Below are 57,671 nucleotides of genomic sequence, written 5' to 3' on the forward strand. Positions count from 1 at the left end.
GCTCCGCCTGGGCGAAAAAAGCAGCAGCCTTACGTATAATCTCATTGGCTTGCTTAAGCTCGCGACATTCGCGTTCAAGCTCTTTGATGCGCTCTTTGTCACTTTGAGCTTGCACTGAGGCAGGAATGGTTTGATCAATGTGCTTTTTATGCCACGATCGTAGGGTTTCAGGCGTACAGCCAATCTTAGGGGCGATGGCTTGAATAGCTGACCACATAGAGGGATAGTCACCTGCCACTTCAATCAGCATCCGAACGGCGCGTTCTTTGATCTCAGGAGTATAAGTTTGTCTTTTCATTGTCGTATTCTCTCAGAATGTTGAGTCTCCGACAATATCGGGGCGGTTCAGTAAGGGTTTGAATTTGGTGGGCCCAGTATCAACTTAACTCGATATGTAACCATTTGATATTGAAGATTATTGTATGTTATAAATTTTCTTATACCAACCAATATACCAACAATTTATTTGAATAAATACCTTGTCAACTAGGGCGTGTCCTCAATTCATCTTGCAATGAATGATGGTGCATGCTAGGTAAAGCATAGATTTAAAATTGAGAGCCAACTTTTCATAGCGAGTAGCGATGCTACGGAAATGCTTGAGTCTCGCAAATACATTTTCTACTAAATGGCGTAACTTGTTCAAATAGCTATCAAGTTCTGAGTTAGACTGCTTGGCGTTCGCTCTTTTAGGACTGATAGGTATCATGCCATGCATGCGATCCTTATCTCTGATAGCCTCTGAGTCATAGCCTTTATCAGCGACAAAGTAATCAGCTTGTCCAATCATTTTAATCAACCCACCTGCAACTTGACTGTCGTGGGCGTCCACCCCCAGTGATTTTAAAATTGAGCGGATATCCATCGGCATCACAGGATAGGTGTATCTTTGTAGTTGCTCCGCCACGGCTTTGTCCAATTGCTCGATCTTCACCAAGCCGAGCTCCACTTGCATGTTGATGACACCGTATATAATTTCCGTCGGTGAATACCCATTCCGTATCAATTTCTTTTCGTAAGCCAAAAAAAAATTCTGCCACAAACCAGTCTTTGACCATCGATTAAAACGATTATAAGCAGTTTTCCACGGGCCTAACTCTCTAGGTATGTCACACCAAGGAGCCCCTGTACGGAGTTTCCAGAGAATAGCTTCCATAACCTCGCGGTTCTTTTATTCTTGATAGCAACCATGTTGTGCCATAGTTACCTGCAGTTGTTCCCAAAGGTTATCAATTAATGCTTTTCTAACCATTTTCCTATGAGTTTTATACTAAAAATTAGTAAACTCAAGACCAACACCAGCACCTACATCAGTTGATTGTTTGTTCGAATCTAATGCCCATACTCGGCTAGAAATTAGCGTTTTTGGGTTCATTTGGTGCTCCCAAGCTATATCGGCTACCTTTAAGGTTTCTAGCTCAGGATAAGCTTGGTTATCATTCTCATTCGATTGATTAACTTTGGCATATTGTAGCTTAGTAGTGATGAAATTTTTGTTGTCTACCCAAAGCTTGCCACCAAGCGCCACACTTTCGGCGTCACCACCCAATCCATATCCTAACGGATAGCCATGCTGATAATAACCATCTGTATAAAGAAAGTGATCATAGGAAATGCCGCGTGCTTCACCACTAGAACGAGTATCAGTATATTCAGCATATAATTGATAAGGCAGAGCATTTATATTTGAGGCATAGTCTATACCTGCTAAATACATGTTTTTAGCAGGTAAACCACCTGCTTCATCTTCACCGATATACTGTGCATAAATACCAGTCGGCAAACCTACTAGTGGCATTAAGTTGACGCGAGCATCAAACCCTCCTAGTTGGTTGGCAGGATCTTGGTCAGTATTACCAGTAGTGGTATCGTTGTCTCTTGTTCCTAAAAGAGCATCACCAAATGAGCTAAAGCTCTCAGGTCGTCCTTCTCCGCCCCACATAAAAGTACGAGAAGCTCCAACCTCTAACCAAGGCCATGGACTAGCAGTAAGACGCGCACCAAACATCTTAGCATCTGGTACTGCTTTATAATCGTCCAATTGACCTGCAAATAACTGATACTGCCAAGGACCTACCCAAGATAAATATGGGGAGGTTGGTGCGTTTTGCTCATCACGCTGCAGGGTCAGACCCATGACAGGAAGACTGGCATCTCCTCGGATTAGGCTGCCATCATGTCCAGGCCCCCACCATGTTGGGATTTGTCCAGCTATTAGCCATTGATTGGCAAATTTACCTGCTACATAAGAGCCTTCAAAACTCACATCGTCGTCATTTATTAGGTCATCAACTTTAAGGTTGGCTTGTAGGTTGAACTCCCAATCTTCTTCACTAATACCAGCTTGTAAACTAGCCTGTACTGTAGACATTTTATTATCAGCAAAAGTTTGTGGGAGGCGCTGCCTATCAGTTTGAGCATATAAACCAACTTGTGCATTAACAAGCGATTTGGGTTTTTGCTTTAGTGTTAGCTGTATCGACTGTATTATCTGCTGTTGTTCTGAGGTTTTTACTTTAGCTGACATCAGTGCACGCTTGATCTCATTTGCAGTTAATGGCCATGTACTCGTACTGATTTGGATAACACCTTGTGAGTTCAACCAGTTCAGTTCTGATTTTAGGCTCATGTCATTGATATGTATGTTTTGAGCAGTAGCAAATGTACTTGCCATGCCAAAACTCAATAAAATGCTCATTAATTTAAAAGTATTTAATCGGTGGTAGGGCAGTTGTTTTGTCATAGTGGTTTACTCATGATTTATAATTAGGACTTACGCAACAATCAGTCTAGGCGAGCGTAACTGCTCGCAGAGATAGTCATCCAGCAAGCCATGTTTTAACTGATATACCGTTTTCTTTGTCTGCCTAGCAATACGGGTCAAACTTATCCAAACTAATATAGAACAGCAAATATGATTGCGCTGAATACCTGCTTTTCGACACTGATTAGACTCTATACCTGTTAATTGCTTAATCTCACGATGAAACTGCTCAATCTTCCAGCGTATGGCGCACACCTGTTGTACGTCATCACGATTTGTTTGAGTGGTGTCGTTGGTTACGACCCAATCCGTGCGGTGAGCACTCACCACAACCCGAAACAGTTGCACTTTATAGTCTTTAGGAAATTTATTGATCTTAATTAATTTGCCATTATCTTGTTCGGCCTCAGTCCATTGTAAAGCACTGACTGAGGTATAAGCGCGTTGCCCCTTAGAATCATCAACCAAACGGTTGCTCTTAAGCGGACAGTAAAAGATTTTACCTAAACCATCAATGGTCAGCATGATATCTTTAGTGGCATACCAGCTGTCCATAAGCACCGTTTTAAATACCAATTGCTTGTACTCGATCGTGTGTCGTAACATATCTTCTAAATGATCAAGCTTGGTTTTACCATCGATGGCTTTGTCGTAAATACGGTAGTCAATAACCCAATACTGCTGGGTATGCGGGTTAACGTAGATGCAGTTTACAAGACCAATGCCTTTAATTAATCGTTTAGCATTGCCACTATATTGGCGGTTGACCAGTTCTATCTTATGACTGTGATCTTTGTCTAATACCGTATCATCAAAGAGCAAGTAACCCTCAGCATCGGCGACAATGTCTTGTTTAACTTGTTCCCATACTAGACGAGGTTTGAGCTTGTCACCTTTAATATAACGGTTGATACGGTCATGACTGATGTTCTCAGGATGATGATCAGCATAGTTGGTGATGGTGTAGTTTATTTGGCGCACCATGAGATACTGGCAATAATCTAGTCGGGTTACTTTAGGCTTCTTCATGACTATTATGGTACTACGCTATGCTTTAGGTTGGCAATATATCTCTGGTTTTGCGTAAGTCCTAACCCTCTGCTTTCAACTGTTTCCAGACTTTACGAGTACCATAACGGCACTTGCTGTCCTGCCAGATACGTTTAATCTCATTAAGATAGAAATCGTCATGCTGACTACGCTGTGAACGCTTTTCAGGACTGAATTCTAGCTCTTTGGCACGATAGTATGTGGATGGAGCAATCGGTAGTACTCTACAGATTGGCTCGACTCCATATTGTGGTTTGTGGTCATCTATAAAATCAACCATTACTTGGGTTTGCGGTCGAGCTCCGCCTGGGCGAAAAAAGCAGCAGCTTTCTTTATAATTTCATTGGCTTGCTTTAACTCTCTGTTCTCACGTTCAAGCTCTTTGATACGCTCGGCTTGGCTTTGAGCTTGAATGTTTGCAGGAATGGTTTTATCAATGTGCTTTTTATGCCATGATCGTAGGGTCTCAGGCGTGCAACCTATCTTTGGCGCTATGGCTTTGATGGCTGACCAGGTGGATGGGTAGTCGTCTTTAGCTTCAATTAGCATACGGACGGCTCGCTCTTTCATTTCGGGGGTATAGTTTCGTGTTTTCATTGCCGTATTCTCTCAGAAAGTTGAGTCTCCGACAATCTCGGGGCGGTTCAGTATTCTCATAACTAAACCTATCTTACCTGATATATGAAAACAAAATGTAAGGGATAAACACATTCATAAAAATAAAAATAAAAATATAATGAAAACGCTGATTCTTAAATATTAACTTGCTGACAAGCATTCAGTAGATCTGCATTATCTGAATATCGTTGGGTATAGAAAAAATCAAGAACCTCTTTTCGATTTTGAGAAAAATCAGCAGTATTATTATTACTAATTAAGTTTACTAAATTACTTTCCAATTCTAGCCAAGTGGTCAATTTGACACCTGGTGTGACATCTTCATATTCATAAAGAAGACCACGGTTGGACTCTTGGTGATACCATTCGAAATCAGGTATAAAGAATATTATCTCTCTATCAAGGTTTAAGTAATCAAAGTAAATAGACGAATAATCGGTAATTAGGATGCTAGCTTGAGCCAAGTAAAACTGTACATCATCAAATGCTGAAACTAGCTCTATGTTTGAAAAGCCACTTAAATCAGGAAACTCGGCCTTCACATAGGGGTGCATCTTTACAATGAAACGGTGATCTATCTTGACTAAGCTATCGTTTAGACTGTGCAACTCATTTAAAGTTGGAAAGACATACTTATCATAATAGTTTTGACCCATCCCATCTCTGAAAGTTGGTGCATATAAGATTGTTTTATTATTATCTGCTCTTGATATCAAATTATTAACTCTAGGATAAGTTCCAATAAAGAATTTATCTCTATCTATATGATACAAGTCATTGAAAAGTTCTGCATCTCGTTCTGATGTCACCAAAAACAAATCAGGCTGGTCTTTCATATTTAAATAACGCCGATATTTTCTCTTCGGTGAATTACCCATTTTTTTTAGGGGAATCCCATGCCATAGCGTAATCAATGATTTACTTCGATTTATAAATTTATATACATCATTTCCGATGTGACTGTGCGTACAAACAATAAATTTTGCTTTTGCGATACAAAAGATATTCCTGACATCATAAAAGTACAGTACAGGTATCCCTTGAGATAATAACTCATTATATATACTTCTATCCTTAGTTACCCAAAAGCACTTTTCGCTTGCATGATGTTCTAACATCCATTCAAAAAAATATCTAGAATTATCAGAATAGCTATACCCATCCTGTGCACCAAATAACCAAAAATTGGGCGCATTTTTTGTAACTAGAGATAAACCAAACATTGCACTAGAATAAGCAATATCAATAATATTTTTAAAGCTCAAAGTTAACACCTCGATCGTCTAAAACTAATTCTTCATATCTAACTTTATTTTCGTAGTTGATATTTCAGGCGTGCGTTCTAAATACACAACTTCACATTGCTCTTTTAAAAAGTCGAAGTGCCCTACCCAGTCATCACCCATAACGAATTTATCTATGTGATAGAGTTCTATGTCTTCAGATTTCTGCTTCCAATTTTCTTCAGGAATTACTAAATCTACAAATCGAATAGCCTCTAAGAGTGCTTTTCTTTTTTCATAACTAAAATAGCATACTTTGTCTTTTGCGTCTTTGTTAAACTCATCAGTCGATAGAGCAACGACAAGATAGTCACCTTGTTGCTTAGCTCGACGAAGTAGATTTATATGACCGTAATGCAATAGATCAAACGTTCCATAGGTTATTATGCGTTTCATTTTACTTTTCTCTTCTAGATAAAATTCTAAGTTGGACAATAATCAAAGGTAAATATTTATTTGTTCGAAATGAGAATAAAGTTAAGAAACCTTTATTACCTTTATGCGATCTAAATTTTGAAATATTATACAATGTTAACATTTCACTATCAGTTTTAGAAAGTAAAGATCGAATATCGGATTTATAATTTTTAGAATATCTAGATATTCTAAGTAAGGGCTTATAAAACATTTCATCTAAATAAAATATTTCATAATAATCTTTATTTTCCTTAAAGATGTTATTTTTGAGTAGGAAGTTTTTAGCATTTATTGTAAGGGCTTTCTTATCTTCTATAAAAGAAGCAGGAAGGCTATACATAGTTGAGCCTTCTCTTTGAGTATAATTATATAAGCAATTAGGAATATTCTTAATAGAACATTTATATAGTACTTGATATATTAAATCGACATCTTCAAATGTTTTAACACTGTCCGAAAACCTATATTTAGATAAAACGTCTCTTTTATAAACCTTATCCCAAAAGAATCGGGTGGCCGCTCCATTCACTAGTAAGACATCTTTAGCTGTATTAAAATACGAGACATCTGAAAATATTCGATTAATAACTTTATCATCTGTTGTTACGTAATTGACTCCAAAAGTTAAGACGTCCATATCATCTTCTTTAGCAAACTCCTCTGTAACCACCTGCAACATATCAGGAGTGTAAGAGTCGTCACTATCCAAAAAAGCGATATACTCACCTTTGGCATGATCCAATCCCAAGTTTCTGGCAGAACCTTGCCCACCATTTTCTTTTTCAAAGAAAATAAAGCGAGAATCATTACCTACTAGCTCTTTAGCTAGAGTTATAGAGCTATCTGGGCTACCATCATCAACGACTAAAGCCTCAAAGTTATCATACGTTTGATCAAGCAGACTTTGCATACATTTTTCAATATATTTTTCTACTTTATATACAGGAATAATTATACTAACGAGTGGCGTCATACTGTTTATATTGGCCTTATTTTATAGTGACTAGATAATCCGATATATATTTAATTACATCTATATTTTATTTTTCGAAAATACTATCTAAGAAGTTAAAAGAAAGCTTCTGTAGAGGCTCTAATTTTAGTTTAATAGCATTATAATCAATACTGTCCTCTACAATAGACATATCGATATTCGCCACATCATAGAACATTCTATCTTCTAATCCCAACAGGCTGAGTAAAGACTCAAAGCGAGCTGATCCTCTATCTTTATTAACTATCGTGATAAAAGGCTTCTCAAAAACAATAGATAGCACTGTTCCATGGAATGAATCAGTAATTACGAAATCTGCTGTATAAAAAGAATTCAACCATTCTTCTATAGCTGGATATTTATAATCTAATAAGTCTTTCTTATTCGTTATAGGTAGCTTCTTGTTAGGTTGTTTCCTAAACGAGCTTATATCCAAATAGTTAGACACTTGGTTAACAACCTCTATTTTAGCTTCATTATCATCTAATATGTAGTTGAAAACTCCTTGAGTAGGGGACTCAAGTGAGCCTAACTTATTTTTAATTAGATCTATGTAATCCTGTTTTTCTAGTAGTAAGGTAGGATCTAGTACTAATTGTGCTTCTGTACCAAGGTATTTACGGCAAAGTTGAATGCCTGCATTTTCCCTAACAGAGATAGCATCAAACTTTGCAATCAGCTTTTTACATTGTTTTGTTTGCTTTTCATCAAACTCCCATTCGCTAGTGCCAAAGGATGAAGCATAAGCAAACTTTTTTACTTTGCTATTATCAGATAAGAAATCAAGGAAGTAGTTAGTAATACAAGGAGAGTATTTGGGTCTCCATGTTTGATCGCTACCAACAATAACAGTATCAAAGTCTTCATTTAAGAAGTAGGCTTTTAACTCTTTTGAATTGTCTATTTCTTGGGACAGGCTAAGGTACTTATCGATGAAATCATGGTTTTCAGCATAGATAAATTTTAAATAATACCAAACCCAACAATTAAAGTTGCGCCCAAGCACGAGCAGTTAACGACCGAATTCTTTGTGGCTGTTTAAGCAAATTATTCCAAGCCAAGCAAGCGGCATCGACAATAGCCTCATAACTGTCATAACAACGATTAGATAACTCATTTTGCTTAAGGTACTGCCATACTCTCTCAGAGGGATTGAGCTCAGGTGAATAAGGCGGTAGTTTAAGCATAGTGACATTAGCCTGATTCAAGCTTGGTTGATGCCATAATGCGCCATCCATCACCACCACCGCATGGCGTCCTTTTGGAACGGCTTTACTAATCTCTTGCATATGCAATAACATAGTGTGTTTATTAACGAAAGGCAGTACCAAGCCGACAGCCTTCTTTGTCGCTGGACAAAAAGCACCAAACAGATAAGCGGAATGAAACTGTTGCTGCTTGATCAGTCGAGGTCGCCCACCGCGGTAATGCCAAACTCTGGTCAATGAGCCTTGTTGTCCTATTCGAGTTTCATCTTGAAACCAGATGTCCACTTGATCTAGGCTCACATCAGTAGGCAGTGACGCCTTAACCTGTGCTATAAAGTTTTTTTAAAAGCGTCTTGAGCTTGTATGTCGGCTTTTGGATGCTGACTACGAGCACTTATCCAACTCATATCAATACGCTTGAGTAGCTCGTAGATACCGTTAACGGTGTAGTGAGCGTTGTAGTGTTCTTTAGCCAATTGCTGAATGTCTTTGCCGGTTAGACGACCGCCAGCGCGCTTTTCTTGTTCAGAGACTATCATGGCTTTAAAAGCGTCTGTGTCTGCTTCTGCCAATTTGCTGTGACGACCTCGACGATGACGATCGTAGAGACTCTCAAGTCCTCGTTCATAATATCGCTTCAATGTCCGTCTGGCAGTTTCAGGATGTATGCAGAGGTCTTTGGCAATATCGTTGGTGGCTTTGCCTATACTATATTGGTATAAGATGAGCAGGCGTAGTCGGGCTCTGGGATTGCGCTCAGTCTTTGAGTGTTTGCCAAAGTCATGGTCTTCTAGGTTATGTATTGGTATGGTCATCAGTAGATTATACTATATATTTTGGGTTTGGTATAATTAGCAGAGGGAAGATAGTAATAGCAGCCTTTAACTCTGTTGTAGGTTTGGTTTTTTATAAAAGACAAGGCTTTTAGATGCTTTGGTCGACTGGCTCGAACTCTGTCAATAGTAGTAACATTAGCGCCTTTCTGCTCTAGGACTCGTGTCAAAGCATAGTTTTGTAGTATGCCTCCGTAATTATGGCCTAGAGGCTGAGTCATTATGGCTATTTTCATTTTAGTAATCCTTTAATTCGTCTCAGTGCACCACGTCTATATTGTGTTACTTTGGTAGAAAGCCTTAGACATGAAAGTACCTTCTTCATTTCTTGATCAAAATCAATTGTAGGACTTACGCAACCACCAATTCAGGCGAGCGTAATTGCTCGCAGAGATAGTCATCCAGCAAGCCATGTTTTAACTGATATACCGTTTTCTTTGTCTGCCTAGCAATACGTGTCAAACTTATCCAAACCAGTATAGAACAGCAAATATGATTGCGTTGAATACGAGCTTTGCGACACTGATTAGATTCTATACCCGTTAACTGCTTAATCTCACGATGAAACTGCTCAATCTTCCAGCGTATGGCGCACACCTGTTGTACGTCATCACGATGAGTTTGAGTGGTATCGTTGGTCACGACCCAATCCGTGCGGTGAGTACTCACCACGACCCGAAACAGTTGCACTTCATAGTCTTTAGGAAATTTATTGATCTTAATTAATTTGCCATTATCTTGTTCGGCCTCAGTCCATTGTAAAGCACTGACTGCGGTATAAGCGCGTTGCCCCTTAGAATCATCAACCAAACGGTTGCTCTTAAGCGGACAGTAAAAGATTTTACCTAAACCATCAATGGTCAGCATGATATCTTTAGTGGCATACCAGCTGTCCATAAGCACCGTTTTAAATACCAATTGCTTGTACTCGATCGTGTGTCGTAACATATCTTCTAAATGATCAAGCTTGGTTTTACCATCGATGGCTTTGTCGTAAATACGGTAGTCAATAACCCAATACTGCTGGGTATGCGGGTTAACGTAGATGCAGTTTACAAGACCAATGCCTTTAATTAATCGTTTAGCATTGCCACTATATTGGCGGTTGACCAGTTCTATCTTATGACTGTGATCTTTGTCTAATACCGTATCATCAAAGAGCAAGTAACCCTCAGCATCGGCGACAATGTCTTGTTTAACTTGTTCCCATACTAGACGAGGTTTGAGCTTGTCACCTTTAATATAACGGTTGATACGGTCATGGCTGATGTTCTCAGGATGATGGTCCGCATAGTTGGTAATGGTGTAGTTTATTTGACTCACCATGAGATACTGGCAATAATCTAGTCGGGTTACTTTGGGCTTTTTCATGACTGTTATGCTACTACGTTATTCTTGAGATTAGCAATGTCTATTAGATTTTGCGTAAGTCCTAATTAATAAAAAAATGGTTTAGCATTTTCAAAGCTTTACCGCGAACCGAAACCGGTAAATGTTGTATGAATGGTCCTAAAGAAAATCAGTAAATCCAATGTAAATGATATGTGCTTTATATAGTAAAAATCATATTCAATTTTCAATTTGGTTTCTTCTGCACCAGTCGCATACCCTTGATTGACTTGAGCCCAACCAGATATGCCAGGTTTTACAATATGACGATAGTTGAAAAAAGGCACTTGTTGCTCAAGCTTAAGGGCAAAATCAATAAACTCAGCTCTAGGACCTATTAGGCTCATTTCACCTTTAATGACATTCAGGAATTGAGGAAGCTCATCCACTCTCGTTTTACGGATGAATCGACCAACTTTAGTAATACGATCATCGTTATCCACAGTTAAGACTTCTTTCGACTTTTCATGCATACTACGAAATTTATAAACTTTGATAGTCTTTCCTCGATGCCCAACTCGTAGTTGGGTATAGAAAACCTTACCATTGTCTTCAAGTTTGATCGCTATTGCCGTAAAAAGGCAAATGATGAGGGTGGCTGGCAATAGCACTAGAATAATTAAAAAATCAAGGGAATACTTTACCAACATATAGTTTTCACAAGGCAATAGAGAGCCGAGGTCATTCTCATACATATGGTTGATCTTAACTCTACCAGTCAGTGACTCACGAATATGACGATGATGATATACCGGTATACCTTGTAAAGTCTTATGAGCAATAAACTCCTGCCAGTCATCAGTCAAATCATGACTATGGAGGTCTGCTACTATACCCTTTACATTTTGATCTAGAGTGGTTGTGTCTAATTTTAACCATTCGGCAGAAGGTACTTGTACTGGCATGTCTACGGCTCTTCCTATTGGAATATAGGCAAGCGTTTGCACTTTATAGTAACGGTTAATGATATTGACGATGAAGATATAGCTGAGCAGGCACATACTACTGATTGAATAATAGATCAAGTAAAATGGAAAGTAGGTTACTTCAGCCAGTGCAAAGACGACAATGAACCAGAAGATAAACACAGGCAATATGTATGAGGTTGAATTAATCCCTGGAAACTGACGTATCAAATTCAGAGTAAATAGAGTCAATAAGGTAAGCATACCACTTGCAAGAATATTAAAAGTACTGGTTTTATTGAACCCTTGAGCTAGATAGCCCCAGTCTAAAAATATATATGGTATCCAATTACACAGTAGTAACCCTACAAATATCTGAACCGGTAGAAACTTTAAAGACACTAATATTCTTTTATTAAACATAACCCCACTCTCAACTTTAAAAGTGATTGAAAAAAGAAGAGCATCTCACTAATCTATTGTTTTCGACCAAGAATACAATGGAGTTGTGAGATGCCCATAGACGAATTTATCATCAATATCTATTTAATGGTAGAGCAATATTACAAAATAGTCGTCACCAAACCCTTGCGAAGTGCAGGTTACGCGCCAAAGCTAAGTGATCCTGAGGTTATTTGCATGGAGATGGTCGGTGAATTTTTACACCTAGATCAAGACAAACAAATTTGGCAATACTTTACCCAGCATTGGCAAGACTGGTTTCCAGCCATCGGCTCATACCCTAACTTCGCAAAGCACTGCGCCAATCTGTGGCAAGTCAAACAGCAGATACAAGATAACGTCAGTCAAATTGAAGGCCGTGACAACATCCATTTTATGGATGGTTTTCCGATACCCGTCTGTCATTATGGACGCGCTTATCGGCATAAAAACTATCAAGACTTAGCGGCTTTTAGCTACTGTGCGGCTAAGCAAGAGAGATACTATGGCTTTGAGGGACATTTGCTTGTTAACTTATCGGGCATGATTAAAGGCTTTACCTTTGCTCCTGCCAATGTTGATGAAAGAGCGGTTGCCCCAGAAATCACCACTCATATTCATGGGCTACTTGGCGCTGATAAAGGGTATATCAGCCCGAGTCTGACATCGTACTACGACGCTCAAGGAGTAGATTTACAAACGCCACTCAGAGCTAATATGAAAGAAGATAGACCCAAACCTGTGGTAAGGCGGCTAATGAAAAGCACGCCGTATCGTTGAAACAGTCATTGGTCAGCTATCAGAACGATTTAATATACAAAGGGTACGAGCAAGAGATTTATGGCATTTGTCTCATCGATTGATTCGTAAGATTCTGTCGCACAATCTGTGCTTTGTACTCAATCAAAAACTGGGTAATCCGCCACTTCAGTTTGATTTGCTTATTTCAAGTTGAGAGTGGGGTTAAATATAAATAAATTCTTTCATTCTGAGGCTACTAGGCGTTGCGAAAAACTCGACAAGTATAACGTATATATAAAACAAAAGAACGGTAATTAGTCAGTAACATCAGTAATATTTACCAAAGATTGTCTATAGGGAACCTCTAAAAACCCCTAACAACGCGTTAAACTAAGTCAACTCATAACCAAGCCGAAGTCAACGTCATGTCAACACCGAGTAAGCCCAAACGCAGTGCCATCAAAACAGACCTATTTGCCCGGTGTTTGTCAACATAGTTGTCACCAATTTACCAACTAAGCGACTCTCATTTCATCAATTGATTTCGGTTCTTTTAACGGGTTCAATGTCGTTGGAGGGACGGGCGTACAATTTCTCACTTCGCGCGATCCCCAACGAGTAGGATTTAATGTTTTAGCACTCTCCATCGTCTGTGAGCTATAGTCAGCTTAAAATAAAATTGTTATGATTAGGACAGATATCATAAAACAATTTGGACAAATCATTTTCCAACCAACCTTGGCGTAGAAACTTCACTTGCGCCCATTTTTTTTCGATCGGGTTCAAGTCTGGGCTATAAGGTGGCAACCATAAAATACGGTGACCATGTCTATTAAGTAGCTTTTGAATGCGTTTGCCTTTATGAAATCTGGCGTTATCCATGACAATCACGCATTTTGTTTTAAGACTTGGGATCAGAGTTTGTTTGCACCAGTCGTAGAATATGCTGCTGTTAATATTGTGCTTAACGTAATCGAGTGCAAACAGCATTTTGCCGTATAGCGCCCCAATGACTGAGCTATGCTGACAAACACCGAACACCGAAACCGTACAAGTAAACTTGGTAAACTAAGCGTATTCACAGGAGTTTACCATGACCAAGAAAATCAGAACTTATAGTACAGAATTTAAAGCAGAAGCCGTCAAGAAGATAGCGGATAATAATGGCAATATTTCAGCGACCGCAAAGCAGCTAGGCATCGCCATGCAGACCTTATCTAATTGGCACAATAAAGCCAATCAAGGCAAACTTGCAGGAACAGCTCAATATGATCCTGAACTCATAGCGGTGATCGAAGAAAATAAGCGTCTTAAACGACAGCTCAAAGTAGCCGAAGAGGAACGAGAGATACTAAATGAGGAGGGATAAAGCGAAGCACTGCTTCGCCCCGACGCAAGATGAGAGCTATGCTTGAATGGGGCGACGGCGTACTTCGCGAGAAACAGTTAGTCAGGTACGCCTTTATCAAAGATAACCAGCACTTCTTTAGCATCACTCCTATGTGCCGCGTACTACAAAGGGCTAGTCGTTCATTCTGACAGAGGTAGTCAGTACTGTAGCCACGCGTACCATAAAATCATCAAACAGCATCAGTTGACAGGTTCAATGAGCGGTAAAGGCAACCACTACGGGCATAGCCCTTCGCCTTGCACTCGGGTAAGTGTCTCCCAGACACTTACTTGTCCTCGCTCATTTGATAACGCACCTATAGAAAGCTTCTGGGGCGTATTGAAGAATGAGCTAGTGTATCACCAAAACTATAAAACCAGATTTGCCGCCATCAACGATATCATTGGATATATTGAGTTGTATTATAATGAGGAGCGATTAGCAAAGCACTGCTTTGCAGCGACGCAAGGCGAGAGCTATGCTCGAGTGGAGTCAGGATTCAAAAAGGCTTGGGCTATAAATCGCCAAGACAGGTGTGGTTTGACTTTTATCGTCAGGCTGCGTAATTAAAATCTCCCAAGTTTAACTGTATGGATTTGACAGCAGGTGTCATTAATCTAGAAGCAGCGATATTAAAACCTTATTAACCTTCTTTGCATCAAATCTTTCTTGGGCAATGCGATAACTTTCTTTACCCATTTGTTCAATAAGTTCTGGTTGCTCTATAAAGTGAATCATTTTTTGAGCGAGCAGCTCGGCCGACCAAGGTGGAACTATAAAGCCATTAACACCATCTACGACAGTCTCACGGCAACCTGGGACGTTTGTAGTGATTATTGCTCGACCAATAGCCATTGCCTCCTGTGTACTACGCGGCATACCCTCACGATATGAAGGTAGGACAAATACGCTAGAGTTGGTAAGCCATTCATCAACGTTATCGACATGTCCTCTATAAATAATAGCGCCTTGTGCAACCAGCTTATCTAATGAATTACCAGTCAATGCACCCGGATTTGCATGGTCAAGACCACCTAGCATTACAAATTCAGTGTCAGGGTAGTGTCGCTTAACTATTTGGGCCGCTGCTGTATACTCATTAACCCCTTTTTCAGCTAACAGGCGCCCAATAAAAATAAAACGAATAGGATTGGATGTTGGCTTACTATAAGGGTAATCATCAAGATTTAAACCTATACCACCGAGTATGCTTACATTACGTACTTTAACTTTATAGTGCTCAATCAAGTCGATGTGATCATCATGATTTAAAAATACAATGCGGTCTACAAATCGGAACGCTATTTTATATAGCATAACCTGAATTTGTCTTACTATTTTCGTTTTGAGTTTTTGACCAGTCGGTTGATTTGTAAATAAAAACCCTAATCCTTCTAACATAGCCACTCGTTTTGGAACCTTAGCTAAGGCAGCAGCTAAAGTGCCATAAATAACAGGTTTAGAAAAGTATGAAAAAACTAAATCAGCTTGAATACTATTAAGTACTTTCTTAAGCTGTAATACTGTTTTGAGATCAGAAAACGGATTTAACCCTGAATTACTTAAGTTGTAATCAATAGGATGAGCGCCAAGACTTTCAACCTGCTGCTTTTGTTCCAATGTGTAATCTATCGCAAGAGCATAGACAGTATGCTCATTCTGAATTAAAGACAAGATCAAGTCGGAACGAAATTTTAATAATGTAAAAGCTGTAGTGCCTATAATAACTATTTTCAAAATAATACACCTTCGGTTTTTATTAGCATTAGCTATGGCTTATTATAGTTAGACTTTAATTTTTTTCGCTCATAAATTTGATTAACATTACAATCAGCACAGACAAACAAGACATAAATCATGACAAATGGATAGCGATAACGGACAGCAGTACCATAGTTAAATACAACCAGACCATATACTGACATAGCTAACATCATGAATAGTAACCAAAAGATAAGTTTATCAGGAAATATTTTCCAGGCTTGTCGAGTTATTAAGAATAAGAGGGCTAATATAATTAGGTTTTCTAACGATTGCACCAGCTGTAGAGCATTGCTAGCTTCCCATGGTAAAGGTTTGGCTAAAAAGTACACTGCTGAGGTTAGGCCTTGAAATACAAAGTCACCAGCGCCTGATATAATACTAACCTTGTCTGCCTCACCACCATCTTCGACAAACATAGCCACTCTATAATAGTTTACTAAGGGAATAGTAATAGGAGCAGAGAGAAGTAATCCAACCAATGCAATAACACTGATAACCAACGCCTTGGTTATTCCCATGCCTTTTTTTGCCACGTTAAATATAAAATATAGTAAGACTATAGGACCTAAAATAAAAAAGTTTTGGAATTTTATTAAGTATAAGGGAGCGATACAGATAATGCTTTTAAAAACTTTAGATTCACGGGCGTATATTACAGCCAAAATCATAAAGAAAAATATCAGAGTTTCTCTTAAGCTTAAAGCAGTATATAAAGCAATACTTGGGAATAGTAAATAAAACCACACAGATACTTTGGTAAATATTTTTTTTGCGTACAGGATAAAAAACAGTATTATATAAAGCAGAGTATTGTAGAACCCTAAGCTTATGATCGAGACAGGTGTTGGGAGTGGAATCAACGCCAGCAGAGCACTGGCTGTCAAGACAGTACCACCATTTGCTAGCACTTCAGTAAAAGCTAGTTCTCCATTTCTTAGGGCATTCACACCATTCCAGTACTTAAATTGATCTGGCATATAAGAGGCACTGAATAGCACATCATTTAAAACAAAAGGTAAAAAGCAATGTAAGGCTAATATAATCTGGTGCTTATATGAGACTTGAAACTTATATCCAAGTATGAATATTGATAATAAGCATATAAGTAGACTGGGCAATTCAAAAAGCCTAGTTCCTAAAAAACCATAGGTATTAATCCAACTTAAGTCTGACATTTAGTTATCTCTATGATTTAATAGTGGTTGTAATAAACTTACCACTTTTCTCTTACGGCACTTCGTTGATGACTCGTCGCTGCGACTTAGTACTCTTTGTTAAAGCTACAGTTTTTCACTGGTTATATAACTTAAGGTAAGCTTCGACATTCGCATCTAATGAATAGTGGTCAATAATACGCTCACGTGCGGCAGCTCCAATGTTAGAACGCTCGACCTCACTTAAACCCAAAGCTTTATCAAGAGCCTGTGCTAAAACAATCTCATTTTTTGACTCAACCAGTAAACCTTGTGAGCCAACAGCTTCACTTATACCACCACAGTCTGTTGCAACAATAAAACGTTCGCATGCCATCGCTTCTAAAATAACCATTGGCAAACCTTCCCATGCTGAAGACATTACATAAATATCAGCGGCTGACATCAGTTCTTTCACGTCATTACGTATACCTAAAAATCTTACGCATGAATCAATTTTTAGATCTTTTGTTAGCTTATAAAGTGTATCTTTATAAGGTCCATCACCTACTATAAAAACTTTAAAGTCTTGACGTTCAACTTTAAGTAGTGTGATTGCATTTAACAAATTAGGATAATCTTTTGCAGCATCAAGCCGACCCACTGCTAAAATTACTTTCTCATTATTGATAGAAAGCTGAGATCTTAACTTTATTCTAGAGCTGTCATTAAATTTAAATTTATCAATATCAATACCATTGGCAATAGTAATCATTTGTCCCGGCTTGACAGCACCTTTTGTGATAAACTCTTCAACCGCTGATTGACTCACATTGACTGAAATATCAGCTAATTTGTCAGTAAGTCGATAGGCCAACATTCTAAGTTTCCCACCCTCGTTACTACTGTGAGCAGTACTGATCACTTTAGGTATTCTAATAGTTAAACGTAGCAGCCGCGATATAATATTTGCATGGACCATATGACTATGTACCACATCGGGTTTGAAGTCTTTAACTAACTTTCTCAACCTTATATAAGCCTTTGCAAAATCTTTAGAGCCATGCATTCCAATAGATATCAGCTCTACTTCGGGATTTTTTGGTGAAACCTTAACTTCAATTTCGCCATTCAAATAAGCTAACTTCACTTCGTGTCCCAATGTGGCAAGCTCATCCGCCAGATTAATGACAACGTGTTCAGCACCGCCCATACCTAGACCAGTTATTATCATCAATATTTTCATAAAACATGCCTAAAATAAACTTACTGTAAATTTACTTGATATCTTCAATTAGATTTATCCATTGACTCATTATGTTTTCAGGTTGGTAAACCTCAGCTTTCTCTTTACTTTTCAAACTAATACTTTTTCGTTGCTCATCATTGCTCATCATTTTAATTAAGGATGAGGTAAGCTCACTAGTATCATTCTGAGGCACTAGAATAGATCCTGTATCTTCCATGATCTCCGCTGGGCCAACTTCACAATCAAAGCTTACGATAGGCAAACCAAAAGCTAAAGCTTCAATTAGAACCATGCCAAACCCCTCAAAACGAGAACTTAAGCAAAATATCTCAGCTTCTTTGTAGTATTCGCTAATATTATTAGTATTACCTACTAGCTCAACACTTTCTTTTAGTTCGTTTTCTTCAATAAATCGAGCTAGTGTAACTCTGTCTTCACCTTCACCAACTATTTTTAGTTTCCAGTCTGGCATAGACTTATGTACTTCAAGCCAAGACTGGAGGAGTAAGTCAAACCCTTTCTGATACGTTAAACGGCCAACAGCCAATACTATGTTAGTGTGCTCTGGCTTATCATAATATTGCACTGGAAATGGACAAGGATTGGCTATTGCTGTTATTTGTGATTTATGACGAGTACCTTTCAACCAATATGCTTTATCTCTTTCTGTTAAGGTAACCACTGAGTCGCAGTACCGCGCAGCCAATTGACGAGCTAAGCGTCTACGTGGCTTTCCTAAATCAGTATTAAAATTAAAATGCTCCCAACATACATGTTTAACTGGCAAACCTAGAGTAGCTGGTAAAGTAAACATAACAGACATTGTTTCGACTACTATTAAAGTATCGATATTCTGTTCTTTTAATAGCTTTCTTATTTTATAAATAATACTTGGGGTGCGAGATAAATTATGACCTGTCGCATCAAATAATGAACAAACTTCAATTTCTTTATTTAAGGAGAAGAAAGGCTTATAACCACACCAGATACTGGCGAGAGTTATATCATAACCTGCCTCCGATAAGCCGTTAGCGAGCATAGAACCTACGCGCTCAGTGCCACCAGCGTTGTCAAAATTACCGCCTAGTATTAAAACTTTCATAAATGATTTTTCCAGTAAATCTATATAAAATAGTTTAAAAAACCTTATAAAACTTTACTAACCTAATGGTTAAAGAAGGGAAGAAGTAGAACATAAAACATAATAGTTTTACTTTCGCACTTAATTCATTTTTTGCTAATATAATATTATTATGTATAGTTTCCCTTATAGAACCAATAATTAATTTATCTACTTTGCTATCGGGACTAACTATCATTCTATTTATGTAGTACAGCACTTCAAATCTAATTTTCCTACTTGCAAGTAACCTATGACTATTTTTAAGCTGAATTTCTTTAAGTGCTTTCTTCTCAAAAGCGACCCAACCGTTATGAAACTTCATGAACTCTTTTCTATCAAACGCCTTCCTAGTCAAGCTATTAGAATCGGTTTTGTCAAAAATATAAAGAGTCGAATCGATTTTAAAAACCGATTTAGCATTGATAAATATATCTAAATTATATAAAGCATCTTCTGACACTATCAAATCTGGGAATCTAAAACTTTTAGCTAAATCAGCCTCAATACATTTACCCCAAGGAGCAGATATGATCTTGTCTGATAGGTACTCTTTAATAGGATTGCATATTACATTAGCTATGTTTGAATCCTTTGTTAAATCTATAATCTCATTTGTACTCTCTATCATTTGATAGTTGTATGTCAATACATCAGGCATATTATTTGATTCTATAGCATTATATAAAGTATCAAGTGTGCTCTCTATAAAATAGTCATCTGCATCAAGAAATAAGATATACTTGCCTTTAGCAACATCAAGCCCTTTATTTCTAGATATTGCAGGACCGCTATTCGAAAAATTACTTAAGAATATTATATTAAAGCTAGATATACTGGTCCCTAATTGCTGTGCCAGTATAAATGACTCATCTGTAGAGCAATCATCGACAATGATATGTTCAAAAGAAACGGCATTATTTGTAAGACTTTTTATAGCTCTTACTAGCTTATCTCCAGAGTTATAGTTGGGAGTTATTATTGAAAAAAAATATTCTTTCTCAACTTCAATATGATAATTGTCACATCTTACTTGAATCATTTATCTTATCTCTAAGTATCAATTAAAAAATAATTTTGTAGTTCGGTTAATGGTATTCAATATTTACATAAGATGTATAAAAGAGACTCTTTTACTCATAAATATTTTTTGTCAAGTTATAGTCAAGTCTATATAAATCCGCTACAGCGTCATCCTCGCTAAGCATACTAATGTATAACTTGCTCTCGGTTTCCTTGTATCGAAATTATATTGAACTGACTATAGTATCATTGTATTACATTGCTCTAAATAATTTCTACTTTCATTTATTTTCGGATTTAAAATTGCTTCGAGATTAGAGTAAGTAGTCTCAATGGTATTATCATTCGATAAGTATCCCACTTCAACTAAAGATTTTTCTAAACCTAGAGATTCTAACAAATACTTAACTTTTGGTTTATTCCCACCATAACTAATAAAGTTTTTCCTATATTTAATCGCAAATATTGAACCATGAAAAGTATCTGTTATAACACTATTTGCATTTCTTACAATAGAAAGAAATTCAAATGGATTACACGCAATATTTTTATCAGCCCATGAATGATAGAACCCTGCAGAAATAATTAAGAGTTTATTTCTTCTGGCATAAGCCTTAACTTCTTTAACAATATTTTTTTCAAAACCATATGTGTAAACAAGTATATACGGTTTACTTATATCGTATTTTTCTTCATTCTTAAAAAAATCATGGAGAAAGGTTGGATCTAATACCATTGATATATCTTTGTCTATACTTGCTTTTTTTGCTACCTCTAATGACTCAATATCTCTTACACTGATCATGCTCAGCTCAGATATACCCTGAACATATTTTGGATAATTGTTTAAGTCTTCAACATTAGAACTTCTCACACTAGGGGCATATGAAAACTTTAATGATTTAGGTAGGTTTATTCCAAAGAATTCTGGAGCGCTGTTAAAAGAGCCGTTAGTAACACTCCAAACCTCATCAGAACCAATAAATACGACTTTAAACCTTGATGATTTTCCTCGTGAGACAATAGTAAGTTTCTTTTCGTATTTTTTAAAGGCTAGTAGCTTACGAATATTAAAAATATAACTTTTTGGTGTGTTTTTAATCCCGCCAAACAGATGCTGATACCTTTTTATATTGTTCTCTTTGTCATATACATCTAAAAAACTTACTTGGTATCCATAAGCGGTAAGAATTTCTTGCAAGGCAAACGCTTGTAGGTAAGCTCCGTAATTTAAGGATTTACAAAGTGTCACAATTAGGCATGGTGTGCTTGAAAGTTTATTCATGTATATTTCTCTCTATTTAATTTAATATATTTTTTAAGATAAATTTCATAATAGTTTTGTATCTACTTTAATATTAAATAGCTATAGCTTTATCAAAAGAATTTATTACTATAAAATCTAATTATTAATTATAAGTTTAACTTTATTAAATACTTGTTCACCTAATAATTTCTTACCCATCTCTTTAATCTGTTTTTCTGGAGAGGAAGCTAAGGTTTGTATAGTTTTAAGTGCTGAACTTTCAAGTTGACTATCTGTAAATACTTCAAATATAATTGGCTTATCTAGTTCATCTGATGTTATAAATCTTTCATAACAGCCTTCAAATTCTTTTTTAGATGAGGCTGAAATATATTCATAGCCTAAATCAGTAGCAAAATTCTTAACTAAAGTAGGAGACTGATTACCAAAATGCCCAGCTGCTGCAACATATTCATCTGCAGATTCTCCAAAATAGGCAGCATGATGATCATACTGTCTGAACTCTGTGCCTTTACCATTGTTAACGAGTAGTATACGGATGTTATTGCCTACATGGCGATTACCCAATACGTTAATATCATAGAAGAATGCCAAATCACCAATTACAGTAAAGCACAGCTTATTAGGATTTGCTAATGAAGCACCTATAAGTGATGATAGCCCTCCATCAATACCGAACCCACCTACGTTTGATGAAGCTGTAACTGTGTTAGGTAATTCAAAGAAATTCCAAGATCTCAGACTGTTTAGTATGCCAAAGTGAATTACAGAACCTTGAGGTATTTTAGAAGCTAATTTAGAAGCTAGCCAAATATTAGAATAGGGTAACTCAGGTATTTTTTTTCTAATGGAATCTAAGCGTTTACTACAGTTTCGGTAATAGCTATCACCTGCAGACTTTTTAGTAATATAATGCTCAAAAAATGATTGCTCAGGCATCTCAAATATGTAGCGTAAGCGCCTGAATGTATCTCTTAGCTCACCATCGACACTTACTCGCCACACCTGTTTGCCTATCATGCTAAGAGTAGCGTAATCGCCAGTAACTTCTCCTATATGAATAACTAAGTCAGGACGATATTTTGTCTGATCTAGCATACTTTGAGCAGCTGCCAATGAGTAAAGCAGTCGGTTTTTGCCATAGTAGCCACTAGTATGATCACAGAAGACAACTGCATTATGACTATCGCAAAAGCGTTCTAACGCTTGTGTCTCTAAAGCATTCCATTTTTTATGAGAGCCAACAAACACCGCTATTTTACCTAAGAGCTTTGGAAACTGATCATTTACAGTGATTCTATCTATGATTCGATATGTCGGTAAATTTTTAGTAGTGTACGGCTTAGTGTAAGTAGTCGGCAAATTGATATGAACAGGACCGCCACCAGCACGTTTTAATTCTAGTATAGCTTGGTTTACTTTTATCTCACATTCCCAGACGTCGTCACTATCTTTTACTGTAGGTAGTGACACGCTTAGATTGACAGAGTCTTTGGGCATTACACTACGGTCAACTACTTGGGCTACAAGGTGTCCAACTCTATTGAACGGTTGCATTGAAGTTATGGCTAGTACTGGGAGCTTTCTGTAGTAAGCTTCTGTCAAACCAGGTAAGTAATTACGTGATGCAGTAGCGCCTGTACAGCTTATCACTACAGGCTCACCTAACTCTGCCGCTAGACCACAAGCCATATATGCAGCAGAACGCTCGTCAACAGATGAATACATAGTAAAATATGGGTCTTGCTGCATGCTAGATACCAAGGCAGTATTAGTAGTTCCAGGCGACGCTATCACATGCTTTATATTATGTGCTTTAAGCAAATATAGAATAACCTGTGCATTTTTTTCATTAGTGTAAGAGTAATCCATAAATCAATCCAATTAGTTACTTTAATAATTTAGAATATCTATAAATAGAGTATTTTATTAGCGTCTTAAAATTCGGCAGTTCTGTTAAAGATATATTCTCACCTTGAAATCTATTTTTTATGGCTTCTTCTTTCCAATTAATATCTTTAAATTTTGTATTATTTGAGTCTATAAAATGCTCTAGACATTTTTTTAAACCAATTTCAGGATTTACAAAACCTGATGTATCTATAAATCTATTTATTTTGCTATTGTTAAACTGACGGTCATACAATCTATCATAGACTATTTGATATTTACCAGCACGCCATTGCAGAAAGTTATCTAGATTTTGTTGAAATACTTTAGGCCGATAAGAAAGGTGCGATTCAAGTACTTCTAAGTAAATATCTAACGCTTTATTCCAACTTATACTAATATCTGATGTGATATGAAAAGCTTCACCTAATGCGTCTGACTGTCCAATTAAAGCGACTATACCTCTTGCAACATCCTTACCCATTGTTACTGTTGTCATTTTAGAGCTAATATCATCTGAAAAGACAATTGAGCGGCCTTTTATGGCTCGGTATAGCCAATCTTCTTTTTCTAACACACCCAATTGTAGTCTTTCCTCATCGTAGGTTATATAAGGTCGGATGATCGTCCAGTTTTTTCTTGCACTAGCAAAAAGTAGGTTTTCTTGACGTGCTTTGGTTAATGCATACTCATCTGTAGCCAGATAGTCTTGATCCTTTGAAATATCTAACAATCGTGGTGAGCTTTCAGTTAGAGGTTTGTCCGAGTCAGCATATACACGAGATGAACTTAAATAAATGTAATGATCAGTCGCCTCAAGAAGCCTTTCGTACCTATTTTTAAATTCATTTGTTTTATATACCATAAAGTCGACAATAACATCCCATCTTTGAGCTAGCAATTCATCTATGAACGTCTCTTCTTTCGCATTACCTATTTTATATTCGACATTGCTTTTGTGACCAGACTGTGTACGTGAAGTCACTACAACATGGTTAGAGCCTTCAGCTATCAAATTAACTAAATGTTTGCCCATAGCTCCTGTACCACCAAGTACTAATACATTCATTTTTTCTTTCCAAATTTTAATAAACGATTTACAAATACTTGTTTAACTTTGATACGCCAATTTTTATCTAAGCCAATAAAGTACATGCTAGTAGTAGCAGATGCCATACTAACTACTATGACAATTGCGGTCGAAAGAAGTCCATCTGGTAGCAAGTAATGTGTAGCCATACTAGGTAGTGCTGACAACAATATGACAAGCATTACTGGGATTAGAACAACTTTATAATAAGGAGCTAATGGCAAATCAATGAGTCTGTTAACAATAATCAATCTTACTTGGAACATTGAAAGGTTAGCAACAATGGCTACAACGAATACTGACGAAGCTGAATACCCAAGCTTTAGAACTAGCCATGAGAATACGAATATCAATATCTGAATACTACCCAATGAAAGTTCATAGAGCTTCATTTTACCTGGTGCTCTAGCTGCTGTTGCTATAGGTAAACTAATTGAGAGAATTAATGATTCAACAAGTGCTAACTGAGTAAACAGTAATGCCTCAGGTGGTGGTGTTTTTAGCCAAATATTTAAGATAGTATTCATCTCTAATATCATAGGTAATGCAAAAACCCACATTAAAAAGAATGTGAGCTTAGATCCATTGGAAATAAGACTCAGCATATCTTCTTTCTGACCAGCCGCGTAAGATTTTATGATTGGTGGATACAGACCCGTATTGAGGTTACTAGAGAACACCATTACTTGACTAGAAACTGTAAGTGCGATAGTCCGAGCCGCCACAGTAGCAGGATTAAAAAGCTGATTGATAATTACAGTTACTGCTTGATTTCTAAACACAGTACTGAGCTGACCCATTAGCGTCCAACCAGTGAAGCCGAGAATTTCTTTCAGCAGTACTTTATTCCAGTATATTTTTTTAAACTGACATTCAGTGTATCTTTTTAGACAAATGAAAATATAAATACTAGTTGTGATAGCTGCTGTTAATAGTAGAAACTGTCCATATAGTTCTAATACATCACCTTGTATATGATTTAATAATAGCGCTGCAGTTAACTTAAGAATAGCGTCAACGACAGAGATTAGTGCGAAAAGATGCATATCCTCATGCGCGATAACAATAGCGATAAATGGTGATGAGAAAATCGAGAACACGAAGCTTATTGCTACCATTTGATATAAGATTACAGCTGCTTCATATTTATCATCAGGTATCTTAAGGTGCTCAGTTACGAACCATAGACCAATAGTTTGTAATATGATGAAGGCTAATAAAGCAATACCAGCATACATCAACCAGTTGACACTAAAGGTTTGTTTAAGACTAAGATCATTTTTCTGACCTATGGCAAACGAAAAAAACCGTTGAGTTGCTGAAGCCATAGTGCCTGGTAAAAATGCTAACAAAGCAACAAATCCAGCTACAACGCTGTATATACCATAGTTCTCAATACCTAATGCATTTAATACAACACGAACTGTATAAAGGCTAATTAATATAATAATTATTTGGCGAGTATAAAGAGCTAGTGTATTTTTCAGTATTTTGTTATTTCGCATTGTTGAATAAAGCCTAAAGTAAAAATATAAAACGACAAATGCTCGGATTGAAAACGCTATAAGTATTTAAATTGGCTTCGAAATACGTAAATTAGTATTTATCACGATATCCTTTTTGCAGAGCACTCTGCTAAAAGATATTGCTAATAGAACTCTTGCATAAGTCATCGCTAGCCCTTGCGGCTCCATCAGTGGAAGTTGATGAACTAGTACTTTCGCAAGAGGTCTAATGAATGTAATAGTTATTAATAGATGCAATATTTATTTATTATTGCCATAGGCGTAGCTGTAGTGATAACTGTATTTATCCATCACGCCTCGTTGTACATCATTCATGACGATGCCATCTACACGCACATGATCTTTAGTCAATTGGTTGATAGCATAGACGAGCTGTCTTTCTATTGAGCTGTTGTATCTTGTCACCATCAGTAGTTTATCCGCATACTGTGACAAAATAATCGCATCCGAAGCCGCTAGTATCGGTGGAGAGTCTACGACAATATAATCGTAATGTGCACTTAACTGCGACATCAGGTCATTGAACTTTTTGCTGGCGAGCAGAGTAGTTGGCTGTTTAGGGTGCTGGCCTCTAGGCATAAAGTCGATATTATCCATACCAGTAGCATGCACATATTCAGTAATCGATTGACTGGTGGTAGATTCATTATCTTCCTGTGATAAATAATCAGCCAAACCAACGTTTTGTTCTATATTAAACATCTTGTGCAGCTCACCCATGCGCATGTCGGCATCTATAATTAAAATCTTATGATCAAGCTGTGCAAAAACCTCTGATAAGTTAGCCGCGATAAAGGTTTTTCCAATCCCAGGGCTTTCGCCTGAGATGAGTATGACTTTAGCTCGCTGACCAGATTTGCCATGCTCTGGCATACCAAATATCAGGTGTGTTCTCAGGCTTTTTATGGCCTCGTAGCTTAGACTGTTATGATCGATATAGGCCAACAGACGATTAGGTGTTTTCTTATTTTTACCCAGTCGTGTGAGTGAGGAGGAGCGTGGAATGGTAGCAATGACGGGTACGCCCGTTTTAGATTCCAAACGATCTGGATCTTTGACAGTATTTTTGAGCATACTTTTGAGAAATACCAGAAGTATACCGAACAGTATCCCTGACAGTATTGACAGCATGACGATTAGCTGTTTTTTCGGTGCAATGGTTCGATACGTACTGATAGGCATATCGATAATACGTGCAAAGCCTATTTGACCTGCTTTAACAATCTTTAATTGCTCATAGTTTTTGAGCATAGTGAGATAAATCTCTCTATTAATGGTTGTATCTGCTGATAACTTCAAAAACTCTCTTTGGGTTCCAGGGAGTTTGGCAATATCACTCTTGATTGATTGCTTTCTATTATTAAGGACTTTAAGCTGATCATTGATCTGAAGAACTAACGGATGCTCTTCGGTATAATACGTCGTTAAGTCTGCTTTTTTTAACTTCAATTCATTGATCTGAGCATCAATTTGTGAGTTTTCTGCGACCAGCAGTCCAGATTCTTGACTAATATCGATACTGCCAGATCTTTCACGAAAATCATTAAAGGTAGCTTCAGACGCTTCTAGCTTTTGTTTAAGCAAAGGTATCTGCGTTTCCATAAAGCTAAGCGTTTTAGTCGTTTCTTCGGATCCTCGAGATTTGTTCTTATCGATATAAGACTCAACAATTTGTTTAAGTATCAAGGTGATTTGTTGTTGGTTTGAACCAATTAGGGACAGTTGAATAATCCCCGTTTTATCATTAAGTTCCGTCACTGTCAAAGCACCATTGATGGCGTCGGTTGTGTTTTGTAATGATTGTTTGGCGATAGTGATAGGGTGATCATTATCAGGTAAGTCATTGACGGTAATTTGGATAATACCGTCTGTTCCTCTGAAGTAGTTTGCTTTATTTAGTTGACCTTTAAAGTCATCAAAGCCATTGCTTAGTGTGAAATTATTATCAGTACCAGATTTTACTAAAGTAAAAGGCTGATCTAAGTAGGCTTGTGAGACATTTAACTGGCTGATCTGTACTTGCCCATCTGCAGTTTTAAGTGCTACACCTTCTGGTGTATTAATTTGAGTATGAGTGCGATCACTGTTTATCTTATCTAATGCGTTTATTGAAGGATCATTCAATCGAATGTCTAAGTGCAATAGGTCAACCACAGGCTTTAAGATCATACGCGACTTTATCAGTAGCGCCTCTGTTTGAGCAGGACTAACATCTGTCGAAACCAGATCCGAGATGTTGCTACCAAGGGCCGAAACGCCCTGCGATGTCGTGTCAATCTGTATTAATGCATCTGACTTATAAGTAGGGTTTTCATATCGGCTATATAGCACGCCTATGATTAATCCTAGTAATGCAAAAAAAAGCACAATTTTCCAGCCACGTAGCAACACGAACACTAAAGCTAGTAAATCAACATCATTACTACTTTTTTCGGTAGTCGATTTTGATAAGTTATTTGAATCTGTATTCATAAATGTTCACTATTTAACGGATTTTATTAAACCATGGACCCAAACTGTCGATAATGTTTTGTTTGGCAGTCTCAAATGCTCGTTCGTCGTGTCCGTAAGGATCAGCAATATCTTGATCAATCCAGTATCCGATTCTGAACGTTTTGCCACGACAGTGTGGCCATCTGTCTTCAATCCATTTGCTCTGACTGGTTGACATGGTCAAAATCAAATCTGCTTTCACTGTCAGATCTTCGCTAATCTGCTTAGCGATATGTTTGTTCATGTTTGCATTAATTGTTGGATTGAATGCAGTCATCACGTCCAGCGCCTTTGAATCAGCACCATGGCCAACCACTGCTGACAACCCTGCTGAATCAATGTGCTTATCGGGATAGGCATCCATTAAAAAAGTAGCGGCTATTGGGCTACGGCATATATTGCCCACACAAACCACCAAGATATTATTAAAACCCATAATACGATCTTCCTTTATAGACCTGAAATAGATCTAATGGCCGATGAAGAGGGTAGTAACGAGCTGATAATACGATTCCAGCGAGTCAAGCCAGTAGGATCAACATAGACAATATCGTTTGGGTGCATCTCAAAGCGATTGGCGAGAGAAAAGCTGGTAATAGATTGCATATCGACATAATAGATATTGGTCATAGGGTAGCCAGGATTGTCTCGAACAACATATATCTTAGCAGCGTCGGCTGTATTGGAGTTCAGACCATTAGATTCACCTAATACCTGCGCCAAACTGATACCTTGCTCAAGAATAGGAACGGGTGCTACTTTGCCAAACTCACCTAATACATAGATTTTATTGCGGCTCTGGCTATTCACATGGATTGAGTCACCATTTTTGATATATATTTGATTAGCTGATGACCCCATTTCTCTCAATGTTTGTAACCCAATATCGTAGCTGACCCCGTTACGGTTCAATACTATACTGTCAGAATCTCCGGTCGGTGTTGCACCGCCCGCCATAGAGATAGCGCTATATAAAGAAACGGGCGCATCTGCAATGTTGAATTCACCAGATTTACCGACTTCACCATCAATAAAGAATTTGTTGCCACGATATTCAGCCACTTTTACTTGTGGGTCTGGATACTTGAGGTAACGCTTTAACTGTCCACTTAAATTTGCAGTAAACTGTGGCACACTCATACCACTTGCTTTAATGCGTCCAATTAGTGGAAACTGAATGAAGCCCTGCTGATCAACTGGGTAACCTGTGGCTCCTGCAGCCGTAATATCAGGATAGCCTACCAAGATGATGCTTAGAATATCGGCTTGAGCTATACGATAATCTGCTCGACCAGAGTTTTTGATTAATTGTGACAACTCACTATTAGGTCTTGCTTTGGCTTGTTTGGGAGGTAAGGTTGCTAGGCTGAGCGGTTGGATATTAAATTGAATGCCATTATCTGCTTGAAACACACCACTAGGAGGCAATTCGCCAGCCTGCAGTCCAGTGTTTATACTCGCACACCCTGTCGTTAACCCAATCATAAGTGTTAAGGCAACAGTAACAAACAGCGATTGCCGATTTTTTGAAAAAACCATGAAAACTTTTACCTTAAATTATGATATGACGAATGCCTAAATCTTTTAAAAATTGAAAAGCAGTAGTTTAACATATTAAATTTATCAATTGAGTGGCTGCGCATATATTTAATGTACTATTGTTCTTATTTTGCAGAAGAGGTTTTATACATAACCCCAGTTCGGGATAAGCGCTCAAAAAAAAGATAAAAAAAGAAGCCCAAAATTGCTAAAGTAAGTTTACCAAGACAAACTTCACAAAAAGGACTTCTTACATGGACAACCTAACCGAACTATACTGCCATATTGACGACTTTTATCAGCAATTCAAACCTGAGTTTGACGCTCACTTAATCGCAACTGGCGGTCAGCGGCATCGATCCTGCCAGATAAGTGTAGCAGAAATAATGACGGTCTTGATACTGTTTCATCAAACCCCAATATTAAGCACATCACCTAAGTAAAATACTAACTAAAGAAAGGTTGCTAACACTATATTATGCATAGTGTTAGCAACCTTTCTTTAGTTCTATCAAAATCAGTTATACCGTATATGAGTTTATAATCTTAACCCCACTCTCAACTTTAAAAGTGATTGAAAAAAGAAGAGCATCTTACTAATCTATTGTTTTCGACCAAGAATACAAACCCCGATATTAATAGCGTCACCTAAGAAAAGTAAGTTTCATACCCCAGCCCTCTACACTATATAAATAATAGCATATAGAGCTTTTCCGAGTTGTCAGAGTAAGATTGATCCATGGCATATGCAGATATTGATGATATTTTAAACACCACAATATTGAAGGATTTATTACCTAATAAGTTATAGTTTTAATAAGAATTTGATCTGCTTTAGCGTTAACTATTTCTAGTGTTGATCTCAATTTTCAGTATAGCTCGACTATAAAATTGACTACGTCAGTGTATTTATAACGACTCTAATGCTTGCTGGCATGCTTGAGCTAAATAAGGGTCAACACTGTCCTGTTTAAGCAGCCATTTAATATAGCCAACACCTTCAGAGCTCGCAGCTAAATCTGCAATAGCCTCACCCTTATGTTTACCAAAACTTAAATGCGTAGGTATACGCGCTATTTGGCTAAATTCATATAAGCTATCCACATCATTAATAACATGACCTTGATTATTAGCCAGATCAATTAGACTACCAAGCACCAACTCAGTGAAGTAAATATCAGCAATGGCAGCATGCGCGTTCTTTGCTTGAGCACGCGCTATATCTCGGTGAAAGTGATAGAGGAGGGACACTAGCTTATGGCTCTCAAGCGTAGGGAGAAGGAAGTTTGCCATCGCATTGGTACAAATCAGACTAGGTATATGGGTCACGCCAGCATTTTTAAGAACAGCCATGTCAAAATCAATGTTGTGTCCAATTAAGTACTCAACACTGTCGGGCAGTCTAAAATCTGTATGAGGTGGCTCATCCGCAACATCCTCATTACATATATGTGATACCGCCATTGACCCTAAACTGATTTCTTTGAGAGGATTAAAGCGCTTAGCTCGCGGAGCTTGTAATACAAATACCTTGCCATCGTTTATTTCAACAATAGAATAGGCCGCTTCAGTCATTTGCGGTTCAAACCCCGATATCAATCAAGCCACCTGAGTACTCCTAAAAGCAGTAAGAACTTGCTAAGACTTGCCAGCAAAAGCTTAGTAGATCCTTTATACATTAGGCAGTCCATCACTCTGATATTTGCAATGCTTATCGTTGATAATGCTATACCCTGAAAAACTATGATATTGCTACCTGAGAAGTAAGGATCGTATTATCAAGAATAATTATTTTGCATGAGTAAAAGTTAGGGACTGTATAGAATTGAGAAAGCATTGAAAAAAATAAGCAACGCCTTACTCTAATGTTTACCACAACAAAGAAACAAGGCGTCACTTATGGCTCGCACTAAGCTCAACGATGAACATTGGCAGAAGCTATTTATTATATTGCGACAAATTAACGTATATAACAAGCCCAATCTAAGACGTACCGTTGAAGGCAGGTTGTACCGCATACGAGTAGGCTGTCCATGGCGAGACTTACCTTCTTATTTTGGTCATTGGTCTAGCATATATCATCAATACCGTTACTGGCGTAAAACCGGTAAATGGCAAAAGCTCATGAAGATAGTCACAGCAAACTATGATAGTGAATACGCCGCTCTCAACTTATTTTCATAAGTCACTGATTTTAAATATATTATAAATCAGTGACTTTCTTGAAACTAAATCTAGGCTAGTAAAATCAGGGCTTCGTTTAAGTTGAGAGTGGCGTAGTGAATGGTTATTTATAGACGGTAAGTACAGGCGCAGCCAGTCATCTTGATGAGGCCATTGGTAAAAGCGTTGCAGGTAATAGCAGCAAACTGCACTTAGTGGTCGATGCTTGTGGCAACCCTATACATGTTGAGCTGTCAGGTGGGCAAGTACATGACTCTAAGATGGCAAAGGCGTTGATATGTAGCACCATTAACAACCAGACTAAAGCGGTGATTGCAGACAGGGGCTACGATAGTAGCGATATTAGAGAGTGTGTCTTCAAGCACTGTGCTCAGTCAGTCAGTCATACCTGTTAAGTCGAACTCTAAAAGCAGTAACGACACACTAGATTGGTATTTGTATCGTTGCCGTCATTTGGTAGAAAACGCTTTTGCTAGATTGAAACATTTTAGGGGCATTGCCACGCGATATGATAAGCTCAAAGATAGCTTTGCAGCGGCGGTAATGCTCGCTTGTGTCTTTATCTGGTTGCCCCTGATTTGAATTCTATACACACCCTAGTTTTTATACTTCGATTTAGTTGAAATGTTCCCATTCTGAGCCCTTAATAAGTAACCCCAGTTCGGGATAAGCGCTCAAAAAAAAGATAAAAAAAGAAGCCCAAAATTGCTAAAGTAAGTTTACCAAGACAAACTTCACAATAAGGACTTCTTACATGGACAACCTAACCGAACTATACTGCCATATTGAAGACTTTTATCAGCAATTCAAACCTGAGTTTGACGCTCACTTAATCGCAACGGGCAGTCAGCGGCATCGATCCTGCCAGATAAGTGTAGCAGAAATAATGACGGTCTTGATACTGTTTCATCAATTACGTTATCGACAGTTTAAGGCGTTTTACTACCATCACATGCTTGGCATGATGAAACGGGCGTTTCCAAATCTGTCGAGCTACTCGCGATTTATAGAGCTTGTGCCGCGTAGTATCATGCCTTTATGTGCCTACTTGCAAAGCATGATGGGCGACTGTACGGGTATCAGCTACATTGATTCAACCAAGATAGCGGTTTGTCATAACAAGCGTATTTACCGTCATAAAGTCTTTGAAGGACTTGCAACCCGAGGTAAAAGTAGCATGGGTTGGTTTTACGGCTTTAAGCTACACGCCATTATCAATCATAAAGGTGAGCTGGTCTCCGTCAAAGTCACTGCGGGTAATACCGATGATAGAGCGCCTGTTAAGGATATGGCAACACCTTTGTTTGGTAAGCTATTCGGTGATAGAGGCTACATCAGTAAAGCACTGAACGAGTGGCTCACAAAACACAGTGATACTAGGCTGATAACGAAACTTCGGCGTAATATGAAACCGCAAGTACTCAAGCCGATAGATGAGGCGCTACTCAATCATCGCTCTTTGGTTGAGACGGTGTTTGGGGAGCTGAAAAACTTGTGTCAGATTGAGCATTCACGCCATCGTAGTGTCACGGGATTTATCACAAACTTGCTGTCAGGTTTGATTGCTTATTGCTGGTTTCCCTATAAACCCACCATCAAAAACATGCCTCAGCAAGGGCAGGTGGCTACATTGTAAATAGTATCAATGAGTTACAATGTGGCTTATCCCGAACTGGGGTTAAGTAACATTTAGTCTCACTTCCTAAGAGCTTTTTATTCTTATTGTCTATTGGCTTAATAATTAATTATATTAATAAAATCAGCTACTTGATAATTGTTATGTTATAACGTATCATTAATAATATGATGATTGTTATGGCGTTCTATAATGAAAAATAAAAGCCTTAAAGCGACCCAAAAATTGGTAGTGCTTACCTCACAAAATCTACGGGTTCATCCTGATGCAAAATCTGCCTTTATGGTTTGGCAGCAGCATCGATTACCTCTACTGCGACCACAGCTGGCAAGTTTAGATGACTATTATCGTCAACCACTACGATTGTGTGCTGTAGAAGATAGATATCAGTTTTTTAATACCTTTGCGCGTATTGATGAAGTAATGAAGCTCGAGACTAGATATCGACAGCCATGCTTAATTGCACCTGAGAGCAGTCATGATATTAAACGGCTAGCATGGTGTGAGGTGCTTAGTTTATCTAGGTTTAATGGTGTGGATCATCCCATGCTGTTTAAAGCGATATATCAGAATTCGCCAAAGCAGCTTATCTGTGAGCTAATGGGCGTGAACCGCTTAACGGTCGCCAGTTATTGTCAGTTCGCAGGTATTAGCCAAAGCGCTTATGAGTATCAGCAGTGCAAGGTGGCCAATGATGAGGTGATGCTGGGATTGCCCAAAAATATGAATTGGATGGACGCTTCTTATGAGTCAAACTAAATCGTTTGATGATGTGACTACTAGGCGAGTGTTGGATAAGCTTATCCCAATAGATTCACCACATCACATACGAATGTCTCAGCTTGTGATTGATGTAATTAGTTTGGTGCCAGATGATGATATTGGTTTAGTGTTTTCGACACCCTATGACAATCTTAAAGGCTTTACTGATATAGACTGTGAAGATGTGATTAAACAAATCATTCGGCAAGGTAAAACAGTAGAGTGGGCGGTTACCTATATGCTGATTGTCTTTTATCAGGTGTATGGCGAAGTTGATATAAATAATAATGCTTGGCGATTTATGAGCGGCTACTTAAAAGTGATATTTATGATCACAGTACGCCACGACAAACACTTTGCTAAAATAGATAAGCTTGGTGTGCGTGTTCGTATGGCCCTAAGACCTTCTGATCCACAACGTGGCATTCTCGAACAGTTAATTAGCATTCATGCGCAGTGCGATGGCTTATCCTCATGTTTGAGTCACATCAAACAGTATGAGGCAAGAGTCAAACAGGAAGAGGTAACGGGTAAAACAGCCAATCAATACCTAGGTAGTAAAATTGGTCAAATCAGGTTGGCTTATGAGGTGGCGATTGATAATAAGGCTTTTATTGGTAAAACCTATAATGAAGATACTAAACGCGTAAAGTCGGCTCAAACAGTCACCAAGACAGTGGCGCATATCAATGGTGAGCCGCTACAAAGAATAGTGTTTGGTACGAAACAATCAAAAAAGCACAGTAACGTGGCAAACGCTGAAAATATTGCCGATGACGATGAAGTGCCATTGCTAGACAATGACTTTAAGCCAGCCACACAAATTGCTAAATCCTCTGAGCTACAGCAGTGGCGATTGAAAAATAACTATCAACATACCCGCCGAAATCAATTTCATTTCCCAACCAATCATCGTCAGCTAAGCATTACCGGATACCAGATGCTATTTGCCACGCTTTGGCAGCGCTTTATTAGCGAGAATACAGAAGATAGGACTGGATATGCGGTATTACTGCTATCACTGTTAAGCGGTCTTAGTATGGATAGCATCATTGCTGATTGGCAATGCAGTTGCAGTCAACGTAAGTATTTCATTTATGACAGTACCTGTAAAATTAGTTGCATCGCCATCACGATTGATGTGACCACCAATACTCGAAGTCATCTGCTTGCCCACAGACAAAGCTATGGCGGTACCTTTTATCGCGCACTTCCTGAGGCTTTACAGATTATGCTTGAGGATAAAATTACCGTTTCATCCGATAATGTTAAAGCCGCCATCTCTTACGCTAAAGATATATTGAACCTGCCAGCACTAAGTCCCCAGTATATTGAAGCAGGGCTATTTATACTGATCAAAAATACGCTTAATCAGCCACTACATGCTGACATAATCACAGGCGTTGATGTAAGGCATAGCTCTGCGCTGTATTACACCAGCACTAAAACGGTAGAGCTAGAGCAAACTTATATAAAAGCGGTAGAGCTGATAACTGAATACTGCAATGATGAGCAAAAAGCACTCTTAATAGATGAATGTAGTGTACCGATGAACGGGCATAGAAGCCACATTGGTAGTGACATGGCACTAAAGACCACAATGTGCCAGCAGTTCTTTAATCAACTGGCTGTCAGTGCCGAGAGCTTTAATGGCAAGCTAAAATCCCGCATGGATCGCTATATTGCGCAGTTTAATAGCTATAGCATTTGGCTATGGCATATTGTTATGATCCAAACGGGTATCCGCCCAGTCAGGCACGCACCAGGGTTGCTACATCAGTTTGATTTTAAGCGGCGCACATTATGGGTATCCGATAAAGAAGAACGTCATGGCCAATCTGATGGCAGGCTCATTCCTCTTAGCAAGTTTTTGATAATGGCTATACAAAACTATATGACTTATATTGAGCAATTTGCCGCCATCTATAATCCATTATGTCCAGCAGCGCCTTATCCCATCAACGACATCTTGCAATCGGAGCGTCCTCTAATTCAGCTCTATAAAAAGAACCCAAAGGGCTTTACTAGCATTACGCCAAGCCAAGTTCGCTACCAGTTGCAAGACTTTTTAAGTCATCAGGATAATTGGCTGCGTCATCAGCTTAGATCTATGCTCACAGGGCGCGTGCCCGACTATCTGATTTGCGCCCTTTACGGTCATGAGCATGCTGATCAGGAATTTATGCATCCGATGTCATCAAGCTCTATCAATCAGCTGCACCAGCTCAGTCCCCATTTAGATGCGATTGCTACAGAGCTTCACTTAAAACAAATTCAGGTTCGTCTATATGGATAATATTAGCGCTCATAAACTGCGACAGCTTAATAGAGAAGAAGATAAAAAGAGTGTCAAGCGTGATGCTAAAGCCCTAATTAAAGAATATATCAATCAAGATTCTATGCAGCCGCCTTATGAGCTGCCGCATCATTATAAAGCGATTAACCAGTTACTAGAAGAGAAGTTCGATACCGCTCAAAAATTCCAATTGGCGCGTCGCGGGTTTTTAGAGTTTGTTCGTGATTATAATAAAGCTCATCAGATATACCTTAATGAGCCTGTTGTACCGATACTGGCGACTCGTGAGCGCTTGACCATTAACTATGACTGGTTTGTGAACGGACGCGCTGTAGCAGACAGTAGCGCGACAATGATAGAGGTTTGGCAAAGAAAACGGCGTTTTTCAGTGAATGACTTGGTTGAAGGGGTACTGTATTGCAGCATAATGTATGGTGGTATTAACGACATTGAGGTGTTAAAAGCGCTCTATGATTGGCTGTTTGGTGAGCGCCGTATATATAAAATTAACATGCCAGCGACTGATGAAAAAAGCAGGATAGAGCATTTGGCTATAATACCGCTTAGAGTGCGTGATGATAATTATGGAGCTACGCTAGATGACAGCGAAAGCTTACACCGTTTTGTTGATTATATTCCCGATGATATGAGCCTGTGTTTTTTATATGCTCTAAAGGATAAAGAGTTAAACACTGCCAAGATAAAGCCATTTAATACCATAATCAACGATATCTCAAAAACGCTTAAACTTACCAATAAAGATATCGATCGCCCGCAGCATTCACTGCTCATTAAGTATGCCAACTACCACTGGCGACAGCTAGAGGGTAGTCTAATCGATGGTGCGCTAGCCGTGGTGAAACAAGGCGATATTAAAACCACAAGTTTGCCTACTGATAAGCTAATCCATTATAACCGAGAACTTATCAATCAAAACCCTGAGCCACTCGAGTGGTCTGAGCTGTTTGATGCCAGTTATCAGACGGTAGGAAAACCGCAGGACAAGAGAAATGCCACAGTTTATCCAAGCTTTAGCAAAAATCTGATCAAAGAGCTGCAAGATGCGCTTAAATTGACTAGAAACGCCGCTATTTTCACTATAACAATATTAATGACAGACGCTAGCCAGCCTAATGCGCAACGCTTGCTTAGCTGGGCGTTATCATTACTGGATGATCATAGCATTCGGCTCAATACCATCAGTAAATATATCGGCTGCATTGGTCGCGACTGGTTGATGCTGACAATGGATGAGGACGTTGATCAGTGGGATGACAATGACTTTGAGGAAGTTTATGAGCAGATTATTCAGAGTAAGGTAAAAGATGGCCGCAGGGTATCTGTACTAAGCAAGTCATCAGAGTTTGATGATGATATTTCTAGTAGTGTAGATAATGATAACCATGCTACTGCTACTGGTCAACCGCCATCTTATCTTGATCGTTTAAAAGATAGCCAGAAATTTACTTATGGCCGTCTAAAAGCCTTTCATGATCACCAGCGTATACACTTTGATGCCCCTTATGTATATTTTCCATGGGGGAGTAATAGACAGGTAGTAAAAGCCAATATGATATCACCACGTGTCTATCATGCAATGAAAGATTATATTCAGTCATCAAATTTAGAGATCGATCAAAAGCAGCTATGTTTTATTGTACTGGCGCTTGCTTATCGCACAGGTATGCGTATCAATGAAATTATTGGCATTAAGGTTAGCGACATTGCTGATATAGGGTTTATTAATGGTAAAGTGATTGAAGCGCCAAAAATAATCCTCAGACCCAACCGCTATCGTAGGCTTAAAAGTAGTAGTGCCAAAAGGGTATTACCGATAGATAGTCTTTTCAAGGATGACGAGTTACAACTGTTCATCGCACTCTATTATCAACACAAAAGATTCAAGCGCCGTTATTTATTCTCACAAGGCTCAGGTGATCAGCCACTGCCGTCCGTATTCTTTAGTAATATGATGAAAATGATATGGGATAGACTACTTATTACCCATGACTTTACCTTTCATAGCTTTCGGCATACCGCAATTAGCCAATTGGCACTGGTGTTAAGCGGCTCGCCACTTACGCAGTTAATGACAGATTATGATACAGCCCATAGTGACACTATCACTAAAGCCGTGCTTGCTAATAATAAAGAAAAAGGGATGTGGTTTGGGCTGGCTAGCCTTGCTGGGCATCTAACGCCAGATACTACGTTTGAATATTATATCCATACTGCGCACATATTGGCTGGATGGCAAATGAGTCAAGCCAAGCTTGCTATGCCGATAACCGTATTTGAGATGGTGACAGGTATTGGTTATCAGACGGTGAATAGACAGGATAATAGGGCATATGCTACTAACACTAAACAGATTCATCTTGATAAAATGCGTGGCTATTTAATTGGCAAGGTTGTGAGCAAAGAGTCTCTATTTTCTTATGACAGCATATCAGCTAATACAGCTTGCCAGCAAAACACACAAAATGACGCAGTAGAAATTCAGTCGTCTATATTTATCCATCCTAAAATTTATGATGTGATTGCATTGTTAGAAGAGCTTCAAAACATAAGTATTGATAAAAGAGCTGAGCGGTTGGCAGAGGTCGCACTTCGGCATGGCATTCCTATCCATGAAGCTAGACAGATTTACGATAGAGCTTGCCAGACTTTTACCGATGATAGGTTGCTTTTGAGTGCGCCAACGGGACATAAAAATCAAGAGATTTTAGTTAAAGCACTTGATCGTGCGTATCAGATGTCAATTGATGAGTCTGCTAGACTGAAGTCGTTTGTAGAAATATTTGTAGATAAACAGAACTTAAACACTTCATCGACCCATTTTGGGATTAAAGAGGCCCAGATTGAAATGCTACAGCAGTTCGTGACAGTAGGTTGTCAGCTGATTGATGCCAGTCATTGGCAGATTAGAGCGCATAGTGAGCAAGCAGTAAGAGATATTAAAAAAGAGCTAGGGCTCGATAGCTTAATACGTGTTGGTGCTCGTGAGAGTTTTCATGGTTATGATGTTAGGGTAATACAGAAAAAGTGTAAGCGGTCTGATAAGAATTTAGCTAGTACTTATGAGTATTACTGCTCTTCGGGATTGTTGAAGTATTTAGGATATTTACTAGCCATAACGATTGATTAATTTAGTCATGTATTTAAGTAGATGGGATGTTTCATTATATCCTTGTCCCATCTGTCCCGAAGTATTTTTATGCTGTGGGACAAAATATAGCCCTTATACTGTCTAGGTTGTCCCACTTGTCGCGACTGTCCCAACAGTTTCAGCTATTTCTGCCAAAATACTTTTTATACGAGTTCCTAAAGTATAGCTGCATAGGGAGCCTTTCCTACAAAGTGTGTAACTGCTTATAATCCACTAACAAGAGAATAAGCGATGACTAACCAAACGGACCTTAAGAAACTAGCTGAACAGATGGCTGGTAGTATGAACAGCTTTGATGACATCAAAGACTTCCAAAAGCAACTCATGCAACTCTTTATCGACACTGCCCTTGAAGCTGAGATGGAAGACCATCTTGGCTACCTCAAGCATGAAAAGGCGGATAAGCCTAACAAGCGCAACGGGCACACTAAAAAGACCGTCCGTAATGATAGCGGCGATCTTGAGATCTGCACCCCAAGAGACCGCGGTGACAGCTTTGAGCCTGTACTCGTCAGTAAGCATCAAATCCGTATCTCAGGTCTTGACGATAAAATCATATTCTTCTATGCCAAGGGGCAAACGACCACTGAGATCGTCGAAACCATTAAAGAGCTTTACGACGTCGATATATCCAGCAGCTTAGTTTCAAGAGTCACTGACAACATCTTAGAGGACATAACTGCGTGGCAGAACCGGCCATTGAGTAGTGTTTATCCTATTGTCTACCTAGACTGCATTGTCGTCAAAGTACGTCAAGACAAGCAGATCATCAACAAGGCTATCTATCTGGCGCTAGGCGTGGGACTTGATGGTAAAAAAAGAGCTGCTTGGTATGTGGCTATCAGAAAATGAAGGGGCTAAGTTCTGGCTGGGCGTTCTCACTGAACTACACAACCGTGGAGTACAAGACATCCTAATTGCCTGTGTCGACGGTTTAAAGGGTTTCCCTGATGCCATTAACACAGTCTACCCCAAAGCTCAGGTTTAGCTGTGTATCGTGCATATGGTGCGTCATTCGATGAAGTTTGTACCATGAACGGATAAAAAGGCAGTAGCGGCTGATTTTCGAGATAGCAGAGGCCAATCTTGAGCACTTTGATGAGGTGTGGGGCGATAAGTATCCGCATGTCATCAAGTCTTGGCGCAATAACTGGGAGAGCTTAACGGTGTTCTTTGGCTACCCTAAAGACATTAGAAAAGCGATTTATACCACCAATGCTATTGAGTCGCTAAACAGTGTCATTCGGACAGCAGTGAATAAGCGTAAGGTGTTTCCATCCGATCAGGCAGCATTCAAGGTAGTCTATCTAGCAACTCAGCAGGCGTCCAAGAAGTGGTCGATGCCCATCCGTAACTGGACGTCTGCTTTAAATCGCTTTATGATTATGTTTGATGAACGTATCAGCAGGCATTTAATCTAAATGGCAGTTACACAGAATCTGGGATGGTCTCTTCATAGGTTCTATTTTTCCCTATAGTGAAAATTTATGTAATTATGCTCGGTTTGAAAATTTTATTGAGTTTGTTCAGCGTAGCTCAAGTCTATAATTTGTAATTGCTAAAGATGTTGTCGTTATTTAGGAGGTTATAAAATTCTAACGTAACTATTTGACCTATGCTGTCAAATCTGTAGTCATTCACTTGGAAGGTTATAGTTACGCAGCTAGACGATAATAATCAAACCACATCTGTCTTGGTGTTTTATAGCCTAAATCCTTTTGAGTTCTAATCCCACTTCGAGTACAGCTCTTGTCTTGCGTCGCTGCAAAGTAGTGCTTTGCTAATTCGCTTCTCATTATAGTCTAACTCAATATATTTAGTGATACCGCTGATGGCTTCGAATCTTGTTTTATAGTCTTGGTGATACACCAGTTTATTCTTCAACGTACCCCAGAAACTTTCTATTAGAGCATTGTCAAAGTAATGATCACGCTTGAACATTGAGCCTTTCAACTTATGCTGCTTAATGATAATCATTGCTACAGTATTGACTTCCTCTATCAGAATGCACAATCAGCCTTTGGCTGGGTTGTGCATTCTTAATTACCATATTTATGAGCGCATGACAGACTAAGTCTGCTTTCATTACGCTTATTGATGGCGTAACCGACCAGTTTTTTAGTGTAGAGGTGTTTAACGCCTGACAAGTAAGCCAGTCCTCGTTTGTCATATATAGGTAATGTTACTAACCCATGACTCGTTAGGACGATTAGTATCGAAATTCTGATCAAGCAGGTTTGGATATATCCGCTTGTTATGGTTTGAGTTAATGGTGATTTTAAAGTGCTTGGGACGACAGCATTGAATGCCGTATTCTTCTTTAGTGCGTCTGATCAAGCATTTACTGATGGCATAATCCTGCTCTGTGAGGTGAGCATTCAATCTCTCAACACCATAGTACCGCTTAGTTTCATCATGAGCTACGCGAACTAGTAACTCACACTGCTTGCGATTAATCTGCTGATTACTGATACCACGATTTATCCAGTTGTAATAGCTTGATGGCTTAACATCTAATACGTGACACATGCAGGTGATGCTAAATATTTTTTGGTTATCCTTGATAAAGACGTACTTCATCAACTGTTACTGCGGGCATAACCCTACGTCTTACGTCACTAGAATAGTCTACTAGACTATTTTTTAATGTTCCTCATTCGCCAACTATGTCATTGCCTTTTTTAGAATGTCTCGCTCTTCATGAGCAACTTTAAGACCACGTTTAAGACGTTTATTTTCTTCTAGTATAGCCATGAGCTCAGGATCATATTGCTTGGTGCCGATAAACTTGCCTTCATTCGCTTTGTTCTGCCAGTTAGATAAGGTCTGCATGGCTATACTAAGCTGCTTTGCAGTCGTTGAAACATTACCATTATTATCTGCTATCTTTTTGACGGCTTTAGCTTTGAAAGCTGCACTGTAGGTTCTGATTTTTTTAATCATGATAACCTCCTCATTGAGTCGTTAGTTTACCAAGTTTGGTTCTACAGTTTATTCAGCATAGCTCAGTTTTTTAAAAACCAACCACAGAAAAAGGTAGACGCTTAACGCCTACCTCCTATCACTTTACCTATATTATTTTGCTGTACCTTATTTTATTTGCTTGCGACACTTGGGACAACGGGACAATATCCATTTTTATTAGCTTTCAGCTGTCCCAATGCATCTTTACGTTTTGGGATACTTGGGACAGATTAACAAATAGCTGTGTTTTGTCCTAGCCGCCCTAAAGGGGGTTTGTGGCTTTGAACAGTGTTTAGCTCTTATTTTGCATGGGTTGTTGTAGCTATCCCAGTGCTTTTATTCGTTTCGTAACTTAATATGTTAGCTTTTATCACATAAAAGGGTTGACGGTTTTTAAAAAATGTTTTAGGTGATTTATATGCTTTACGGTCACCTTGATTACGCATCAAAAGATTAGCATTATCTAATACTTGCAAGACTTTTTTAGTGTTAAAAGGTGGACATACTTGCATATCAAAAGTATTCATTAAAAAATAATAATCTCCCGTTTTAATATGGCGATAACCTACACGGTTAGAGGTTTTGGGCTCAAAGTCTGCACATATATGACTATGGCGCGGTTCAAAACGGCTTGATCCATGCTGCTCAATAAACGCTTGAATATGTTTAATTATTTGGCGCTGTTCGTGTTCACCATCATGTCCATAGTTATCAAGCCAATTATTAAGGCACGTCATAACGCCTGTTGTCGCTTGTCCTGCTTGCCAGCCTGTAATGCCCGCTATTGTTGCCATCTCACCAGCTGCGGCAACAATAGCGAAGCGTTTAGCTACTCTATGCGCTTGCGGTGCTAATTTAGGATAATGACTCATAAAGTCACTGACAAGCTGCTTAGCGGTTGCTGTGGTCGCTGCTTTGTCGATAGTGATATGTTCAAGCCATGCTATGCCAGCCACACCAAAGCAAATGTGTGATGATTCCTTGATCTTATCGGCTTGTGCTGCGCCTGTGTCTGCTAATACCAAACTATCAAACGTCTTTAAACCCTTATCAGCATCAGCATTAATATGAGCTATGCGAACTTCAATACCTGCATTAGTCTTTTGTCCTGCTTGTGCCATAAAGTTTTGTAGTGACTCCTCACCATTAGATAAAAAGATAATGCGCCATGTTTTGGCTATGCGGTTATGTCCTGTAGTGGTACTTCTGCCTTTACCTTTTCCATTAGCCAGCATATAAACGCTGTTACCTACTATTCGTGGATCACATTCGCTTATTTCATCTAAGGGTAAAAAGCTGTCGTTATGCTCGCTTGCTGTGCCCTCTAAGGCGTTATCAGTGCTGCGCCATGTCTTGGTATAGTTGTCAGGATTACCCCATACACTAGCAGCCACTTTAAGCGATAATGACTTACCCATACTTGATGAACCTACAAAATGAAAGCCACCCCCATCATCATCGAGTAGTTCTAGTAATTGACCAGAAAACGCGCAAGCAATCGAGAAAACAAAACGGCTTTGACCTGCCAGCGGTTGGGATAGCTCACTGCGCCATTGGGCTAGTGTACCTTGCTGGGCTAATGTGCTGTTGATAGCATTAGCAGATTGATAGACAGTGATCTGCTTGTCATCACCACCTATTGAGCCATTAGCTAAAATATACTGCTCACCATGCCAGCCTAGTTTATCCACGCATAACGCCCGTTCGTGAATAGGGTAGTTTTGAATATAGGTGTCTAAGTAGCTGCGCTGCTTGGGGTTGGTGGTAATGCTTAATCCTTGACTGGCTAGCTCTCTACGATATTCACGGGCATCACCTTGCAGTAGCGATAGGGGCATTGACCATGTATGTTGTTCATTGTCATCATCACGCCATTGTAATAACCGCCCCCATGTACCGCTATTGGTGTCCCGTGTTTTAGCGATAACCTCAATGGGTGAACAGACAAACGCCTTAAACTTAAAGGTTATGTTTGCTGGATCATCGAGGTTATATTTCACAAAATATAGCCCATCATGATATAGCTCAAAACGTCCATCTTCATAGACCATAGGCGCGTTAAGCTGTGATGTTTTGTCTTTGCGCCATTCAGGATAATAGGCGGTGTCTGCCAGCTGTATGAGCTCGCTATCATCTTTTATAGCGTTGTAGCTTTCACCTGCTTGCAGCTTAGTGACGATATGAGCATCAGTAACTAAGGCTTGCGCTCTTACACCTGCCAATAGGTTTGTTAAGCCTTTATTATCAAGTGTCATAGGTACGGTAACTAATGATCCACTACTCCAATGCTGCACCATCTTTTTAAAGTATTGCCTAGTCTTTTGAGGGCTAACAATGATGGTCTTATCGCTAGCCATTAGGTGTGAATGAACCTCTATACCATCATCTATAGTATCAAGTGCTATCACCTCATTGGCTTTGTCAGTGCTACCCATGACGATAGCGCCATAGCCTGTAGGGTCAATAACTATCGGCTTGGCTTTACTGTTGGGTGTGTAGAATACTGCGCCTACAATGTCACCTTGTTTATCAATCAATCTTAGGGCTATCGTGCCAGCAGTAGGTTTAATTTTGCCAACTTCATCATCATAGTATATAGTAGTGTCACCTGTAACGGATATCAGCCGTTTAGGTTCTAGTATTTCAAAAATTTTTATTAGAAAAGTATCACTTGCCAGCTCTGTTAGGGTTGCAGGAAAGCAACTCTGTAATATAGTATCAACGCCCATATTCTCAGCATGGGCTTTTTTGTTTTCAGATTTCATTTTCACTCTCCATATTTTCATTAGAAGAGAGCGAGCTTTTATACTTTTCCAGCCAATTGATTACATCTATGTTGCGCCATGCTACTATATTTGATGACAATTTGATGCTTGCAGGAAACCTACCATTGTTACTCCATTCATGGAGTGTTGTTCTAGAAAATGGCAAAAGTGGCAGGATGTCTTTAGCGCGTGACATGCCTTGAAGTGGCAATAGTTTTGTTAAATCTTTATTGTTATGGGTTTTAGTGGGGGTGTTAGATTCTAACATTCTATGTCTCCATATGATCCGTGACGGGGTGTCTCGGTATGGATAGAATAGGGTAGTAATTCTATATAGTCATCGTAACTTGCGATTCGCAAATCGCAACTTGCGAAAGTTAGCCTAAATTACGTCTATTAGTTTCTGCGAAAATTATTTCAATATTGCTTTTGCTGAGCTTTGCAATATTCCAATCAGCGATGTGATTAACTATGTTACTTTGATTAGCAAAATCGAATTTGTTCTTTTTCTCAGTAGGAAGAGCTTTAAGTTCTTGGTCTAATTTAAATACTATATGCTTAAGAGCGAATATAAGGCGGTAGGCGCTGTCCTTTATATCACTTAAATCTTCGGTAGATTCTTTAAGTTGGTTAGTTCGCAATTTTTGTTTCAGCTCTTCAATCTCTTTATTTTTTTGACTAATTACTCTATTAGCATCTAATAACTTATCTCTCAGTGTCGGTAACTCATGACTGGTTTCAATGACTGTTATAATGTATTGTACATCCTGTTTTGAGAAAATTAATTCATAATTATCTTCTTCAGTGGAAGATAGGGTATAGCCTTTAATTTTCTCAGTTTCATTATTACTACGCTCTTGGTCATTGAAATCAGCTTCAATGATTTCAGGCATAAACATTTTTGGTCCCAAACTGACTTCAATGTCACCTCTCAAGTATGTGACACTTAAAGGTAGCAATCTGAAAACCCCTTCAGCTAATATAGATACTCCGAGAGTATTTTTAGCTCGCTTAGCATTTAAACAAAATAAAAGTTTTTCAATAAAGTATTTTGTGTTTTTCAGACTTGTACTTGAATCATAATCATGAGGATGGATGGTTTCTCCAATTTCTAGATTGCACATTTGAGTGTTAATAGTGTGATATAAACTATCAGTTATCTTTTTTATACTTTTTTCCGGAACATCTTCTGCCTCTGTCACAATATCGACCGGTCCGCTATATCTTATATATGGTGTTAAACGATCAGTGTGGACCAAACGTACAATACTTTCATCTTTACTATATGAGCGGTCTCCTGTTTTAAGAAGTAATTTCCTTACTTCGTCTAGAGTATAAAATAACTCTTTATCGTAATTCATATTTTTACCTGTATTTTTCATTCTAAAGACCTAAGATTTTATTGTGCATATAAACATTACACCCTTTATTTTAAAGAGCTCACATAATCCGCCCATTCATTCATCATATCCCTACGATAATCTAAATGCTGCGCACCATTGTAGGCCTTACTTATCTTATTCTCTTGCTCATGGGCTAGCTGTAGCTCTATAGCTTCATGCATGAAACCTTGTTCATGCAAGGTAGTACTCGCCAGACCCCGAAAACCGTGCCCAGTCATTTTATACTTATAGCCCATCTGATAAAGTGCATTGATAAAGGCATTTTGACTATACGGCTTACGAGTAGAGGGATTGTAGAACACATACTGCTCTGAAAAATTCAGCGCTTTGATTTGCTCTAATATCTCTATAACCTGTGGTGCAAGAGGCACAATATGAGGTCTATCCATTTTCATTTTGTCCGCAGGTATCCGCCAAGTCTTATCGTTCCAGTCAATTTCTGACCATTCCATGAATCTAATCTCATTGGTACGCACGAATGTGTAGCATAGAAACCATAAGCCTAATTTGACTGTGACATGCCCAGTGTATTTGTCAATATCTCTCAAAAGCTGAGGTAGCTCTTTTGAAGTAATGCGACTGTGATTTTTAGTTTTATGCGGTTTAATAGCTGCTGATAAATCAGCAGCAGGGTTTGATCTCGCAATACCTGTACGAATAGCATGTTTAAATATTTGCCCAACTTCGGCCATTATACGTTTTGCCATTTCATTAGCACCACGGGCCTCAATGTTTTTACCAATCGTTAAAATATCAGGCGATGTAATTTCGTTAATTAGTTTATGGCCGATAATCGGTTTTACATCACGTGTGTAAGCCGAATAGTTACGACTAAACGTACTTGAGGCTAAAAAGGTTTTACGATCTGCATACCAAGCTTGGGCGATAGTATCAAAAATCCTCGAACCATCTTGCTCAGCAGTTTTCTCTTTCTTCTTATCTTTTGGGTTAGTACCTTCACTAATCAGTTGTTTTATTTCTAGGTTACGCTGGCGTGCTTGCTGTAATGTTATTACTGGGTACTTTCCCAAAGTGAGTGACTGCTGTTTACCTTGCCAGCGGTAGGCACTGATCCAGACTTTGTTTCCTGTATGTCTTACCCATAGTTGTAGGCCATCGCCATCACTATGTTTGTCGGGACGGCTAGGAGTGCATTTTTCACTTGGGGTTAGTTTGTTGATAATAGTATGAGTTAATGGCATGTTGGTATATCTCCGCATTGGTATAATCTATACCAACAAATATACCAATATTCTATATGGTTCGCCATACACCAAGGTGTTCTTAAATTTTATGAAACCCCATAGAAAAAGGCTTGCCGCATCGCTGCGAACAAGCCTGAATCAATATATGGTGGGCCCAGTAGGACTTGAACCTACGACCAAAGGATTATGAGTCCTCTGCTCTAACCAACTGAGCTATGGGCCCTAACGCTAGACGGACAATGATACCTGAATTTTTTAATTTTTCAAGTAAAAGATAGGTAGTAATCAAGATATTTTTTATGATGTTCTACTTTTCTATCCAATATGACCACCAGACAATGTCAGGCTGCGACCACCATCAACAGTAATAATCTCAGCAGTAATATTATTGGCCTGTACGAGGTACAACACATAATGGGCAATCTCGTCAGGTCGACCTATACGCTGCATAGGAATTGAGTCAATAATAGCGCGCTGCTGCATCTTTTTAAATTTTCTTAACATTGGTTTCGTACTTGCAAGTGCTCAATTCTGGCTTGTCGTAATGCCGTACCAATCGCAGGGCCTGTTAGTGCTGAGTCAATATCCTGCATACTAATGGCATGAAAGCTATTCAGCGCTAGCATCATCTGACGGTGCTGTGTTGCCAGTTGCAACACGTGGCTGGTCACTAATAGCTGCGATAACTTATCAGGCTCTTTATGAGCGCCGCAAGTTTGTATGAGGTCAATTTTTTCAGCCGCGCTTAAATGATTTATTGTGCTTAGCTTTGTGGCTTGCTGAGCGAAGAGAGTCGCAAATTGAGTATGGGTTTTTGGTACCTTAGCGGCGTTGCCTATATCATTGATGCCTTTTATATTGGCTGCTTTATTCACTTTTTCATTTGTATGTTCTGAGGTAAATAAATATGCGTTAAGACTTACCATTAATAGCGCCCAACGTTGTGACAAGTTCAATTTCATTTGCCCTGCGAAATATAGCGCCGTCTGTACCGTTTCACGTATCTGAGTATTAGTCCAAGCTTCATGTAATGGCGCAAAATATTCTGTGAGCGCACCAATCTCAAACAGTTGTTGCCAGTATACCTGCGGCGATAGCTGCATGGTTGCACGGCTAGATTCTTGCCAAATGCGCTCTGCACTTAAATGCGCAAGCTCTCCAGAGTCAACCAATTGGCGCATCAACGTCAAAGTTTCATCAGCAATGACAAAACCTAGGTCATAATAACGGCTATAGAAGCGAGCGGTTCGAAGCACTCGTAGAGGGTCTTCGCTAAATGCACCTGATACATGACGCAAGGTTTTGCTTTCTATATCAGCCATGCCACCATAATAGTCAATGACGTCACCGTTGATTGGCGTATCATCAGTTAAGCTAGTGACTTCTATCGCCATGGTATTAATCGTCAAGTCTCGACGTTGTAGATCCTCTTTTAAGCTGACGTCAGGACTGGCATGTACGCTAAAGCCTTTATACCCCAAGCCTTCTTTGCGTTCAGTGCGTGCCAGTGCGTATTCTTCATGGCTACTAGGATGCAAAAATACAGGGAAATCTGCACCCACTTGCCGGAACCCTGCATCAAGCATTTCTGCAACAGTTGCACCAACGACGACAAAATCTTTATCTTTAATAGGACGTGCTAACAGTTGATCGCGTACCGCGCCGCCGACAAGGTAAATTTGCATGAATGCCTCTATCTTTTATTTTTATTGAGCAAGTGATGACTGATATTGAATAAGGCTATGTTGCGTCTTAGCCAATGTATAACAAGCAAAAAAAACCAGTCAACGCTATTTAATAGCATTGACTGGTTTTAGTATAGCAGACGGTCTCTATAAATGAATAACAGAGACCATCTCGATAATACATACTACTAGGTAGCGCAGGATGAATTACTGATTTTCGCTCGCCAAATCTTGAGCTTCAGTAACGGAAAGAGCAGTCATATTGACGATACCACGTGCAGTTGCTGATGGTGTGAGAATATGTACCGGTTTGCTAGTACCTAATAAAATAGGACCAATAGAGGCGCTACCAGTTGCTGTCTTGAGTAAGTTGAAGGCAATATTTGAGGCGTCAAGTGTTGGTAAGATGAGCAAATTTGCAGCACCTTTTAATGGACTTGATGGCATGTTGTTTAAACGAATGTGTTCGTTCAGCGCGGCGTCACCTTGCATCTCGCCGTCAAATTCAAAGTCTACATTCATATCTGTCAGCAGTTCATAGACCTTGCGCATTTTTACAGCACTGGTGCGATTTGAAGCGCCAAAATTAGAATGAGAAACTAGTGCGACACGTGGTGTAATACCAAAGCGACGTAACTGATCAACCGCCAAGACAGTCATTTCAGCCAATTGTTCAGCCGTTGGATCTTCGTGGATATAAGTATCGGCGATGAAAATATTACGATCTTGCATGAGTACCGCATTCATAGCATAGAAGTCGTTCACACCTTCTTTTTTGCCAATAACGCTTTGTACATATTTTAAGTGCAACTGATAATGGCTAAACGTACCACATACCATACCATCTGCAGCGCCATTTTCGACCAATAGTGAGCCGATCAATGTGGTCTTACGACGAACATCACGACGAGCAAGTTCAATACTCACACCAAGACGTTTGTTCTTCTCGTAGTAACCCTGCCAGTAGTCTTTATAACGAGGATCGTCATCGATATTGACGATAGAGATGTTCACGCCATCTTTTAGACGTAACCCTAGTTTTTCGATATTGGCTTCGATGACTGAAGGACGACCAATTAAAATAGGTTGTGCTAGCTTTTCATCAACGACCACTTGCACAGCAAGTAAGATATTATTGTCTTCACCTTCACAGTAAACGATACGTTTTGGATCGGCTTTAGCGCGAGCAAAGATTGGTTTCATCACGAATGCAGAGTTATAGACAAACTCAGACAGACGCTGACGATAAGCTTGCATATCAGCGATAGGTAAGGTTGCAACGCCTGAGTCCATCGCAGCTTGAGCGACCGCAGACGCGATCTCGATGATTAGGTTTGGCTCTAAAGGTCCTGGAATCAAGTAATCACGACCGAAACTTTGCATTTTTTCAATGTTTCTAGCGCTGGTGGTCGGCGTTGCTTCAACGTGTGCCATCGCAGCGATAGCTCTTACACAAGCAACTTTCATCTCTTCGTTAACAGTCGTGGCACCAACATCTAATGCGCCGCGGAAGATATAAGGGAAGCATAAAGCGTTGTTTACTTGGTTTGGATAGTCTGAGCGACCCGTTGCCATGATGACATCTGGACGTACGGCGTGCGCCAATTCTGGCATGATTTCAGGCGTTGGGTTAGCAAGTGCAAAGACGATAGGGTCTTTTGCCATACGGCGAACCATATCTTCAGATAACGTGCCAGGCATCGATAGACCAAGGAACATATCGACATCATCCATCACTTCGTCGATAGTGGTCGCAGTCGTCTCACGGGCATAGCGCTGTTTGGTTTCGTCAAGATTTTCACGGATAGTCGTAATGATACCGCGTGAATCTGAAACAAAGATATTATTTTTGTTTACACCAAGTGCGCAAATAATATCTAAACAAGAAATGGCAGCAGCACCAGCACCTGAACAGACGATTTTAATCTCTTCGATTTTTTTGCCAGTAATCAATAGCGCGTTAAGCATTGCTGCAGCAACAATGATTGACGTACCATGTTGGTCATCATGAAATACTGGAATGTTCATGCGCTTACGTAATTCACGCTCAATTTTGAAACATTCTGGTGCTTTGATGTCTTCTAGATTGATGCCACCGAAAGTAGGCTCAAGAGAGGCAACAGCTTCGATGAATTTGTCTGGATCATTTTGTGCAATTTCAATATCAAAAACATCGATACCTGCGAATTTTTTGAATAGAACCCCTTTACCTTCCATTACAGGCTTCGATGCCAATGGCCCGATATTACCTAGACCCAGTACCGCTGTACCGTTGGTGATAACACCAACCAAGTTGCTACGGGCGGTATATTTAGCCGCTAACGTCGGATCTCTTTGAATCTCAAGACAAGGAACTGCCACACCTGGTGAATAGGCAAGTGCTAAGTCACGTTGGTTTGCCAACTGCTTAATAGGGGTGACAGAGATTTTGCCTGGACGTGGGAACTCATGATAATGTAAGGCAGCTTGTTCAAACTGCTCTTTTTCTGTACTAAGGTTATCCGTATTCAAAGTGGTATCGTCATTCATAATAATTGCCATGGTTAGAATAAATTGGAATAAAGTAAATGGAGATAAAAATAACGTTTTACCCTCAAAAAATCATGGAATAATAATCCTCTAAGGGCAACGTGACGCTAAACAGTTAATAATTCAAAGTGTCAGGATTAGCGATTAAGCATTGAGCCAAAAAAATAATAATAATCTAGCAAACACAGTTATTCTAGCACTATTGCCAATTCACTGCCTAGTCAGCTGCCGTGAACGGCGAGAATAATATAGTAAAATGATATTCATTATTTAGCCAATTAATAATGCCAAAAAATAGGGTTAAATATCAACCTTAATCTTATAATGTTTCAAAATATTACAGAATAGCAGTTTAATAACATTCAATTAAGACGAGCAACTAATCGGCATTTGCGGCGCATGTGGGGTAGGCGGCATCGTATCGAGAAGGGTAGCGATTGCTTGTACCTGATAAGGGTTAGCCAGTAAATCGAATACTCGACTCACTTCTTCGAACTGTCCTTGTTCTGCTGCCATAATGGCACGCTGCGCCATACTATTACGCAGTACATAAACAGGATTGTTGGCTGTCATATCATCGATAACTTGCTCAAGTGGCAGCTGTTTTATTTGAGCCACATAACGAGTCGACCAATCTTGCCAGACTTGTTTGGCATCATCGCTAAGCTCATTTGTCATGGTTGACAATAGCTGCTCTTCATAATGGTGCTCATTCGGCGCGACCAAACCGAGTAGCGCACGGAAGCTATTGGTATAGTCCAGCAAGTTGTCTTCTAACAAGGTTAACCATTCGAAAGCCAAGGTTAGACTATCAAACTCGTGCGGCAACCCAAGTTTACGGCACAATCCTTGCTGATAGTGCTGCATAAATCTGGCTTCATAAGGCGCTAGACAGTCTGCTAACGCCTCACGTGTTACGCCCTCTAAGCGCATAAAATGTGGCAGCCAAGCATTGAGATTCCAGTGACCAATAGCAGGTTGATTCTGATAAGCGTAGCGACCAGTATGATCAGAGTGGTTGTTGATCCAAGCAGGGTTGAAGCGCTCCATAAAACCAAATGGACCAAAGTCTAAGGTGCTACCAGTGATAGAGAGGTTGTCAGTATTCATCACGCCATGAGCAAAGCCAATCAGTTGCCAGTCAGCGATCATTCGTGCGGTTCGCTCAACCACCGTGGTTAAAAATGTCAGTATCGGAGCGTCACTATCACGGCACTCTGGATAATAAGTGTCGATCATATAATCGGTGAACTCAGCGAGCAAATCGGGCGCAAAGCTGGCAATCCACTCGATATGACCCAAACGAATGTGACTATCGGCCACGCGCATCAATGCCGCACCTGCTTCCATGCGCTCACGGCGCACCCTCGTGTCGGAGACAACAAATCCCAAAGCATTAGAGGAGGGAATACCCAATTGTGTAAGGGCATGACCACATAAATACTCGCGAATAGTGCTGCGCAAGACAGCACGTCCATCACCCATCCGCGAGTAAGGCGTCAGACCAATGCCCTTAAGGTGCAAGTCTTGCAATTGATTATTGTTATCGAGCACTTGTGCCATCAGCAAGCCGCGCCCATCACCCAATTGACCTGCCCATTGCCCAAATTGGTGACCCGCATAAACCATGGCCAATGGCTTAAAATGCACTGGCACGTATTGACCACCGAGTATCTCTACCCAATGTGTCATCAGATCTTCATCATCTATCCAGCCTAACTGCTGCGCAACTTGCATGTTGAAGTGTCCAGCACGTGGATTGTCCAGCGGCGTTGGCGGTTGCTCATGATAAAGGCGAGTGTCTAGATTGACATAGGTATTTTGATAGCGCATACAAGCCGTTCCTGCTTTTGAAATATAAGTAAAGTGTAGGGGCGATAAAAGCACTATAGCATAGCCTTGATATTACATCGTTTCACTCTGTCCATCTCTTGTAATAGCGCACCCAAAAACCATGAGTAATATTGAATGCATTTAGCCTATCAAACAAAGATATTGCTTCCACTTGTCCTTTTTATTTTTATAAATCAATGTTCGACACGATCTATAAAGGATGAGCAAAAAAATCCCTCTATCTGTAGCAGATAGAGGGAAGGAGAAGCTTTACAATTATCGTTCATCACAAAGGTAATAAAATACAGTTTAATAATCAGCGATTATGCCGCTTTTTTACTTATGCCGATAGAGCGAAACGCAGTTTTTAAATTGCTATTATGCTCAAGAATTTTTTGTTCAATTTTGGCATAGTCATGCTTTAGCTCATCTTCCACTTCATGCAAGCGATCGGCATATTCTGTCTTTTTCAGCTCAATCGTTTTGGCTTTGAGTGCTTTCCATTCTTCAACAGTCTGCATAAAGGCATCATATTCAAACTTAATACGATCTTGGAAGCTTTTCATGGCATGAGGAAGATCAAGACCGCCCACTGCTGCCGTATCAATCTGCTGCTGTGCCGCTTTAAATTGCATTTGTACTTCTGCATGCTTGATAGTGGTGTCATCAACGGTACGTAGCTCACTGGTTAAGCCCAGCTTCGATAAACCAGCAATCAACCATTTAGTAGGATCATACTGCCACCATTTTACCCCGTTACGATAGTCGTATTGGAAGAAGTGATGGTAGTTATGATAACCCTCACCCCACGTAAAGATAGCTAAGAAGAAGTTATCGCGAGCAGTATTGGTATCCGTATAAGGACGCGTGCCAAACATATGACAGAGCGAGTTAATAAAGAAGGTAAAGTGGTGCGTCAGTACCAGACGTAGTAAGCCTACGATGACCAAAGTACCCCAAACATCACCCAATAACCAACCGATCGCAGCGACTGCACCGATGTTCAATGCCGCAACCCAGAGACCGTAATATTTATGCTGAATCTGTAAGGTTCTATCTTTGGTTAGGTCAGGGATATTTTTATAGTCAAATTTACCGCTAGGATAATTGCGTAGCATCCAGCCCATGTGACTAAAGAAAAAGCCACGCTTTGCTGAGTACGGGTCTTCTAAGCGGTCATCGACATGACGATGATGCGTACGGTGACCAGAAACCCAATCAAACGCTGAACCTTGTACGGCAAAGGTGGAACCTAGCAATAAAAAGTTTTTGACGATTGGATGCGCTTTATAAGCACGATGCGATAGCAGGCGATGATAACCCGCCGTAATACTAATGCCTGTCCATACCATAAAGGCACCAAATACGCCCCAAACCGGCGCGCTAACATCATGAGTAAACAAATACCATGGTGTAATGATCGCAGCAGCAATAGGTGTGGCTACCAAGATAGTCGCTGGAATCCAGTTGATCGGCGCTTTTGTAAACTCAAACTCGCGCATATCAATGCTGTCTTCTTTAGTAGCGACATCTTGCTCTCCCGCAGCATGGGCGTAGTTGCGTTTGGCAACAGGCTGCTCATTAAGCGAGCTTGCAGTTTTACTCTCGTCAAAACGTGTCTTAAAACGTGTGGCTTGAGTGCTGGCGGCTTTGATAAGCGTATCACCAGATTTGATAGCGAAACGTAAGCCTTTAAGCGGTAAGCCAAGTGCTTTTTTTGCAATCATATAATATCCCTAACGGTATTAATTTAAGTCTATATGATACCTTAAAAAATCAATAAAGTGAACAGTTATACACTGTAAAAATATTTCTAAATAACAATAACTTGTATTGATTATGGAATGTATTAACGAAAATAATGGATGACTTATCAGGCATTGAGGAGAAGTGTAAGTAACACCGTAGATATGTAGATGATTTTAAATAAATCAAATAAAGGCGATGCTTATTAACCCAGCAGTAAATGACTTGGATAATCAGTGATGATGACGTCAGCTTGCCACGCGATCAGCTGTTTAATCGTGTCAATATCATTGACCGTCCACGCACTCACTGGCAAGCCATAACGTTGGCTATGTTTAATGACTGCTCGACTAATCAGCGGATAGTGGATACCTAGCTGAATACAGCCAAGTTGCAAGGCGGTATTCGGTGCAGTCATTAAGACTTCAGGTGTGCGAATGAGCAAGCCGCGAGAGATATGCTTTAGTAATGGATGACGTTGTAAGCGAACATGTAGCTCTACATCAAAGCTGGTCAGCACAATGGATAGTTTGGCAAGTGGGCTATCGATGAGGTTGCGTGCCAATGCTTGTACCAATTTAGCATAATCAGTACGGTCATGCGTTTTAATCTCCAGTTCAATATAAGTAAAGCCCTTTAGCAACGGCGCTACCTGCCCTAATGTCATAATCTGATGACCAAACTGCGAATGGCGTTGAATCTCAGTAAGATTCAACTGATCAACACGTGCTTGCTGACCACACATGCGTTGCAGCGTGTCATCATGAAACACGATTAAATGACCATCCGCGCTCAGTTGTACATCAAACTCAACCCCTGCTAGACCCTGAATGTTGAGACGTTGAGCGTACTCAAAGCCTGAAAAGGTATTTTCTAATGCTTCGCCGCGCGCACCGCGATGACCCAATAAAAGCGTGTTTTCGAAATTTATCATAATTTATATGGTTGGTTAGTGATACGCGCAATCATATAGTGCTAAAACAACAGCGTCTAATAAAATTTGCTCGATAGAGCAATATTAATATGTGGTTCCTTTTATCCCAAAACTTTATAGATATGAGCTGAGCGAAATCTTAGAATAGGTTTAATGTCTCTCAAACATTCAACAGACCCTAGTTGATCGCGGTAGTCTAAAAGCGTATTTACAGCGAATTCATAAGTATGTATTTGTTATGTTTTTGCAACTAAATACAGGTTTTACCTATAATGAGGGGCGTTATTTGTATATCCATGGGCTACACTAATGAACATTTTATTTAAACACCGTATAATAATCTGGTTTTCAAACCTAGGGCAGCTAGGGTTGCGGTTTGAACATAAATCACTGTCCATCAGTGGCGGTACGTATTAGTAAATTGGGAGCAAAA

At 39.3% G+C, this 57,671-nt stretch carries 40 protein-coding genes, 1 tRNA gene, 9 pseudogenes and 1 other annotated feature; of the genes and pseudogenes, 10 read left to right on the plus strand and 40 right to left on the minus strand.

The genetic code is table 11. The annotated features are described in order from the left end of the window. The 14 genes and pseudogenes from JFC08_RS08305 to JFC08_RS08370 all read right to left on the minus strand — a co-directional run. The coding region (locus JFC08_RS08305; RefSeq protein WP_198330384.1) for a transposase at nt 1-298 on the minus strand (298 nt) is incomplete at its 3' end. A 201-nt stretch (nt 299-499) separates the two neighbouring features. Continuing rightward, nucleotides 500-955: a transposase gene (locus tag JFC08_RS14045; protein WP_420825211.1), complete on the minus strand. Its 456-nt coding sequence runs from the start codon at nt 953-955 to the stop codon at nt 500-502. 84 nt (nt 956-1,039) lie between these two features. Beyond that, a pseudogene (locus JFC08_RS14050) lies at nt 1,040-1,156 on the minus strand (transposase); the annotation flags it as partial. A gap of 114 nt (nt 1,157-1,270) precedes the next feature. Next, nucleotides 1,271-2,674: a capsule assembly Wzi family protein gene (locus JFC08_RS08315; RefSeq protein ID WP_227697704.1), complete on the minus strand. Its 1,404-nt coding sequence runs from the start codon at nt 2,672-2,674 to the stop codon at nt 1,271-1,273. A 99-nt stretch (nt 2,675-2,773) separates the two neighbouring features. Then, on the minus strand, nt 2,774-3,793 hold the full coding sequence (locus JFC08_RS08320; protein WP_198330386.1) for an IS701 family transposase: 1,020 nt from the start codon (nt 3,791-3,793) through the stop codon (nt 2,774-2,776). 64 nt (nt 3,794-3,857) lie between these two features. Beyond that, nucleotides 3,858-4,411, minus strand: a pseudogene (locus JFC08_RS13780) (transposase); the annotation flags it as partial. After that, nucleotides 4,020-4,136 (minus strand) — a sequence feature (AL1L pseudoknot). Its footprint overlaps the pseudogene before it by 117 nt. Before the next feature lie 155 nt (nt 4,412-4,566). Continuing rightward, nucleotides 4,567-5,697, minus strand: coding sequence for a CDP-glycerol glycerophosphotransferase family protein (locus JFC08_RS08335; protein WP_198330388.1), 1,131 nt, complete (start codon nt 5,695-5,697; stop codon nt 4,567-4,569). Between the two features lie 24 nt (nt 5,698-5,721). Then, nucleotides 5,722-6,111 (minus strand): glycerol-3-phosphate cytidylyltransferase, encoded by a 390-nt coding sequence (tagD, locus tag JFC08_RS08340; RefSeq protein ID WP_198330389.1) that lies wholly within the window; start codon nt 6,109-6,111, stop codon nt 5,722-5,724. Nucleotide 6,112: 1 nt separating this feature from the next. Beyond that, nucleotides 6,113-7,105, minus strand: coding sequence for a glycosyltransferase family 2 protein (locus JFC08_RS08345; protein ID WP_198330390.1), 993 nt, complete (start codon nt 7,103-7,105; stop codon nt 6,113-6,115). Nucleotides 7,106-7,172: 67 nt separating this feature from the next. Then, nucleotides 7,173-8,132, minus strand: coding sequence for a polysaccharide pyruvyl transferase family protein (locus JFC08_RS08350; protein WP_198330391.1), 960 nt, complete (start codon nt 8,130-8,132; stop codon nt 7,173-7,175). Then, complete coding sequence (locus JFC08_RS08355; RefSeq protein WP_192521012.1) at nt 8,113-8,634, minus strand: IS630 family transposase; 522 nt, start codon at nt 8,632-8,634, stop codon at nt 8,113-8,115. The genes JFC08_RS08350 and JFC08_RS08355 overlap by 20 nt, the downstream gene beginning before the upstream one ends. A 29-nt stretch (nt 8,635-8,663) precedes the next feature. After that, entirely contained in the window at nt 8,664-9,149 is a 486-nt protein-coding gene (locus JFC08_RS08360) for a winged helix-turn-helix domain-containing protein (RefSeq protein ID WP_198330392.1), read from the minus strand. A 369-nt stretch (nt 9,150-9,518) separates the two neighbouring features. Continuing rightward, complete coding sequence (locus JFC08_RS08365; protein WP_198330393.1) at nt 9,519-10,538, minus strand: IS701 family transposase; 1,020 nt, start codon at nt 10,536-10,538, stop codon at nt 9,519-9,521. A 98-nt stretch (nt 10,539-10,636) separates the two neighbouring features. Further along, nucleotides 10,637-11,884, minus strand: a complete 1,248-nt coding sequence (locus JFC08_RS08370; RefSeq protein WP_227697705.1) for a sugar transferase — start codon at nt 11,882-11,884, stop codon at nt 10,637-10,639. A gap of 90 nt (nt 11,885-11,974) precedes the next feature. On the opposite strand from JFC08_RS08370, the pseudogene JFC08_RS08375 reads away from it, so the two are divergent. Beyond that, nucleotides 11,975-12,857: pseudogene (locus JFC08_RS08375) on the plus strand (IS982 family transposase). A 449-nt stretch (nt 12,858-13,306) separates the two neighbouring features. On the opposite strand, the gene JFC08_RS08380 reads toward JFC08_RS08375, so the two are convergent. After that, the gene (locus tag JFC08_RS08380) at nt 13,307-13,684 is read right to left on the minus strand and encodes a transposase (RefSeq protein WP_276509894.1); all 378 of its coding nucleotides are present in this window, start codon (nt 13,682-13,684) and stop codon (nt 13,307-13,309) included. A gap of 52 nt (nt 13,685-13,736) precedes the next feature. Between JFC08_RS08380 and JFC08_RS14055 the strand changes: the two are divergent. Then, nucleotides 13,737-14,599, plus strand: a pseudogene (locus JFC08_RS14055) (transposase). A 46-nt stretch (nt 14,600-14,645) separates the two neighbouring features. Here JFC08_RS14055 and JFC08_RS08390 read toward each other — a convergent pair. The 12 genes from JFC08_RS08390 to JFC08_RS08445 all read right to left on the minus strand — a co-directional run bounded on the left by JFC08_RS08390 (nt 14,646) and on the right by JFC08_RS08445 (nt 30,127). After that, nucleotides 14,646-15,770, minus strand: a complete 1,125-nt coding sequence (locus tag JFC08_RS08390; RefSeq protein WP_198330394.1) for a glycosyltransferase family 4 protein — start codon at nt 15,768-15,770, stop codon at nt 14,646-14,648. 32 nt (nt 15,771-15,802) lie between these two features. Beyond that, nucleotides 15,803-16,972, minus strand: coding sequence for a hypothetical protein (locus tag JFC08_RS08395; RefSeq protein ID WP_198330395.1), 1,170 nt, complete (start codon nt 16,970-16,972; stop codon nt 15,803-15,805). 115 nt (nt 16,973-17,087) lie between these two features. Continuing rightward, nucleotides 17,088-18,176: a glycosyltransferase gene (locus JFC08_RS08400; protein WP_198330396.1), complete on the minus strand. Its 1,089-nt coding sequence runs from the start codon at nt 18,174-18,176 to the stop codon at nt 17,088-17,090. A 31-nt stretch (nt 18,177-18,207) separates the two neighbouring features. Beyond that, nucleotides 18,208-19,281, minus strand: coding sequence for a glycosyltransferase family 4 protein (locus JFC08_RS08405; protein WP_198330397.1), 1,074 nt, complete (start codon nt 19,279-19,281; stop codon nt 18,208-18,210). 34 nt (nt 19,282-19,315) lie between these two features. Continuing rightward, nucleotides 19,316-20,341: a glycosyltransferase family 2 protein gene (locus tag JFC08_RS08410; protein ID WP_198330398.1), complete on the minus strand. Its 1,026-nt coding sequence runs from the start codon at nt 20,339-20,341 to the stop codon at nt 19,316-19,318. Between the two features lie 219 nt (nt 20,342-20,560). After that, nucleotides 20,561-21,607 carry a polysaccharide pyruvyl transferase family protein gene (locus tag JFC08_RS08415; RefSeq protein ID WP_198330399.1) on the minus strand — a complete coding sequence of 349 codons (1,047 nt, stop codon included), beginning with the start codon at nt 21,605-21,607 and terminating at the stop codon, nt 20,561-20,563. A gap of 117 nt (nt 21,608-21,724) precedes the next feature. Continuing rightward, a complete protein-coding gene (locus JFC08_RS08420) occupies nt 21,725-23,461 on the minus strand; it encodes a thiamine pyrophosphate-binding protein (protein ID WP_198330400.1) in 1,737 nt (578 codons plus the stop codon). Between the two features lie 16 nt (nt 23,462-23,477). Beyond that, nucleotides 23,478-24,548 carry an NAD-dependent epimerase/dehydratase family protein gene (locus JFC08_RS08425; protein WP_198330401.1) on the minus strand — a complete coding sequence of 357 codons (1,071 nt, stop codon included), beginning with the start codon at nt 24,546-24,548 and terminating at the stop codon, nt 23,478-23,480. Beyond that, nucleotides 24,545-26,074, minus strand: a complete 1,530-nt coding sequence (locus JFC08_RS08430) for a lipopolysaccharide biosynthesis protein (RefSeq protein WP_198330402.1) — start codon at nt 26,072-26,074, stop codon at nt 24,545-24,547. The genes JFC08_RS08425 and JFC08_RS08430 overlap by 4 nt, the downstream gene beginning before the upstream one ends. 261 nt (nt 26,075-26,335) lie before the next feature. Then, the gene (locus JFC08_RS08435; RefSeq protein WP_198330403.1) at nt 26,336-28,567 is read right to left on the minus strand and encodes a polysaccharide biosynthesis tyrosine autokinase; all 2,232 of its coding nucleotides are present in this window, start codon (nt 28,565-28,567) and stop codon (nt 26,336-26,338) included. Between the two features lie 13 nt (nt 28,568-28,580). After that, nucleotides 28,581-29,024 carry an arsenate reductase/protein-tyrosine-phosphatase family protein gene (locus JFC08_RS08440; protein ID WP_198330404.1) on the minus strand — a complete coding sequence of 148 codons (444 nt, stop codon included), beginning with the start codon at nt 29,022-29,024 and terminating at the stop codon, nt 28,581-28,583. Nucleotides 29,025-29,038: 14 nt separating this feature from the next. Then, nucleotides 29,039-30,127: a polysaccharide biosynthesis/export family protein gene (locus JFC08_RS08445; RefSeq protein ID WP_198330405.1), complete on the minus strand. Its 1,089-nt coding sequence runs from the start codon at nt 30,125-30,127 to the stop codon at nt 29,039-29,041. Nucleotides 30,128-30,381: 254 nt separating this feature from the next. On the opposite strand from JFC08_RS08445, the pseudogene JFC08_RS08450 reads away from it, so the two are divergent. Then, a pseudogene (locus JFC08_RS08450) lies at nt 30,382-30,540 on the plus strand (IS982 family transposase); the annotation flags it as partial. 496 nt (nt 30,541-31,036) lie between these two features. Here the strand turns inward: JFC08_RS08450 and JFC08_RS08455 are convergent. Then, nucleotides 31,037-31,702 carry a 3'-5' exonuclease gene (locus JFC08_RS08455; RefSeq protein ID WP_198330406.1) on the minus strand — a complete coding sequence of 222 codons (666 nt, stop codon included), beginning with the start codon at nt 31,700-31,702 and terminating at the stop codon, nt 31,037-31,039. Nucleotides 31,703-32,026: 324 nt separating this feature from the next. Here JFC08_RS08455 and JFC08_RS08460 point away from each other — a divergent pair. The 7 genes and pseudogenes from JFC08_RS08460 to JFC08_RS08490 form a co-directional block, all read left to right on the plus strand. Further along, nucleotides 32,027-32,278: pseudogene (locus tag JFC08_RS08460) on the plus strand (transposase); the annotation flags it as partial. A gap of 127 nt (nt 32,279-32,405) precedes the next feature. Next, nucleotides 32,406-32,893, plus strand: a pseudogene (locus JFC08_RS08465) (IS5 family transposase); the annotation flags it as partial. A 172-nt stretch (nt 32,894-33,065) separates the two neighbouring features. Further along, nucleotides 33,066-33,947: an IS982 family transposase gene (locus tag JFC08_RS08470; protein WP_198330407.1), complete on the plus strand. Its 882-nt coding sequence runs from the start codon at nt 33,066-33,068 to the stop codon at nt 33,945-33,947. Between the two features lie 192 nt (nt 33,948-34,139). Then, nucleotides 34,140-34,706 (plus strand): hypothetical protein, encoded by a 567-nt coding sequence (locus JFC08_RS08475; protein WP_198330408.1) that lies wholly within the window; start codon nt 34,140-34,142, stop codon nt 34,704-34,706. Continuing rightward, on the plus strand, nt 34,693-37,005 hold the full coding sequence (locus JFC08_RS08480; RefSeq protein WP_198330409.1) for a hypothetical protein: 2,313 nt from the start codon (nt 34,693-34,695) through the stop codon (nt 37,003-37,005). Before JFC08_RS08475 ends, JFC08_RS08480 begins: the two co-directional genes overlap by 14 nt. Then, nucleotides 36,998-40,153, plus strand: a complete 3,156-nt coding sequence (locus tag JFC08_RS08485; protein WP_198330410.1) for a site-specific integrase — start codon at nt 36,998-37,000, stop codon at nt 40,151-40,153. The genes JFC08_RS08480 and JFC08_RS08485 overlap by 8 nt, the downstream gene beginning before the upstream one ends. A 252-nt stretch (nt 40,154-40,405) precedes the next feature. Continuing rightward, nucleotides 40,406-41,595: pseudogene (locus JFC08_RS08490) on the plus strand (IS256 family transposase). 234 nt (nt 41,596-41,829) lie between these two features. Here the strand turns inward: JFC08_RS08490 and JFC08_RS08495 are convergent. The 12 genes and pseudogenes from JFC08_RS08495 to JFC08_RS08550 all read right to left on the minus strand — a co-directional run bounded on the left by JFC08_RS08495 (nt 41,830) and on the right by JFC08_RS08550 (nt 57,238). Beyond that, a pseudogene (locus JFC08_RS08495) lies at nt 41,830-43,117 on the minus strand (IS3 family transposase). Nucleotides 43,118-43,437: 320 nt separating this feature from the next. Then, complete coding sequence (locus JFC08_RS08500) at nt 43,438-45,903, minus strand: DUF927 domain-containing protein (RefSeq protein WP_198330411.1); 2,466 nt, start codon at nt 45,901-45,903, stop codon at nt 43,438-43,440. Next, the gene (locus tag JFC08_RS08505; RefSeq protein ID WP_198330412.1) at nt 45,893-46,171 is read right to left on the minus strand and encodes a helix-turn-helix transcriptional regulator; all 279 of its coding nucleotides are present in this window, start codon (nt 46,169-46,171) and stop codon (nt 45,893-45,895) included. Before JFC08_RS08505 ends, JFC08_RS08500 begins: the two co-directional genes overlap by 11 nt. Nucleotides 46,172-46,280: 109 nt before the next feature. Beyond that, nucleotides 46,281-47,285, minus strand: coding sequence for a hypothetical protein (locus JFC08_RS08510; RefSeq protein WP_198330413.1), 1,005 nt, complete (start codon nt 47,283-47,285; stop codon nt 46,281-46,283). Nucleotides 47,286-47,329: 44 nt separating this feature from the next. Then, nucleotides 47,330-48,508 (minus strand): tyrosine-type recombinase/integrase, encoded by a 1,179-nt coding sequence (locus JFC08_RS08515; protein ID WP_198330414.1) that lies wholly within the window; start codon nt 48,506-48,508, stop codon nt 47,330-47,332. Nucleotides 48,509-48,657: 149 nt separating this feature from the next. After that, a tRNA-Ile gene (locus JFC08_RS08520) sits at nt 48,658-48,734 on the minus strand. Between the two features lie 92 nt (nt 48,735-48,826). Then, nucleotides 48,827-49,015: an SDR family oxidoreductase gene (locus JFC08_RS08525; RefSeq protein ID WP_198330415.1), complete on the minus strand. Its 189-nt coding sequence runs from the start codon at nt 49,013-49,015 to the stop codon at nt 48,827-48,829. Continuing rightward, nucleotides 49,009-50,196: a tRNA nucleotidyltransferase/poly(A) polymerase-related protein gene (locus tag JFC08_RS08530; protein WP_198330416.1), complete on the minus strand. Its 1,188-nt coding sequence runs from the start codon at nt 50,194-50,196 to the stop codon at nt 49,009-49,011. Before JFC08_RS08530 ends, JFC08_RS08525 begins: the two co-directional genes overlap by 7 nt. A 207-nt stretch (nt 50,197-50,403) precedes the next feature. Continuing rightward, complete coding sequence (locus JFC08_RS08535) at nt 50,404-52,725, minus strand: NADP-dependent malic enzyme (RefSeq protein ID WP_060491229.1); 2,322 nt, start codon at nt 52,723-52,725, stop codon at nt 50,404-50,406. Nucleotides 52,726-53,091: 366 nt separating this feature from the next. After that, nucleotides 53,092-54,558, minus strand: a complete 1,467-nt coding sequence (locus JFC08_RS08540; RefSeq protein ID WP_198330417.1) for a protein adenylyltransferase SelO — start codon at nt 54,556-54,558, stop codon at nt 53,092-53,094. Between the two features lie 323 nt (nt 54,559-54,881). Then, complete coding sequence (locus tag JFC08_RS08545; protein WP_198330429.1) at nt 54,882-56,060, minus strand: acyl-CoA desaturase; 1,179 nt, start codon at nt 56,058-56,060, stop codon at nt 54,882-54,884. A gap of 449 nt (nt 56,061-56,509) precedes the next feature. Continuing rightward, nucleotides 56,510-57,238: a glycerophosphodiester phosphodiesterase gene (locus tag JFC08_RS08550; RefSeq protein ID WP_198330418.1), complete on the minus strand. Its 729-nt coding sequence runs from the start codon at nt 57,236-57,238 to the stop codon at nt 56,510-56,512. Nucleotides 57,239-57,671: the final 433 nt, after the last annotated feature.

Origin of the sequence: Psychrobacter cibarius (assembly GCF_016107535.1) — a bacterium.
GTDB lineage: Bacteria > Pseudomonadota > Gammaproteobacteria > Pseudomonadales > Moraxellaceae > Psychrobacter > Psychrobacter cibarius.

Bases quoted from the DNA above. Each gene is read 5' to 3' on its own strand.
- JFC08_RS14045 (WP_420825211.1), bottom strand. From the start codon at position 955: ATGCAAGTGGAGCTCGGCTTGGTGAAGATCGAGCAATTGGACAAAGCC.
- JFC08_RS08315 (WP_227697704.1), bottom strand. From the start codon at position 2,674: ATGGCAAGTACATTTGCTACTGCTCAAAACATACATATCAATGACATG.
- JFC08_RS08320 (WP_198330386.1), bottom strand. From the start codon at position 3,793: ATGAAGAAGCCTAAAGTAACCCGACTAGATTATTGCCAGTATCTCATG.
- tagD (WP_198330389.1), bottom strand. From the start codon at position 6,111: ATGAAACGCATAATAACCTATGGAACGTTTGATCTATTGCATTACGGT.
- JFC08_RS08345 (WP_198330390.1), bottom strand. From the start codon at position 7,105: ATGACGCCACTCGTTAGTATAATTATTCCTGTATATAAAGTAGAAAAA.
- JFC08_RS08360 (WP_198330392.1), bottom strand. From the start codon at position 9,149: ATGACCATACCAATACATAACCTAGAAGACCATGACTTTGGCAAACAC.
- JFC08_RS08365 (WP_198330393.1), bottom strand. From the start codon at position 10,538: ATGAAAAAGCCCAAAGTAACCCGACTAGATTATTGCCAGTATCTCATG.
- JFC08_RS08370 (WP_227697705.1), bottom strand. From the start codon at position 11,884: ATGTTTAATAAAAGAATATTAGTGTCTTTAAAGTTTCTACCGGTTCAG.
- JFC08_RS08395 (WP_198330395.1), bottom strand. From the start codon at position 16,972: ATGTCAGACTTAAGTTGGATTAATACCTATGGTTTTTTAGGAACTAGG.
- JFC08_RS08400 (WP_198330396.1), bottom strand. From the start codon at position 18,176: ATGAAAATATTGATGATAATAACTGGTCTAGGTATGGGCGGTGCTGAA.
- JFC08_RS08405 (WP_198330397.1), bottom strand. From the start codon at position 19,281: ATGAAAGTTTTAATACTAGGCGGTAATTTTGACAACGCTGGTGGCACT.
- JFC08_RS08410 (WP_198330398.1), bottom strand. From the start codon at position 20,341: ATGATTCAAGTAAGATGTGACAATTATCATATTGAAGTTGAGAAAGAA.
- JFC08_RS08415 (WP_198330399.1), bottom strand. From the start codon at position 21,607: ATGAATAAACTTTCAAGCACACCATGCCTAATTGTGACACTTTGTAAA.
- JFC08_RS08420 (WP_198330400.1), bottom strand. From the start codon at position 23,461: ATGGATTACTCTTACACTAATGAAAAAAATGCACAGGTTATTCTATAT.
- JFC08_RS08425 (WP_198330401.1), bottom strand. From the start codon at position 24,548: ATGAATGTATTAGTACTTGGTGGTACAGGAGCTATGGGCAAACATTTA.
- JFC08_RS08430 (WP_198330402.1), bottom strand. From the start codon at position 26,074: ATGCGAAATAACAAAATACTGAAAAATACACTAGCTCTTTATACTCGC.
- JFC08_RS08435 (WP_198330403.1), bottom strand. From the start codon at position 28,567: ATGAATACAGATTCAAATAACTTATCAAAATCGACTACCGAAAAAAGT.
- JFC08_RS08440 (WP_198330404.1), bottom strand. From the start codon at position 29,024: ATGGGTTTTAATAATATCTTGGTGGTTTGTGTGGGCAATATATGCCGT.
- JFC08_RS08445 (WP_198330405.1), bottom strand. From the start codon at position 30,127: ATGGTTTTTTCAAAAAATCGGCAATCGCTGTTTGTTACTGTTGCCTTA.
- JFC08_RS08455 (WP_198330406.1), bottom strand. From the start codon at position 31,702: ATGACTGAAGCGGCCTATTCTATTGTTGAAATAAACGATGGCAAGGTA.
- JFC08_RS08470 (WP_198330407.1), top strand. From the start codon at position 33,066: ATGGACAACCTAACCGAACTATACTGCCATATTGAAGACTTTTATCAG.
- JFC08_RS08475 (WP_198330408.1), top strand. From the start codon at position 34,140: ATGAAAAATAAAAGCCTTAAAGCGACCCAAAAATTGGTAGTGCTTACC.
- JFC08_RS08480 (WP_198330409.1), top strand. From the start codon at position 34,693: ATGAGTCAAACTAAATCGTTTGATGATGTGACTACTAGGCGAGTGTTG.
- JFC08_RS08485 (WP_198330410.1), top strand. From the start codon at position 36,998: ATGGATAATATTAGCGCTCATAAACTGCGACAGCTTAATAGAGAAGAA.
- JFC08_RS08500 (WP_198330411.1), bottom strand. From the start codon at position 45,903: ATGAAATCTGAAAACAAAAAAGCCCATGCTGAGAATATGGGCGTTGAT.
- JFC08_RS08505 (WP_198330412.1), bottom strand. From the start codon at position 46,171: ATGTTAGAATCTAACACCCCCACTAAAACCCATAACAATAAAGATTTA.
- JFC08_RS08510 (WP_198330413.1), bottom strand. From the start codon at position 47,285: ATGAAAAATACAGGTAAAAATATGAATTACGATAAAGAGTTATTTTAT.
- JFC08_RS08515 (WP_198330414.1), bottom strand. From the start codon at position 48,508: ATGCCATTAACTCATACTATTATCAACAAACTAACCCCAAGTGAAAAA.
- JFC08_RS08525 (WP_198330415.1), bottom strand. From the start codon at position 49,015: ATGTTAAGAAAATTTAAAAAGATGCAGCAGCGCGCTATTATTGACTCA.
- JFC08_RS08530 (WP_198330416.1), bottom strand. From the start codon at position 50,196: ATGCAAATTTACCTTGTCGGCGGCGCGGTACGCGATCAACTGTTAGCA.
- JFC08_RS08535 (WP_060491229.1), bottom strand. From the start codon at position 52,725: ATGAATGACGATACCACTTTGAATACGGATAACCTTAGTACAGAAAAA.
- JFC08_RS08540 (WP_198330417.1), bottom strand. From the start codon at position 54,558: ATGCGCTATCAAAATACCTATGTCAATCTAGACACTCGCCTTTATCAT.
- JFC08_RS08545 (WP_198330429.1), bottom strand. From the start codon at position 56,060: ATGCGCGAGTTTGAGTTTACAAAAGCGCCGATCAACTGGATTCCAGCG.
- JFC08_RS08550 (WP_198330418.1), bottom strand. From the start codon at position 57,238: ATGATAAATTTCGAAAACACGCTTTTATTGGGTCATCGCGGTGCGCGC.